We start from the raw sequence: 57,298 nt of genomic DNA, 5'->3' as shown, positions 1-57,298 counted from the left end.
CGTCGCCCTGGTGGTCGGGACGCAGCGCCTGTTCGGCGAGCGTGCCTTCGATGCGGGCGGCGACGCCGACGCACATGGCGCCGGTCAATGTGACCGCGCGGTGCGCCTGCTCCATCGAGATCATGCGCACGGCGATGTCATGCGTGGTCTCGTCAAGCGTCTGGCCATCGAGCGTCCGGAACGGAGATGGCGTCCCGACCATCGAGATCTTCGGGTTAGCGAGCCCAACCGACGTGGCATCCGCGCCAAGCCCCATCAGCACCCCGCCCTCGCGCCGGATCGCGTCGAGCAACGCCATGAGAGGTCGATTGGCCTCGATGGCATCGGGCAGTTCGCCGCCGGTCATCCCGCAATCGGCAGCACGAACGAAGACGACCGGATTGCTCGCATCCACCAGCGACACCGCATAGGAGCGACCGTCCACCATGACATGATCGACCACATTACCGCTCGGTAACAAGCCCGATGTGACCGTGCCCCCCGGATCGAGGAAATCGAGCGCAATGCGCGCGCCTGCACCGGCAACGCCTGCAATCACGAAGTCGCCCTCGACCACGGCCCGCCCGTCGCGCACCGGAAAGCGCGCGTGGATGATCTTCTTGGTGTTGACCTGGTGAATGCGCACCAGCGCTTCACTGTCCTCGACCGAGACCAGCCCCTCATCGACTGCGAAAGGGCCGATGACGGAGGAGAGATTTCCGCAATTGGCGCCCCAGTCGACGACCGGGCGATCGACTGCGATCTGCGCGAAGAGATAGTCGACATCGGCGTCGGGATGGGTCGGTGGTCCGATGATCGCCGCCTTGGAGAGTGAGGACACGCCGCCGCCCATGCCGTTGAGCTGGCGCTTGTAGGGATCGGGGCTGCCGAGCACAGCAAGAAGCATCTCCTCGAGCGTCGTACGATCCTGCGGAACGTCGGCTCGGTGGAAGAACACGCCCTTGCTGCTGCCTCCCCGGTAGAATGCGGCGCGAACGAATGTTTGAGACATGGATCCCCTCCCTAGTCATGGCCGTTAAGAGGCCAGCAAATGCACTCCGCGAACGAAGTAAAAGAAGCCGATCGCGGTTACGATCCAGCGCGTCCAGGCCCGGAAATTGGCGTCGGTCAATCGCTGCAAAATGCCGTTGCCGGCTTTCGTGCCGAGAATGGCGATCGGCGCGGCGATGGCGATTGCGAGCCACTCCGACCCCGAAAGCACGAATGTGGTGCTGGCGTAGAACGCGACCTTCAGGCCATGCGAAATCACCTGGATGGCCGACTTGGTCGCGATGATGACGCGGCGATCCATCATCGTGCGAATGAAGAAGATGTCGATCGTCGGACCCGATGCGCCCACGCCGATCGAAAGGCCGCCGGCGATCAGCCCGCAGGCCAGCGCGTGATGCCGCTTTGAGGCATCGAGCGCGAACCAGGAATTCGGCACCCAGACGAGGATCGGCAACAGCCCGATGACGATCGAGACGATCGCGAGTTCCGGCGTGTAGCTGACCAGCAGGAACAGCAACGCCGCAATCAGGAGCCCGATGGAAACCGTTCCGACGATCCGCCAGTCGATCCAGCTGCGCGAAAACCAGGCACGCGACCCGTTCGCCACGAGTTGGATGACGCCGTGAACCGCGATCGCCGTGCCGACAGGCAGAAGAAAGAACAGAATCCAGAGAAGGATCAGCCCGCCTGCCATGCCGAATATGCCGGAAAGCAGCGCGGTGAGGAACACCGCGACCACCATTCCGACGGCGACGAACGCGCTCACGCCGGCGCGACCCGATCAGGCCGCGAGCGTCTGCGTCGCGAACTGCGCCGCCCCGTAGCCTGCACGCCGTCCGAAAACGGCGCCCGAGGTGAGGCCCGAACCGCCCGGATAGCCTTCGTAGAAGACACCCCCGACCATTTCACCGCAGGCATAGAGCCCCGGAATGTCCCTGCCGTTTTCATGGACGACGCCCCCGTGGTCGCTCACCTTCAAGCCGCCATAGGTGAAGGTGATACCGCCGGTAACCGGATAGGCCTTGAACGGGCCTGTGTCGATCTTCTGCGCCCAGTTCGATTTCGGCAGCGACAGACCCTTGGTGTTCTTGCCGTCCTTGATGGTCGGATCGAAGGCAACGTCTGCGTTGACGGCAGCGTTGTAGTCGGCGAGCGTCTTGCGCACGGCATCCTTGTCGTCGATGCCGTCGAGCTTCTCGATCAGCGCATCCAGCGTGTCTGCCTCGACATAATGGGCGTCGGAGAACCGGTACTCCTCATAGAGCAGGTGATCGACCTTGCTGTCGAAGATCTGCCAGGCGAAATGGCCAGGCTGCTCCAGTACGGCGCGGCCGAACTGGGCGTAGGTGTAGTTGCGGAAATCCTTGCCCTCGTCGACGAAGCGGTCACCTTTCGCGTTCACCATCACGCCGAGGAAATAGCAGATCTTGCGATAGTTCTTGCGCTGCTCGTGCGGGATATCGAGGTTGCCGTATTCCGGCATGTGAAGATCCATCGGCGTCGCGTGGCAACCGTCATAGAGACCATAAGCCTGTGCGCCGAGCTTGAACGCCATTTCCAGGCCGATGCCTTCATTGTGCGGCGTGCCGCGAACCTTGGCCTTGGCCCAGTCCGCGCCGATGTATTTTTCGCGCAGCTTAGCGTTGGATTCAAACCCGCCGCAGCCGAGCACCACGGCGCGTGCCTCGATATCCGCCGTCTCGCCGGAGCCGCTGCGCGTCTTCACGCCCGCAACGCGACCGTCCTTCACGATCAGGTCGACCGCTGCGCAATCGTATCGGATCTCGCCGCCCATCGCCTTGAAGGCACGCATTTCGGCTTCAACGAGCCCGACGCCTTCGTGCTCGGCGGCGAGCGTCAGCCCGCCCCAGAAGATGTACTTGCCGTCCTTCTCGAAGGTCTGGCGCGAATAGATCGGTTCGAATTTGACGTTGTTGTCCGCCAGCCAGCGCATCGTTTCGTAGCTCTTGCCGATCAGGTCGCGCTGCTCGACCGAGAGTGGGCGGCCGCCATTGAAGCCGAGAAGATCCGCGCCGAATTTCTCCGCCGTGTACTGGCCGAACTCGGTGTTCGGAATGCGCGGATCGTCCGGATTCTGGAGAAGCGGGATCAGGTCGTCATTGCCGTTGTAGACGAAGCGCATCGCACCAGCGGTGTATTTGGAATTGCCGCCGGCCAGATCCTCGGTCGCCTTTTCGATGATCAGGACGCGAGAGCCCTTTTCCTTGGCTGCAATGGCGGCGCAGAGCGCGGCACTGCCTGAACCTATAACGACGACATCCCATACTTCGGACATGATGTTCTCCTGGCTTCGCTTGGACCCGGTGGCCACTTCAGTCTTTGTATACATTTGTATTCTGAATTTGCAACCGGACGAACGCCGTCGTCCGGTACGCGTTTCAATGCAGTCCGATCAGATCGCGTCGACCACGAACTGCGTGAAGGCCCGCGTTCCCAACGGCCCGCCAAGATCGCCGGTGCAGCGCGCGGGATCAGACAACACGTCGTCGATCACGGCCTCGATCCGATCGGCGGCTGCGACAAAACGCTCGCCACCCTTCCGCTCGCCGTACCAGCGCAGCAGCATCGCGGCCGATAGGATCATGGATGTGGGGTTGGCCTTGTCCTGCCCGGCGATGCTAGGGGCGGAACCGTGCTGCGCCTGCGCCGCGCACAAATCGTCATTGGCGTTCACCGAGCCGGCGAGGCCGAGGCTCCCGGAAAGCTCGGATGCAAGATCCGACAGGATGTCGCTGTAGAAATTGGTCGAGCAGATGACGTCATAGACCGACGCGTCGCGCACGAGCAGCGCCGCCATCGCGTCGATGAGCACCTCTTCCAGTTCGACTTCCGGAAACTCGGCGGCAACCTTGCGGACTTCCTTGAGGAAGAGCCCGTCGGTCAGAACAAAGGCGTTTGCCTTGTGAACGGCCGTCACCTTCTTGCGTCGCTTCATGGCAAGTTCGAAAGATGCGCGCGCGATGCGCTCGATCGCCTTTGATGTCACCTTGCGCATGGAAATGGCGACGTCTTCGGTCGGCATGAACTCGCCGGTGCCCGCCACCATGTTTCGGTCCGGATACATGCCCTCGGTCGATTCCCGCATGATCACGAGATCCATTTCGGTACCGCGATGCTTCACGCCGGTGCGCGTGCGCGCCGGACGGATGTTGGCGAAGAGATCGAGCTTGACGCGAAACGCCGCCGAGACGTTGACGCCACCCTTGTCACGCGGCGGGTAGTCCAGGTGCGAAATCGGGCCGAGCAACACGCCGTCCATCGTCCGCGCCAGCGGCAGAATGTCGTCGGGCAAGGTCGTGCCCTGCGTTTCGTAGGTGGCAAAGCCCATCTCGCGATGGGTATAGTCGAGGTCGAGACCGAATTTGCGGTCTGCTGCATCGAGAACATCCGTGCTCGCGCGCACGATTTCCGGGCCGATGCCATCGCCCGGCAGAACGAGAATCTTCATGCTATCTCCTGGGGACGTGCCGGCCGAACGAAGGCTTCACGTGGCTTGGCACTGCACTGATCGTCGAATGGGAAACGGCCGTCCGCCCGCGGAGGCGAGAAGACGGCCGCTGATTGTCAGGCTGCGCCCTGGAGTTCGGCTTCTGCCTGCAGCACTGCCGCCTGGACGTAGACTTCGCCGGCCATCAGCTTGCGCGCGGTGCGCAACAGACCGCCCTTGACGATGTCGATGCCGTTTTCCGTGTCGCGCGTTTCAAGCGTCACATCGAGCACGCCCGAGGGATGCTCGATCACGATGAGGCGGTCATGGCCTTCCGGGCGGACGGCAAGTCCGTCGGAAACCGAACCTTCGAGAACTGCGCAGGACGACACGCAGAGACCGCCGGTGACGGCGAAGGCAGCGTGCGTGTTGTGCGGGACGAAGTAGCGGGCCGCGATCGTGCCGCCATCCTTGGGCTTGGCCAGCATGGCAGCTTTTGGGACGACCTTATCGGCGACATCGCCGAGCCCCATGCGCCGGCCGGCCTCGCGCCGCATCGCTTCCATGCGGGCGAAGAAATCCTTGTCCGCGTCCAGTTCCTTCTTCGTCTCGTAGCCCGTCTTGCCGAGATCGGCAGCGCGGAACAGCATCATCGGCACGGCAACGTCGATGAGCGTGACGGTGACGCCGTCGATCTCTTCCGTCAGCTTGCCAGTCGGCAGCAGCGCGCCGGTCTTGGAGCCGACGATGTCCATGAAATTGAGGCGAACAGGCGCGGACGTGCCGGGCGCTCCGCTGATCGCCGCGTTGCCATCATAGACCACTGCGCCATCGCCGGTCTGCACGATCGACTCGATGCGACTTTGCGTGTTCTCGTCGAAGATCACGACGCTGGTCGTTTCGCCGGCCACGGGTACCATGCCGCTCTCGATGGCGAAGGGCCCGACGCCCGACAGCATGTTGCCACAGGACGGGCTGGTGTCGACGATCGCCTTGTCGACGGAAACCTGGGCGAACAGATAGTCCACATCGACCCCTTCCCGCTTGGACGGGCCGACGATCGCGACCTTGCTGGTCAACGTGTCGGCACCGCCGATGCCGTCGATCTGACGAGCATCGGGAGACCCCATCGCCGCCAGAAGAACGCGATCACGCGTGGCGATGTCCGCAGGCAGATCTGATGCCTTGAAATACGGGCCTTTGGATGTGCCACCGCGCATCAGGATGCAGGGAATTGCGACTTGCTTCGTCATTGAGCTGGACCTTTCGGAGGATGCACATGCTTCGCATGCGATTGTATACTGAAATTCGGGATATGGAAAACCGCCCCGGAAACGTTTCCGGAGCGGCTGTTCGTGTGCCTAGCGGAACGGCCAGACCAGGCTGTCGTAGAAGTACTCCTGGAGCAGGCCGTAGGGCATTTGCATGTTCAGCACCCAGGTCAGGACCATGATCATTGCAGCGGCTCCGGCCGTCAGCACGGCGGAGGTCAGCCAGCTCGTTTTCGCCACGACCCGGGTGAAGGTCATGAAGAACACGATCAGCGCCAGGAAGTAGCCAAGCAGACCGATCAGGCCGACGAAGCCGACCAGCCAGAATACGAACCGCCACGGTCCGCCGTCGGTCATGTTGGCGTCCATGTCGAAGTTCGCCGAACCGCCAGCGATGGCGCCACCGCCGCTGATCTTTTTTTGCGCACGCAGCTGCGGCAGGCCGACCACAAGGCAGGCGATCAGGCCGACGACTGCGACCGACATCGGGAACACCTTGTCGAGGAACGAGGCCAGTTCCCAGGAGTCGAAGAAGGCATAGACGAAGAGCCCGCCGACGATCACCGTGAAGACGATCTGCGGCATGAGGTTCTTGGCCTGGGCCTGCTCGGCATCGCCTTCGGAGCTTACACTCGCGGCGGCAACATCGCCGGGACGCTTGCGCGTGCCGAACCAGACGGAAAGCACGGTCAGCACGCCGATGGCCAGCGCCAGCGGCCGCAGCGGGAAACCGTAGCCGTAGAACTGCACCGCCTGGTAGAAATAGGTTTCCACCTGGGTGGCGAGCACGAAGCCGATGAGGAAGGCCGGGCGCGGCCAGCCGAAGCGCTTCAGGAAAATCCCGATGAGGCCGATCGCCAAAAGCGCCAGCATGTCGTTGAAGGACCGCGTGGCCTGGAATGCACCGAAGGAAATGACAACGATCATGAAGGGCGCGAAGATCGTGTACTTGATCGTGGTCAGCTTCGCGACCCACGGCGACAGGATGATGCAGAGCGCCGTACCCACAACGTTCGCGATCGCGAGCGTCCAGATGATTGTGTAGGTCAGGTCCAGATCACGGTTGGGGTCAGCCATAGCCGGTCCAGGCTGCAGGCCGATCAGGATCATGGCTGCGAGGAAGATCGCCATCGATCCGGAACCCGGAATGCCGAAGAGCAGCGTTGGGATCAGCGCACCACCCGCGCAGGCGTTGTTGGCAGATTCCGGCGCGATCACGCCGCGAATATCACCCTGTCCGAACTCGGTCTTGCCCTTCGTCGTCTGCACGGCGTGACCATAGGCGAGCCAGTCGACGACACTGCCGCCGAGACCAGGGATCATGCCGATCAGCGCACCGAGGCCGGAACACCGCAGGGCGAGCCAGCGGCTTTTCCACGTATCCTTGACCCCCTGGAACCAGCCCGATCCAAGCTTGCCGGTTGAAGAAATGCTCTGGTTCGATCGCAGAAGATCGACAATCTCCGGAAGGGCGAAGATGCCGAGACCGACGATGACCAGTTCGAGGCCGCTGATGAGATAGAGCGAATCGAACGACATGCGCTCGCCACCCGCGGCTGGCGCCGTGCCGATGGTGCCGAGAATGAGGCCCAGCGCACAGGCGGCGAGTCCCTTGCCGAGGTTCGATCCGGACAGCACCCCGACCATCGACAGGCCGAAGATCGCGAGCATGAAAAGCTCGGCCGAGCTGAATGATAGGATCAGCGGTCGCGCGATGAGAACGACGCCGGTCAACGCGATCGCGCCGAACATACCGCCCACCATCGATGCCGAAAAGGCCGCCGACAGAGCGCGTGCCGCCTCGCCTTTTTTGGCGAGCGGGAAACCGTCGAGCACGGTGGCCTGCGAAGCGGACGAGCCCGGAATGCCCATCAGGATCGACGAGAACGTGTCCGATGTCGGCAGGATCGCCAAGAGGCCGATCATCATCGCCACGGCCGAAGTCGGGTCCATGCCGTAGATGAAAGGAAGCAGCAGCGACATGCCGGCGATGCCGCCGAGCGCAGGCAGAATACCGACCACGAGCCCGAGCACGACCCCGATCGTCATGAACATGAGGTGCTGGACAGTCAGCAAGGTGGCGAAGGAACTGAGAAATGTCTCAAGCATGGTGGAGCGTCCCGCTGCTGGGGGAGATGCTGCGGATCGACGCGTTGCACGGCAACACGAAGCGACGAAGTCCGCAGAAGCCAGGATCAAGTCGTCCCGAACGATCGGGATCGAGTGTGAGCGGAGCGCGCGGCGACGAGCCTCGCGCGCTCCGTGTCAATTGCCGTTAAAGCTGGACCTGATATTCCGACATCAGGAACTCGCGAACCCATTCGCGTGCTTCCGGATCGATGGTGGTCGCGACTTCGTAGAGCGTCTGGACACCATCGCCGACAGCCTGTTCGTACTCGCCCAGGATCTCGCCCTTGGCAGCCTGCAGATCGGGATCGGCAGCCGCATCGGCGAACGCCTGGCGATAGGCGGCCACGATGTTCTCCGGGGTGCCTTCCGGCAGCATGGCAGGCTTCTGTGCTGCAAAGCCCGAGCCGAAAAACGCCATGTAGGCATCGAACTCGACGCTGTCCGGGATTGCGCCGGTCGCCATCTCGAGCGCTTCGACGAAGTGCGGCAGGTCCGGGAAAGTCGGATCGCGCTGGACGTTGCCTTCGGTATCCAGAACGCCCCACGAGAAGATCGGCACGGCGGTGCCGGCTTCCACCAGCGGCTCGACATTGGTGAGGTAAGCAGACGACGTCTGATAGTCGATCGTGGCTTCGCCGCGCTCGAAGGCAAGACGGCCATCGCCGCGGCCGGTCATGCCGAAGACGTGGCGGACATTGAGACCGAGCAGGCGGAACGCAAGCAACGGAACGAGATCGAGCGAGGTTGCACCCTGGCTGGCATAGACCAGTTCCTGGTCACCGATTTTCGACAGTTCGGATGCATCGGCAACGCCGAGGCTTGCCGGCAGATAGGCGACGCCGCCCGTCGGTGAGACGAGGACGGGGATCAGCTTGGCATAGTCGTAGCGCACGCGCGTGTCGCCGAGCAGGAACGGGAACTGCGTCGAACCGGACGTGCCGAGAAGTGACAGGCCGTCGGGACGGGCGCGCGCCACGAATTCGTTGGTGCCGGTGATCGAACCACCGCCCGGGACGTTGCGTACGATCACGTTCGGCTGACCCGGCAGATGCTTGGCAAGGTAAGGCGCCATGAACCGCGCCCAGACGTCGGAGCCACCGCCCTCGGAGAAAGGAATCCACCACTCGATGGTTTCACCAGCGAAATCCACGGAATCCTGCGCGAAGGCCTTGGGCAGACCGAAACTTGCGGCTGCAACGGTGGCTGCGCTGGCAGCCAGGAACTTACGACGATCGATACGGGTCATGCTTTTCCTCCCAATCCCATGATCAAAGTCTTCATCGTATACAAAGGTACACATGAATTAGGCGTAGGGTGACCACGTCACGCCGCGCCTGTAAAGTCATTAAAGGCGCCTCATCCTCATCAGGTGCCCGTGATTTCGGCAAAGAAGCCTCGAACTCCGGCGTTTAATGCCGGTTTCTCAATGAGTGATGCATGATTTGCATCAAACAGGCGTTTGCCTGCATGTTTTGGATCGTTCACATTGATATGTCATATGCAAAGATTTGGAGCGTTGATCTGAAATGCACATCAATTGCGACACGCTCGACTTACGCTCCTTCATCGCCGTCATGGAGCTCGGCAATTTTCACAGGGCGGCTGAAGCGCTCAACGTCTCGCAACCGGCACTCTCCCGCCGCATCCAGAAACTGGAAGAGACGATCGGGGCGCAGTTGTTCGAACGGACGACCCGCAGCGTCGCGCCGACGGCGGTTGGGCGCGAGATGTTGCCCTTGGTGCGACGGCTTCTGGACGAGTTCGACCAGTCACTGTTCTCGTTTCGTGATGTCGGCCTGCGCCGCGGCGGACTGGTGACGATCGCCTGCCTGCCGACGGCAGCGTTCTACTTCCTGCCTGCCGTCATCCGCCGCTTTGCAGCGGAATTCCCGCAGATACGCTTTCGCATCATGGACCTGAGCGCCAATGACGGGCTGACCGCCGTGTCACGTGGAGAAGTCGAATTCGGGATCAACCTCATGGGCGCATCGAGCGCCGATCTCGAGTTCACGCCACTGGTCGAAGATCCGTTCGTCCTCGCCGCGCGACGCGACCACCCGTTGGCCGCGCAATCGGTGGTGCGCTGGTCGGACCTGCCACCGCACCGCTTGATCACGGTCAGTCGATCGAGTGGAAATCGCACGCTGCTCGATGCAGCCCTGGCCAAAGCCGACGTGCAGCTGTCCTTCACATATGAGACAACGCATCTGTCGACGTCGCTGGGCCTCGTCGAGGCAGGCCTGGGGGTTTCCGTGCTGCCGAGCATGGCGACGCCGCAGGGCGATCATCCCATCATCACCGTCCGGCCACTGCACGAGCCCGAAGTGTCCCGAACGATCGGCATCGTGCGTCGGCGCGGCGCCTCTCTGGCACCCGCAGCCCAGCATTTTCTGGACATGCTGATGCTCCACTGGAAGCAGGGCTTGACCAAGAGCTGATCGATGGAGGCACGGCACGATCGACGGCAGTCGAGCCAGGCAGGGGGATGTCACCGCCCGAAAATCAAGAAGCCCTAAGCATCGCCTGCTCGCCGCGGCGGAGCGTAAGCACATCGACCCCGGTCTTCGTCACAGCAACCGTATGCTCGAACTGGGCGGAAAGCTTGCCGTCCGTCGTCACCACCGTCCACCCGTCATCGGCGGTGGCGACCTTGCGAGTGCCCTGATTGACCATCGGTTCGACGGTGAAGACCATGCCTTCACGCAGTTTCACGCCCGATCCCGGCCGCCCGAAATTCAACACTTGTGGCTCCTCGTGCATGTCGCGGCCGATCCCGTGCCCGCAATATTCACGCACGATGACGTAGCCGTTCTTCTTGGCATGGCGTTCGATCGCGTGGCCGATGTCGCCGATATGCGCGCCGGGCCGCACCTGCCGGATTCCTTGCCACATCGCCTCCTGCGCAACGCGCACGAGCTTGCGCGCAGCCGGCGGCGCGTTTCCGACCAGGTAGGTTTTGCTGGAATCGGCGATGAAGCCGTTCTTTTCCAGCGTGATGTCGAAATTGACGATATCGCCGTCCCGGATAATCTCGCCGGCATCCGGTATGCCATGACACACCACGTCGTTGATCGAGCAGTTCAAGGCATATTTGAAACCATACTGCCCTTTGCTGGCCGGTCGTGCCGCGAGATCGACACTGATGAAGCGGTCGACGAGGTCGTTGATCTGCAACGTCGACTGGCCGATAAGGTCCTGCTCGTCCAGCATCTCGAAGACAGACGCGAGCAATTTGCCGGACACACGCATCAGCGCCAGCTCGTCGGGGGTCTTGACCATCCCTCAGGCAGCCTGCGCAGGGATGCGCACGCCCGCCGTCTCATATTGCTGCTTGACGATATCGTTGAAGGAAAGCTCCGGATTGGCTTCGGCAAGCATGCCGATCTTCATCCAGAATTCAGCCTGCGCATTGATGGAGCGGCACTGCACCGTGCTCGCCCGGCGAACATCCTCGTGCAACTCATCATCGATCTTCACGATACCCATGCGTCGTCTCCAAGTTTGCACAGCATACGAACCATATATGGAACGTATGCTGTGCAATCAACTGGAAACGCCGACACAGCTGCGTGGTCTCTTGCGAGGCGCGTCACGGCTCAGCCGTCTGCCGAGACAGCAGTCAGCTCCAGGCGACGGTGCGCTGGCGCTGCTCGCCCAGTCTCTCGATCCCGAGGCGCATGTCCTGGCCGGGGCGGAGGTAGATCGGCTCCGGCTTGACACCCATTCCGACACCGGGCGGCGTGCCGGTGGAGATGATGTCACCGGGCTGAAGGCTCATGAACTGGGAAATATAGCTGACGACATGCGCCACGCCGTAGACCATGGTGCGCGTCGAGCCATCCTGGAACCGGCGACCATCGACGTCGAGCCACATGGAGAGGTTCTGCGGATCTTCGATCTCATCTGCGGTCACGAGCCACGGGCCGATCGGACCGAACGTGTCGGCCGATTTGCCCTTGGTCCATTGCCCGGATCGCTCGATCTGGAATTCCCGCTCGGACAGATCGTTGATGACGCAGTAACCGGCCACGTGATCGAGCGCGTCGGCCCCGTCGACGTAACGCGCTTCGCGGCCGATGACGACGCCGAGCTCGACTTCCCAGTCGGTCTTGCGGGAATTGCGCGGAATGATGATGTCGTCGTTCGGCCCGCAGATTGCGCTGGTGGCCTTCATGAAGATGACCGGCTCCTTGGGCACGTCGAGGCCGCTTTCGGCCGCATGGTCGGCATAGTTCAGGCCGACGCAGATGAACTTGCCGACATGGCCGACGCATGGCCCGATCCTGAGGTCCGACGGCAGCTCCGGCAGTGACTGCGGGTCGATCTCTCGCAGACGCTGCAATCCGCCCGGCAGGAGCGTCGCGCCGGCGATATCGTCGACGATACCGGTGAGGTCACGGATATTGCCGTTGGCGTCCAGAAGAGCCGGCCGTTCGCGGCCCTTCTCGCCGACACGCAGAAGTTTCATGCTGTCTCATCCTCTCATGAAAGGTAATCGGGCGGTCCAGCCGCCGTCTATGATGGGGAAGATGCCCCGCGTAAAGGTCATGACGCCAAGATCGACGATCTCGTCACTCGGGAGGCCAGCCGACACGCGACAAAACCCTATTCCGACAACCGATATGCGACGACCTGATCCGACACTTCCGGCTTCAGGATGGAATTGCCACCCACCGCGAACACGACGTAGTCGACACCTTGATGGGTGAAGACTGCCGGTATGGACACCGCCGGAGCCTCGACGAGATCCGACCAGAGTTCGCGTCCGGTTTGCGCATCGAGCGCGCGCACATGCGAGTCCACCGATGCACCGATAAAAACCACACCGCCGGCCGTGATCACCGGTCCACCGAGCGTCGGCGACCCCCAGGCCTCCAGGCCATATAAACCCTCAAGCTGCGCACGCCCGAACGGCGTTTCATAAAGCAGATCACCCGTGTTCAGATCATAGGCGGAAAACGTGCCGAACGGAGGCGCCCAGCACGGCATGCCGGCCCAATTGCTCCAGTCGGTAAGGTAGATGCCGTAAGGCGAACCTTCCTGGGGCGAATAGCCTTCCTCATTGCCGCCCTCCGCATTGTCGAGCTGGTCATATTCGGCGCGGGGAATGAGTCGGATCAATTGCACGATCCGCGATGCGTTGACGTAGAGGGTGGCATTGCGTGGATCGATCGCCACGCCACCCCAGTTCGTCGCTCCCGCAGTGCCGGGAAAGAACAGCGTTCCCTGTTCGGAAGGCGGCGTGAACATGCCCTCATAGAGGTAATTTTCGCGGTCTCGTGAGCATTGGCCGAAGCTGACGAGATCGGCGAGCCACCACACATCGGGAAGCTCCAACGGATTGCCGACGGGCCTCGGCGTCATGGCGAAAGGCTGTGTCGGGACAGTCACCTCGCCTTCGGCAGTGCTCTGCGGGGTGGGACGGTCCTCGATGTCGAACAGCGGCTCACCCGTGCGGCGGTCGAGCACGAACAGGAAGCCCTGCTTCGTTCCCTGCACCAAAGCCGGTATGGTCTGCCCATCGCGTTCGATGTCGACGAGGCTCGGCGCAGACGGCGTATCATAGTCCCAGATGTCGTGGCGGACGTGCTGGAAGCTCCAGGCCACTTCGCCCGTCTCGATGTCGACGGCAGTGACCGACGTGGCCAGAGGGATGGGATCGGTGCGGTCACCACCCCAGTAGTTGGGGCTTGGTGAGGAGATCGGCGCATAGACGAAGCCGAGCTCCGGGTCGGCGGTCATCGCCGTCCAGATATTCGCAGTGCCCGTTCGCGGGATCATCTCTTCCGGGATGAAGCTTGCTTCCCACAACAATTCGCCGCTTCGAGCATCGATCGCGAGAAGATTGCCGGGAGGCGCGACGCTGTATTCCCAGTCCTTTCCGGCCCAGCCCAGCAGAAGCGTGTCACCCACCACCAGCGGCGGCTGGAGAAGCGAGAACGGAAAGACGTCGTTGACCGTGTTCCACTGGTTCACATTGAGCACGCCGCCCTCGGCGAATGCCTCGCACCGCGCACCGGTATCGGCATCGACCGCATGCAGTTCGGCATCCATGGTCCCGAGATAAACCCGCTTTTCGCAGGTGCCGGCCTGGCCGCTCTCCCAATAGGCGACGCCGCGGTTCTTGAGTGCCGGCTGCGTCAACGCCTCCAACGTGGATTCGCTGTCATAGGCCCAGCGCTCTTCGCCCGTCGCCGGGTCCAACGCTACGATCCGGTAAAAAGGTGTGCCGAGGTAAAGCGTTTCGTTGGCGTAGACCGGCGTTGCCGACCACACCGTCTCAGGCAACTCGCCCGACCCGTCTGCCACATCGCCGGTATGAAACTCCCAGGCTCGCTCGAGATTTTCGACAGTCTCAGGCGTCAGACTCTGCACATTGGAAAACTTGGTGGAGCCGACGTCACCGTGAAACGACGTCCACTCCGATTGCTGCGCGTGAGCCGTTCCGCTCGCACCGATCCATGAGGAGACGACGAGCGCTGTGATACGGATCGGTAGGATCATGCCATGCTCCGGCGTGGGTTGAAGAAGACACCGAGAACGACTGCAAGGGCTGCCGCCGCCATGACACCGGCCAGTGCGAACTGCAGCAAGAAGTATCCTGCAATGGCAGTCAAAACCGCCGCAGTGACCGACAGAACAAGGAGAAGCGTTCGCCAACGCGGGGAAAGGCTGGCAAAGCTGAGCAGGCCCGCACCCAAAGCAGTCGCTACGGTTCCGATCAGCGCCAGAAGCGCGCCGAGCGACCCATCGACGCCCGTGTTGCCGAGAGGCGCGAAGTAGGCAATGCCCGCAAGAACGATGCCCACGAGGGCGAGAAAGATTGTGGCAAAATATTGGCTGTGCATGACCCGCCAATCCAGCAGCGCCGAAGAAGTTCCAAAGGCTGGTGAAAAAACTCGGCAAGTGGGATTAGGGCGTCGGCGGAGCACTCACCCGACGACGTTGATCCTGATCATCACGAAGACGCCAAGCTCTGGGCCATCCAGATATAGAGCGGAACGCCGAGCGTCATATTGAAGGGGAAGGTTACGCCCAGCGACATGGCGAGCGATGTGCCGGCATTGGCTTCCGGCAACGTCATGCGCAATGCGGCCGGCACGGCGATATAGGAGGCGCTGGCTGCCAGAATTCCCATGGCGGCCGCATTCGCAGTTCCAAGCCCGGCCATCGTGCCGAGTGCCGTGCCGACGAAGCCGTGCAGCAGCGGCATGACGACCGCAAGCAGGCCGAGCTTCAGTGTGAGAGAGCGTGTCTCGATCAACCGGCGCGCTGCGATAAGCCCCATGTCGAGAAGAAACAGACACAGCACCCCGCGAAATCCAGCCTCGAAGACCGGCGCAATCTGCGCATAGCCTTCGCTGCCGATGACGAGGCCGATGACGAAACTGCCGACCAAGAGCATGATCGAGCCATTAAACAGCGCCTCGTGCATGAGCCGGCGGCCTGGGAGCGCGCTCACGCCCGTCGTCGTCCGTTTTGCAAGAACAAGGGCGACAATAATCGCCGGCATCTCCATCAAGGCCAGCACCGCGACCATGTAGCCGCTCGCCGGCAATCCAGCCAGCTTCAGCGCCTCGATGCCCGCGACATAGGTCACGACGCTGACCGAGCCATAATGCGCGGCAATAGAAGCGGCATCCAATCTCGACTGTCGCGCGAATGTGCGTACGAGCCAGAAGGCCGTCAGCGGCAGCACCAGCGAAAGCGCAAGGCCTATGAGCGCCGCCGCGACAAGATCACCCGTCACGCCCTCGGCCGCGACGGCGACACCGCCTTTAAGGCCGATTGCGACCATCAGGTAAATTGCCATCAGCTTGCCGGCCGCCTCCGGCACCGTCAGGTCCGAACGCGCGACCGCCGCAAGGGCGCCGAGGCCGAAGAAGAGCACCATCGGCGAGAGCAGAGTCGCGATCATGTGTAAAATCCGTGGAGGGATGCGTGCGGCGAACGCACTGGCTGCCACACTGATGGCAGGTGATAAGCTGCGGGTTCTTGACCGTCTCGAGCGGCCGGTGGAGGCTTAAGGCTGAAGTGAGCGGCGGCGGACGACCTGGACGCGCGCTAAGTCGCCGTTCCGGTTCAGCCGCTCGATGAATTCGATCTGGTCGCGGAAGCGAACCCTGAGACGCTTCAGGGCGCTGAGCCGCAACCGGTCGGGGTTCGGGCTTGCGAGTTCCTGCTCGATACTGCGCTGGATAGTTGCACGGCGGGTCTGCAGCGCTTTTAGAAACTGGTCCATGATCTCACCTGATCGTTGTTGCCGCCGATAGGTGCCGCGGGGACGTCGATAGTTCCAATTCATTGTTGAAATCGGCACGATAGCTTTTAACTAAGATGTCATGCCCTTTCGCCCTTCCTTCCGTCAGCTCGAATACGTCGTCGCCGTGGACGATCTTCGCCATTTCGGCCGTGCCGCAAAGCGCTGTCATGTCTCGCAGCCAACGCTGTCGGTTCAGGTGTCCCTCGTCGAGGAGGGTCTGGGCGTCACCCTGTTCGAGCGCACCTCATCGCAGGTCGTGCCGACCCCGGCCGGCGAGCGCCTGGCCAAGGGTGCGCGCCTGCTGCTCTCCTCCTTCGACGATCTGCTGCAGGATCTTTCGGCACAGGCGTCGTCGCTCGGCGGCATGATGCGCATCGGCACGCCGGCAAGTTTCGGCCCTCATTTCCTGCGTTGGCTCCTGCCTGACCTGCACGAGCAATATCCCGATCTCCAGGTCTACATCCGCGAGGACAGCCCGGCGGCGTTGGAAGCGGCGGTTGCCGATGGCACGCTCGATTGCGGGATTGGCCCTTCTCCGGAACGCGCGGGGCTATCGTTTCGCCCGATCGGCCGCGAGACCATCTTTCTCGGCGTGCCGGCCGAGCACAGCCTCTCTGCGCGGGGGACGGTCGAGCTTCAGGAGATTGCAGGGGAAACGCTTCTCGCACTTGGCCGCGGCCACCGCCTGCTGGAAAATGTGCGCCACCTCGCAGCTGCTTCGGGCGCACACATCAACGACGATTTCGAAGGCTCCAGCCTTGATGCGATCCGTCAGATGGTGTCGATCGGAATGGGGCTCTCGCTCTTTCCGGAGCTCTACGCCAGATCGGAGTTCCGGGGCGAAGACGATGTGAAGCTGCTGGAATTCAAGGACTGGGACGAACGCCGCGAAGTCAGCGTCTACTGGCGCGAAGGCAGCGGCAGGGAACGCCACTACCAGGCGCTCGCCGACGCCGCCGATGTCATCGCCATCAAGCTTGGCATCGCGGGCGACCGCAAAGGCAAATCCGGTACGCCGAGCAAGAACCGCCCCTGAACGGCGGCTAGAACTCCGTCAGCTTCGGTCGCCGGCCGATCGTCACATGGTCGATGTCCTCGAGATAGAAGCCCTTGATGAGCGATGGGATCATCATGAAGACGAGGCAGAAGATTGGAAGACCCACAACCGTGATGACCTGCTGAAGTGCCTCCAGACCCATCTCGCCGGCAAGAACGATCAGCATCGCTGCGACCAGGCCTTCGGACACGCCCCAGAAGACGCGCTGGCGAACTGGACCGGGCTCTTCCGTGCCGGTGCAGAGCATGTCGATGACAAGCGACGCTGAATCCGATGAGGTCGCGAAGAAGATCGCCACGATCACGATGGCGAAGCCCTGGACCAACTGCACCAGAGGCAGGTTTTCGAAGAATGCGAACATGGCGAGCGGCACGGATTCCGCCACCGCGCGGCTGAGCGCCCCGGCGCTTTCGCCCATCTGCTCGCGCACCACGCCGATGCCGTCGAACTGCATGGCCTGCCAGCCGAAGATCGCGAACCAGATCAGCGTGAAGAGCGACGGCGCCAGGAGAACGCCGAAAACGAATTCGCGGATGGTGCGGCCCTTCGAGATACGCGCCACGAAGATACCGATGAAAGGCGACCATGTGACGGTCCACGCCCAGTAGAACACCGTCCAACCGCCTTGCCAGCCCCAGCCCTCGCCGTTCGGATCGTTGTTGGCCAGCATGTCGTTCCAGAACGCCAGGCGCGGCAGGTTCGAGAAGTAGATCCCGAACGTCTCGACGATCCCGCGCAGGAGAAACAGGGTGGAGCCCGCAAACAGCACGAAGAACATCAGGATCACGGCCATGCCGATGTTCAGGTTGGACAGAAGCTTTACGCCCTTGTCGAGCCCGGCGACGATCGAGGCGACCGCCACTGCCGTCAGCACCGCAAGGATCGCAACCGTCAGCGGCACGCCATCATTCACGCCGAACAGCGCCGATAGGCCCGCCGCGATCTGCGAGGAGCCGAGACCGAGCGACACAGCGACACCGAACAGCGTGCCAAGCACGGCTGCGATGTCGATCGTCTTACCAATCGGACCATGGATGCGCTCGCGCAGCAGCGGATAGAACACCGAACTCACGCGCACCGGCAGATCGTAACGGTGAATGAAATAGGCAAACGCCAGGCCTGGCAGCGTGAAGATCGTCCAGGTGTGCAGACCCAGATGATAGATCGAGATCGCGATCGCGTCGCGCGCGGCCTGCTGGGTATAGGGCTCGACGCCCGGCAGCGGCGGCTCGGAAAAATGGCTGATCGGCTCGGCCACGCCCCAGAACATGAGAACCGTGCCGATCCCCCCAGCAAACAGCATCGTGAACCAGGAAAGGTTGGAATATTCGGGTTGGCTGTCGCGCTTGCCCAGGCGGATGTGTCCATGACGGCTCGCCGCTGCCCAGATGAGGAAGCCCAGCCAGACGTTCACGCCGAGGATGAAGAACCAGCCCAAATTGGTGACGATCCACGCACGGCCATTTTCAAACGCTGTTCCGATCGGTCCCGGCGCGATGACGAGCACGATGACGAAAATGAGGGTAAGTGCCGCGGACACGAGAAAAATCACGGGATCCGTACGCAACCCGAAGCGCTGCATAAGAGCTTCCACTAATATTCTCCCGTCGGTATCTGTCGATTACCTCAAGCAATCGAAGCGTCACTGAATATCGAAATCCGTTGTCAATATCGTTCAGTAGCCAAGTTGATCCGATACGGCCACCCCGCAGAACTGATGTTCCGTCATCTGCTGCCGGCCGAGGTCTGGCTCGACGTGCCGGGCGGAATACTAGCAGCGAGGATTATTCTTCAATCGCCCCCCTCACTGCATCGACCGATTATGGGAGTGAGACGAAAGATGGATGTTGCCCGCACGTCTTATCCGGAATAGCCTAGAATCCGTATCGATTTGTGACATTAACCGTCAGAACCACGCTGGAGGAGGGCGCGGATGCTGATCTTGGTTGTGGACGATCATCCATTGGTGTGCGCAGCGTTGGAGATGACGCTCGTCAATGGTCTGTCGGATTGCGCGGTGAAGTCTGCTCAGTCCGTGGCAGAAGCTCTGTCCGTTATCGAAACACATGATCTCGACCTGGCCTTGCTCGACCTTAAGCTGCCGGATGCATCCGGCCTCGACGGGTTGGAGCGCCTGCGCAAGGCGGCCCCTCGCCTGCCGATCATCGTGATTTCAGCCCTGGATGATACAAGGCTGATGCCGATGGTTCGAAGCATGGGTGCAAGCGGCTTCATCAGCAAGACCGCCAAACCCCGCGACATTTTCGAAGCGATCCACGTCGTGCTCGATGGTGGCGCGGTTTTCCCGCAGAACGCGAATGGCTTGGACATGAACTGCGCGGAGGCGAGGCGCGCGGAGGAGATTCACCTCGCCGCTGCCATGCACAGCCTTACGCCGCAACAGCGCGTGGTTTTGCGCATGCTGGGCGAAGGCTTGCTGAACAAGCAGATCGCCTATGAGCTGTCGATCAGCGAGTCGACCGTCAAAGGTCACGTGTCGGCGATCCTGCGCAAGTTCGAGGTGCCATCGCGCATGCAGGCGGTGCTTCTGGCGCAGCGCACCATGTTCGATCAGGCGCTGGGTGCCTGATCGACCTCGATGTCGATTGCAAGATGGGTGAGATAGGCGCGCAGCTGCGCCGGTTTGACGGGCTTGGCGAAGTGCTCGATGCCGTTTTGACGGGCCCGCTGACGCACCGTCCAGGATGTTTCCGCCGTCACGAGGATCGCCGGCACCATGCTGCCGATCCGCTCGCGCAGCCTGACGATGGCTTCGATGCCGTCGATGTCGCCGTTCAGATGATAATCTGCGATGATGGCCGACGGTCTCGTCAGGGCGCCATCACACCGCGCTTCGATCTCCGCGTAGGATGATCCGGTCACGCTGGCGAACTGCCAGTGGTCGAAAAGCGTCGTCATGGCGTGCGCGACCGTCTCGTCGTTTTCGAGCACGATCAGCGTCTTTTCCGAGGTTGGCGATACCGTCAACTGCGCTTTGTCATCCATGTTTCCCTCAAACGTCGTGCCACCCGAATTGTCCTGGGTGCGCCACGCGTTGATGACGAGGGAAAACACCGATCCCCGCCTGACTTCCGACTTGAGCTCGATGCGCTGTCCGAGAAGATCGGCCGCGCGCTGGGCGATGGCAAGCCCGAGGCCAAGGCCTGTCACATCGGAGTTTGCAGCGGTCGCACGTTTGAACTCCTGGAAAATGAGCTGCCGGTCGACCGGCTGGATGCCGGGGCCGGTATCGTGGATCTCGATGCGCAGCGATGTACCCGCACGCTTTGTGCCAAGAAGGATGCGGCCGGAGGGCGTGTACTTGATCGCGTTGCTCAGGAAATTCTGAACGATCCTGCGCAACAGATTGGGGTCTGTTCGGATGATCGCCGTCGTCGGCACGATCCTGAGATTAAGACCGCGCGCTCCGGCAAGCGCACTGAATTCGATGCGCAGCGTCTCGAACAGTTCACCGAGCTTCACGTCGGCAAGCTTGATCTCGTAGCAGCCGGAATCCATCTTCGACATGTCGAGAAGCGTGCCGAGAATGCGCTCGGTCGATTGCAGCGAATGATCGATGTTGTCGATCAGCTTCACCGCCTCCGGCTGCGTCCCTGCCGCGCTTTCGAGCGCAAAGAGATAAAGCCGGGCAGCGTTGAGCGGCTGCAGAAGATCGTGGCTGGCGGCGGCGAGAAACTGGGTCTTGCTCATGCTCGCCGCTTCGGCGGCGCGGCGCGTGCGAACGAGGTCGGCGGCGGTGGCTTCGTGGCGGCGCACCTCATCCTGCAGCGCCGCGTTGAGCGCCACGAGTTCGCGCGTGCGTTCGCTGACGCGCTCCTCCAGCTCATCCTTGCTGCGCTCGAGCATGCGGGCAGCCTGGTACTGGGTCGTGACGTCGGTCAACGTCACCACGAATCCATCGTTCGGCATGGCGCGGAAATTGGCGGAAACGGTTCTCCCGCCCGGATAGAAGATCTCCAGCCGTAGTGGCGGCCGCTTGTTCACCTGGCCGATCCAGCGGAGAAACTCGCTTTCCCGCTCCTCGGCGATCCGCGCCCCGCGCGCTAAGAGAAGGCCGATGAGTTCCCGGACAGTCGTCCCCTCGTGCAGCTCGACATAGGGCAGGTTGGTGAGCATCGCCGCCTGCGAATTCCAGGCAACGAAACGACGCGCACCGTCGAAGACGACGACACCCTGCGCAATGCTGGCAAGCGTGGTGGCGAGCACCTCGGACTGCTCCGCCATACGGGTCAGCCGGCTCGTCTCCTCCAATCGCTTGAAGGGCGTGATGTCGCTGACGATGGTGACCTTGCCGCCGTCCTCCGTCGCTCGCTCGCTGATCTGGATCCAGCGCCCGTCGCTCAGCAATTGCTGGAACTGGCAACGCGTCTCGCTGTGACTGCTTGAGCGGCTCGCGATCCAGGCATCGGGGTCCGTCACCGCCTCGACGATCACGCCGATGCGCGCCGCGTGCCGGATGATCTCCTGGAAATGGGTGCCGGGTTTCAGGAGATGTTCGAGCTCTGGAAAGATCTCGCGGTACTTGCGGTTGCACAAGACGATGCGGTCGTCCCTGTCGTAGAGAATGAAACCTTCGCCAATGGAGTCGATCGCTTGCCGAAGCTGGCGCCGCGCGATCTTCGCCTCGCTCATCGCGCGGGCGAGACGCTGGATGCGCTTCTCCACATTGCCTTCCACCTCGATCAGCGGTTCGATCGTGCGAAAGACGCGGCCCGACAGATCGTTGTTGCGGTCCACCTGCCCGATCAGCGCATCTCGGATGATCCGGAGCTTCTCGTTTTCGCGCCGCAGCTGCCGCACTTCCTGCTCGAGTTGCTGGTCGAAGGATAGGTTCGGATCGACATGTTTCATTCGGCCGCCCCGATCGCCAGCCCGGTCAGCGTCTGGCTCAGATGCAGAAACTTGAACTGTTCGCCATAGGTGCTGAAGCCGATCATGTTGAAGCGTTTGAAGATGGGCAGCAGCTCATGCTTGATCCCCAGCCGCTCCGCTTCCAGCCGCCGCAGGATACAGTCGAAACACAAGACGAGCTCGATCGACCCCAGCCGATCGGAGATCTGCTCCATGTTGAGCAGCAGATTGTCGCGCATGTCGACGGGCGAGGCAGGCGTGAGCACGATGCCCTCATCGACCGCACAGAAGAAATGCAGCGCACCCTGGTCGTCGGATTTTTGGATGGCGCGCACGTGATAGTCGCCACCGATCCGCGCGAGCAGCGGGTTTGCGGCAAAGACCGCAGGCGTCAGTGCCGAGACGTCCACGCCGATCAGCCTCGCATATTCTTCGGCAGCGGGCTCGGCATTGATCGTCTTGACGATGCGCCTTTCCGGATCGGCACTGGTGATGACCAGCTTCTCTTCCATCGGCCGGAAATGCTCGAACTTGAAGACCTCGATCTGGCGGTTCGACGCGCCAATGACGACGAGAGCCGTGTCCTCGAGAATTGCCCCGTTGTAGAAGATCTGGGTCGTGTCGAAATGCAGGTTGTCGCCGGCCGACGCGCCGAAGACGGGCACCTCGTCGAGTGCGGCATAGGCACTCGCGGCGATCTCTTCCTCGCGTCGCGACAACCCGTCGACCAGCAGCATCGCGAAGAGGTTCGAGCGATCCTGTTCCAACTCGCGCAACAGTCGGAAGTAAGCCGTTTCGATCAGCTCGCCGCCGCGCGGGATCGAGAAATGCTTGAGATTCTCCAGAAGGCAGATCTCGAAGGAAAATGCACTTCGGTCGAAGGCGAGCACGATCGCGCCGTCAGCCTCGTAACGCTGCTCCGTCAGGCTCCCGGCCGTCGTGCAGCCGATCAACGGTACGCCCGGAAATCTAGCGGACAATGAACGCACCACCGCATCGTAAGGCGCGGCGGACGAAACGAAGAGCGCTATCAGCGCTGGCTCGCAGCCGAAGATGCCGGTGGCGAGCTCCTCCACGATGCCTTCCGGCATGCGTGATCCGGACCATGCACGGCGAATGGCCGGGCGCGGTGCGGCACGGGGCCGGTCGCGTATACCCAGGTCACTCTGTTCCCAATCAGCCATTTTGGCGCCTGACGGTCGAGCCCGCCTGCTTCAGTAGAAGCAGCGGACCTCGGCTTCTATCTGCGACTGCCGCAAGGCATCGACCTTCGACTGGCTGGCCGGCGTCTCACGGAAAATCATCATCTTCTCGCCACCGCCCGGCACCTGCCGCATGCGCAGCACCGTTTCGGCGGCGCTATAGTCCTCATAGGTGAGCAGGGACGAAACCACGTCGATGCTGCACGAACATTGCCTGAGCGCCTTGGCCGTCTGCCCGTTTGCCGCCATGCAGCCAAGCACGTAATCGGCGACGACCTCGGTGGGATAGCCGTTTGCAGCATCAGCCCTTGGAACAGTGCCTGCAGCGCCGATGGCGAAGAGCGCCATCGCGAGGTGCCATCGCCGGATCATCGGACGAGCTCCCTGAACCGATAGGTCTCGCGCAGACGCACACCGCTGCCGTCCATCGCCGGCACTTCGCTCGAGAGTTCATAGACGCTGCCGGGCAGATCGGGCGACAGGCTGATCTGATAGAGCTTCTTGGCGAAGTCGGGCATGCGGCTGGCTGCGTCCGCATCATCATACGGCATGAGGCTGACTGTTTCGACGGCGATCTCGTCGTCGGCGACCTCGGCCGTTCCCTCCTCCGCTTGCGCCGGTTGTGCGAGCATGTCGCGCAGGCGGCTGCGGAAGAATTGCGGCGAACCGCCCGTGTTGCGGCTCATGAAATCGGCGTCCCGCTGAAAGAAGACCAGCAGCAGCGGGTTGATGGTCTCCGCCGTCGTCGAAACCGAAAGCGTTCGCGTCTTGGGGAAGACGGCGATGTCGAAATCAAAGCCACCCTCGGCATCCGATTCCTCAAACTTCAGGCGCACCTCGTCCTTGAAGGGTTCTTCGAGAATGTCGCCCTCGAGCGTGTAGTCATAGACGAGTTCGCCGGAGCCTTGCAGGTCAGCGAGGTGGTTGACGCCGTAGACGCGCTCGCCAGCTGACCCTTCGACCAGTTCCGCTCGCGATCCGTCCAGAGCAAGCGACGGCGCAACGAAGACCGTCGCGGCAAGGCTCAACGAGAGACAGCCGACCGGTAACAACGCAAGCCTGCCTGAGACGGCTCTTCTAAGGATCAAGGCACCGTGTGCAAAAAGGCTCATTCTTTCACCATGTACGAATAGATCGCCTGTCCGAGCGCGAAGGCGCGCTGGTCCAGCAAAACGGGTTGCTCGCAAAGATAGATCAGCGCGCGCCGGCGCTCGTCGAAGACCCGGATGTCCCAGTCGAGCGCGGTCGGCGCACTGTCCGCACTGGCCGTGGCGGGCGCGTTTTCGGAAGCGGCGATGCGGCTCGATCGAATATGTTCCGCGCGCTCCCGCTGACTGCGCGCATAACGGCCGATCCCGGCGATGATCGATGCACGGTCGCGATTGATCAGTTCGAGCGTCCGCCCGAAAAGGGCCGTGAGCTGTTCGTTGCGTTCGTTCTCCGGCAGCGCCTGCGCGTAATCGGCAACCAGCGAGCGCGCCTCCTCGATCGGCAACCTGCGCACCGAAAGCTGTTCAGCCACGGCGCGCACATCCTCGTTGCGTGCCCAGGAAGCCGGTTCCGGCTCCGGCCCCGCCCAGACCTGAGCCGTCGATATGCGCGGCACGAGACGCTGGATACACGGCCAATCCGGATTTGAGCCATCGGCAGCCTGGGCCGCGCTCGGAACAGCCACCGCGATTGCCAGTCCAAGAGCAGCCAGAAGCGGCCTTGAGCGGCGGCCAGCGCCGCCGCCTCGTTTCAGGATTTCGATGGTCGACGTCATGGGCACCTCCCGTGCTCAAGACCAAAAAACCGACATAGCCTCACGGCTTGATCGCGATTCCCCAGGGAAAGCTCCCAACGGGGATGGACACCATCGCAGTGTCGGTCGCCGTGTCGATCAATGTGACGTCATTGCTGACGCCGTTTGAAGTATACAGCGTTGTCTCGTCCGGCGTGAGTTCCAATTGCCAGACCCGCTGGCCGACGAGAATATAATCAAGCACCTCATGCGTCTGCGCATCGATCACCGCGACGCGGTTGGATGGGCCAAGCGCCACGTAAGCCTTGCTGCGATCCTCGAGAATCTTCACGCCGACCGGCTGCAGCGCTTCTGGTTCGACGCCGGCGACCTCGAAAGAGATCTCGCGCATCACTTCCATCCCGACCGGATCGATGACGCTGACCGTGCCGCCGATCTCGGCCGTGACCCAGACCTCCGAACCGTCGGACGTGAATTCGGCAATGCGCGGCCTCTGGCCGACAAGCACGTTGCCGACGATTTCGTAACTGTCGGTATCGATGAAGTGGGCCATGTTCGTCGTTTCCGACGTGTTGACCACGATCTTCCCGTCCGGGCTGACACCCATGCCTTCCGGCTCCACGCCGACCGGAATTTCGGCGATCATCTCGCGCGTTTCGAGATCGATCACGGTGACAAGGTTGTCGTCTTCATTGGCGACATAGAGCCGATCGCCCTGTGGTGCGATAACGAGAAGTTCGGGATCGGGGCCGGAAGGCAAGGTATCGACGAGTTCCAGCGTCTCGGTGTCCATCACCTGGATCGTGTTGTCGTCGCTGGCGCAGATATAGAGAAACCGGTTGTCGTGGCCGAGCGCGATCCCGCGTGGACGATTGCCGACCGCGATTTCGTTGATCACTTCCTGCGTTTCACCGTCAATCACGGAGATCGTGTTGCCCTGCTCGTTCGACACGAACACCGTCAATGCGTGGGCCGGCCAGATGCCTGCAACCAGCCCCACACCCGCCGCAAGCGCCGCGACCTTGCCACCATGCTTCATTGCCCACTTCCTCCCGTTGAAATGCTTCGACGTCGTTTTTCTATTGCAGTCGGCATTCGCTTTCTGGTTCGTCGTAGCCGAGGCTATCCAACGGTGTGCGTTCATGCAGGAAGCCCGGTTGGGGTGACGCAGACACAAGCACGCGCTTGTTGGCGATAAGCACGGGCTGGCGCATCTGTTGATCCCAGCTTCGATAGCTGAGCCCGACGCCCTTGAACCCGCCGATCTCGAAATCCGGACTGCGCAGGAACGCGCGTATCTCCGCCGCATCCGCGCTGTTGAGGCGTGTCACCGCTTCGCCGATGGAGCGAACGCCGAGCCAGGCGCCATAGTCGCGCTCTTCCATCCACCGGTCCGCCACCTGTTCGAAGCGGCGTTGGATCTGCGTCGATCCCCACTGCTCCAGAACGCGGTGCCACGACATGGCGACCAGGCCATGCGTGCCAGCGACCGGACGGGCTGCATAGGTGTTGTAGGGCAGGTATTCGCCGAACACCTCGTTCTCGTCGGCGACAACCAATACGTCGTATTCGCCGCCTTCCTGCGTCGCCAAAGGCATCTGATCCTGGATTTGGATATGGCCGCTATCGGTGCGCCGCGAGATTGCCGAATAGGCATAATCGCTCTCGGCCACGACTTGCGCACCGAATTTTTCGGCCGAACGGCGAATTGCCTCGGCGAACGCGACATCGTTCTCCTGCGTCCCCGACACGAGATAGAGCCGCGGCCATCGCTTCCAGACGAGAAACTGGACCAGGGCGTCGGTCCGCATGGAGCGGCTCGGCGCCGTGTGAAACACATTGTCGAAACAGACATTGATGCGCAGATCGTCATCACCGACGCGGCCGTTGAAAATAAGCGCCTCGCTGGCTTCCGGATGTTCGGCGATCGCCTGCAGATCGTCACGCGGCAAATCCGAGATGAAGAGCGTTTGGCCGCTTTGCCGCTCTTCCTCGAATACGACGGCAATGTCTTCGTCAGCGGTCAGAACCCGCTCGACCAGCGAATAGGTGTGTCCGAGAAACCCGCCGGTCGTCTTGTTGTCGTCGAGCGCGAGCCGCGCGCCCCACACGCCTGGATCTTCCACGATGGGATCGACGAAGGACAATGGCAGACGTTCTTCCTGATCCCGCGAAAGGAACACGATCTCCACGTCTACGGCCCTGGCTGCCGTCGTGGCGGCAAGTATAGCCAGCACAACGGTTGTGCAAAGTCGTATCAAAAGTCCTCCCGCCCGGCCCCCGCCGGCTTCTGTCGCTCCATTGGTCGGCGCTGATACGCCTGATCTCCCGATGGCAATGTGACAAAGGGGTCGACCGGTCGATATAGTGCTAAGGTACTACGCCAGTCTCTCATCGGCGTTGATACGACCGACCTCAGTAGATCGGCTTATCCACTGCTTCGAAGTACTTAAGGACTATTTAGCCCCCTGGCGCCCCTGCCTACAATCCACTGGTCGCAAGCTGCCATCTTGCGTCGAGACGAGAAGAGGGGATTAGCATGAAGACGCGTGCGGCAGTCGCTTGGGCAGCGAACCAGCCTCTATCCATAGAGACGGTGGACCTGGCTGGTCCGTCAGCCGGTGAGGTCCTGGTCGAGATCATGGCGACCGGCATCTGCCACACCGACGCCTACACGCTGTCGGGTCTCGATTCGGAGGGCAAGTTTCCGGCAATCCTCGGTCACGAGGGCGCGGGCATCGTTCGCGAAGTCGGCGCCGGGGTGACATCCGTCAAGGTGGGCGACCACGTCATCCCGCTCTACACGCCGGAATGCCGCAACTGCAAAACCTGCCTCTCGCAGCGATCCAACCTCTGCACCGCGATCCGCTCGACCCAGGGCCAGGGCGTGATGCCGGATGGGACGAGCCGCTTCGCATGCGAGAGCGGTCCGGTCTTCCACTACATGGGCTGCTCGACCTTCTCCAACTTCACCGTTCTGCCGGAGATCGCGGTGGCAAAAGTGCGCGCCGACGCGCCCTTCAACAAGATCTGCTACATCGGCTGCGGGGTCACCACAGGTATCGGCGCAGTCATCTACACCGCCAAGGTCTGGCCGGGCGCCAATGTCGTCGTCTTCGGCCTCGGCGGCATCGGTCTCAACGTCATCCAGGGCGCCCGCATGGTGGGCGCCGACAAGATCATCGGCGTCGATCTCAATCCCGCAAAGGTCGAGATGGCCCGCAAGTTCGGTATGACGGACTTCGTCAATCCCAACGATGTCGGCCAGGACAAGGTCGTGCAGGCGATCGTCGATCTGACGGATGGCGGCGCCGACTTCTCGTTCGACGCCACAGGCAACGTCAACGTCATGCGCCAGGCGCTGGAATGCTGCCACCGCGGGTGGGGACAATCGATCATCATCGGTGTGGCGGAAGCAGGCAAGGAGATTGCGACGCGACCGTTCCAACTTGTCACCGGGCGGGTCTGGAAAGGCACCGCATTCGGCGGCGCGCGAGGCCGGACCGACGTACCCAAGATCGTCGACTGGTACATGGAGGGCAAGATCAACATCGATGATCTGATCACCCACACGATGCCGCTCGAGGAGATCAACACGGCATTCGATCTGATGCACGAGGGCAAGTCGATCAGAAGCGTTGTGGTCTTCTGACGGTCGAACCGACAGGGTCCGGACGAGGAAGTCTGCGATGGACGTCGATCAACGCCAAAGCCAGCCAGTCGCCATCGCTGGCGACGTTCGCCGCAGGCCTTTCCAGGAGCTCTCCCGTGCGTCGTCGTTCGGCGGGCAACAACTGACGCTGATCCACGACAGCGCCGCCACGGGCACCCCCATGCGCGTCAGCGTGTACCTGCCACCCGCCATCGAACGGGGAACCGTCCCGGTCGTCTATTTTCTTTCCGGCCTCAGCTGCACCGAAGAGAACTTCACGGTGAAGGCGGGCGCACAGCGCATGGCCTCGGAACTGGGGCTGATGATCGTCACGCCCGATACGAGCCCGCGCGGCGACCGTGTTCCGAACAGCGACGACGATGCACTCGGGCAAGGCGCCGGCTTCTACGTCGATTCCACCGAAGCCCCCTGGTCCGATCATTTCCAGATGTTCAGCTATGTCGCCGACGAGCTTCCGCGGTTGATCGAATGCACATTTCCGGTCATCCGAGGAAAATGCGGGATACTGGGCCATTCCATGGGCGGCCACGGTGCCCTGACGATCGCCATGCGCCATCCCGAGCGCTACGGCTCGGTTTCAGCCTTCTCACCGATCGTCGCGCCGAGCGCCGTGCCATGGGGGCGGAAGGCGTTCGCCGCCTATCTGGGCCCCGACGAAGCTGCATGGCGCGAATACGACGCCACGTTGCTGCTGCGCGATCGCGGTTTTCCCACGCAGATCCTCATCGATCAGGGCACTGATGATCCCTTCCTGCAGACGCAGCTTCAAACCGAACGCTTCATCGACGCTTTGAAGGCCCGGGGACAATCGGCGAAAGTGCGGATGCAGGCGGGCTACGACCATTCCTATTTCTTCGTCGCAACGTTTATCGACGATCATCTGCGCCACCACGCGCATATCCTGCATCAGGGCTCGGGCGGGTAGATTTGCGGTACCTCAACCTCCCCTGCCCGCCGTCGGTCCGCCCCGGGCTGGCGTGTAACCGACCAAAGCCGCGATGCCGAACACCAGGAATGTCGCAACGACGATGCCGAGCGCCATCAGGTTCGGCTCGCGGTAGATCGTGAACCGGATGAGTTCCACCACATAGGTGAACGGATTGAGCAGACAGAGCTCGTAGATCGTGACGCTGCCTTCGCGCATGCGCCAGAGCGGATAAAGCGCCGACGACATGAAGAACATCGGGAAGATGAGGAAATTCATGACGCCCGCGAAGTTCTCCAGCTGCTTGATCCATGACGACAGGAACATGCCGAGCGCGCTCAGCGTCATGCCGGTCAGGATCAGCACCGGAAACATCATGATCAGCCCGGCCACCGGCAACCGCGTGCCGAGCAGCATGGCGATGATGACGAACGCATACACCTGGATGATCGACACGAACGTTCCCGACAGCATGCGCGCCAGAAGCAGGTAGCTGCGCGGCAGCGGCGTCGACAAGAGCACCCGCATCGAACCCATCTCGCGATCATAGACCATGGACAGCGAGTTCTGCATGCCGGCGAAAAGCTGGATCATCCCGATCAGCCCCGGCACAACATAGACGTCATAGGTGATGTAGGTCTTGTAGGGCGGGATGATGGAGAGGCCGAGCGCCGCCCGAAAGCCGGCAGCGAAAACGATCAGCCAGATCAGCGGTCGCACGAGCGCGGAAAAGAAGCGGCCCTTCTGCTGCACGAAGCGCAGCATTTCGCGCGAGAGGATGGCGAAGAATGCACGTGTTGCATGTCCGCTCTTCATGCGGCGCGGACCGCTTCATGTGCCGTCATCCGGGTGAAGGCCTCATCGAGATTGGCCGCACCGGCCGATGCGACGATGGCGTCCACCTGTCCGGCAGCGACGATCCGGCCCTTGTCGAGCACGATGACGTCGTCCTCGTCTCCCACCTCGTCGACCAGATGCGTCGCCAGCAGCACCGTCATCCCCTTGTCGCGCGCGAGCGCATGCACATGCTCGATGAGCCAACGCCGCGTTGCGATATCGAGCCCCGTACTGGGTTCGTCGAGCAGCAGCAGGGCGGGATGATCGAGAAGCGCGCGGGCAACCTCCACGCGTCGCCTTTGCCCGCCGCTCAGCTTGCGCACCTTAGTCTTGTTCAGCCCCTCAAGTCCGATCGCAGCCAGAAGCATGTCGATGCGATCCTTCGCCTCAAGCCGCGTCAAGCCGCGCAGCGCCGCGAAGTAGCGAAGGTTCTGGTCGATCGTGAGATCGAGCTCCAGCGTCTGCGCCTGAAAGACGATGCCGAGCGACGACAGCGCCGCCGACCGGTCATGCCGCAGCGGATGCCCCGCGATCACCACCTCGCCTTCGCGACAGTCGAAGAGCCCGGTGATGAGGGAGAACAGCGTCGTCTTGCCGGCACCGTTCGGACCGAGAAGCGCCGTCACCTTGCCAGGCGCGAGATCGAAGCTGATGTCGTTCAGCGCGGGCTTCTTGCCGTAGCTGTAGGAGATGTTGCGAACCGAAAGTGCCGTCGGCGGCAGCGCCGTTTCAGTCATGCCTGCAGGCCGCCCTTCCTATTGCTGTTCTTCGAAGAGCTGGTTGCGGATGAGATAGCGCACGCCATGGGCCCAACTTTCATCGGTGTTGCCGCGGATGCTGGCATTGTATTTGCGCAGGAGATCGCCTGTCTCCGCATCGTGCACCGACATGCTGAGGCTGAGGATGAGCGTCGAGATTTTCTGCACGAAGCCGGTGACCACCTGGTCGGCGCCCAGCTCCCGCGCCAGCCGGCTTTCGCAGCCATTGCAGGTGCGTAGCTTCGGCATGGTGGCCAGCCGCTCCTGCATCGCATCCGTGTCGACCAGCTCGTACCCGCCCTGGTCGCGATAGGCATCGCGCAGGAGGTCCGTGATCATCTCCAGCCGTGCCGCTTCGGCCGGGTCGGGCCCACGCACTTCGCCTTCCAAGCTCGTGTCGTAGAGCTCGAAGGTGAAGATGGCGAGCTTCTCGCCCTCTGCGGCCAGACCCGGATTGATCGAGCCTAGCAAAAGCAGCCATACCAGCATGAAGCGCACGGGGATCGACGTCACGAGGCGGATCCCATGCGCAACGGCCAGCTCTGCTCGAAGACGTTTCCTTTGGTATCGGTGGCACGAGCCGTCAGCTCACCTTCACCCTGCGGCATCACGAAAAAATTGAAGCTTGGGTTCTCACTGATCGAGATATCGCCCTCGAATGTCAGTATTTCCTGACCATCGATCGACACTGCCAGGTCGTTGACATAGTGGGACGGAATCCAGAGCTGCGTCACCTGATCGGTCTGGAGACCGCTGAAATTGGGATGGCTGATCATCAGCTGAACTTCTGCGGGCTGGTCGACTTCCCAGTCGCCAATCTGGCGCATGCGCATGTCGCCCAGCCGCGCCATCGCCTGGGCGTTGTTCTTCGTCGCCGGCGCAGCGCAGCCGCCGGATGCCTTGACGAAGGTCTCCGCCATGTAGAGCTGTCCGTCATCCATCTCGGCGATCGCCCGGATGTTGGAATAGGCATTGACGCGAACGCGCGTGGCGATGTCTGCGATGCCGTTGGCGCGCGAGAAATGAAATGTGCCTGCAACCGGCGCCGGGTTTTCGTCGATCACTATCGTCAACGACTTGATGTAGCGCTCGTCATCCGGGCCGATCAGCGATTTGATGCTGATCGGCACGAGCGCCGCGTCCTGGGCGCGATCAGGGGCTTCGATCTCGAGCAAGCCGCTGCCGTCATGAACGGTACGGTCACCGCCGTAAAGTTCTGACCGGATCTCGGTCCACGCTTTGCTGTCCTGAGCCAGCGCCGGGTCCCCGGCCGGCATCACCAGGATGACGAGCAGGAGAAACCAGGACGAAATCGCGAAGCGAAGGGATGTTGAAGGTTTCATCATTCCCACTCCAGTTCCGCATAAGCTGCGATGATGTTGCGCCCGTGCCCCTCATCCCGCAATAGCCAATTCGAACCAGCGAGATCAGCGAGTTCCGCCACCGCCTCGGTCATGTCCAGTCCGTCCGCGATCGCTGCGCGCACGCCGTCGCGCAGCGAAACGAGATATCCCTTCTGTCTGGAGATCGCCTCGCGGCCGGCTCCAGGCGCCCCATGACCCGGCATCACTTGGGACACATCGCCCGACATCAACTCATCCAGAAGGTCGATCCAGCCATTGATGCTGCCGTCGACGATCGGTATCCGATCCACGAAAAGCAGGTCGCCTGCCCATAACAGTCCGGTCCGGGTGTCGAAGACGGTCAGATCGTTGTCCGTATGCGCGGCCGGCCACGCCTTGAGCAGGAGCTTGCGTCCACCGAGATCGATTTCCGCAGCGTCGTCGACGAGAAAATTCGGTTGAACGACCCTTGTGTCTCCCCCATTCAGCGACAGCGTCCTGATCTGCTCCAGATAAAAATCGCCGCGCTCCGAAAGCGCTCCGGGTAGCCGATGATGACCGACGAAGACGGGTGCCGCGTCTTCGAAGGCGCCGTGTCCGAAACAATGATCGAGATGAACATGCGTCGCGATCACGTGGCTCACGGGCTTATCCGTCACGTGGCGAACCGCAACCATCAGCGACACGCCCTGGGCGTAAGTCGTGCCTGTGTCGACGACCGCAACGCTCTCATCGCCGATGATGAATCCGATATTCGCGATCGCTCCATGATTGTCCGCGGTCATCGCTTCCTGGAGGCCGTAGCGCACATGGATCCCGTCCTCGATTTCCTGAAACGGAATATCGGATTGCCGGGCAAGCGCAGCGCCGCTCAACGGACAGCATGAAGAAAGGAAGGCAAGCATTGCCGAGCGGCAAACGAACTGCCGGCGCGTGGGCTCACCGCCGCGCACTGCCTGCCCGATCATGCCGTCGAAACTGCTGATCCGTGTCCGGCGATGGGGATGCGCTTTCATCAGTGGATCGTTGCAGCTGAGAGGTCCGGTCGCCATGGACGCACGCTCTCCAGCGCACCGTCGTCTTCAACCCATCCCGTCACCCCATCGGGAAACCAGGTGACGTCGGTGAACCCGTATTCCACCGCGCGCTTGGCGGCATTCCACGACATCCAGCAATCGCGCTCGCAAAAGAACACGAGGCCCTTCTCAGCATCCGGTCCCGCCAGTTCGTCGAGCTTCGCGTGAAACGCCGCGTCTTCGCCGGGTTGCAGCTTCCCGTAACCCATATTCGCAAGCCAATGGGCACCCGGAATGGTCTCCCGCTCGGGCTCGCGCCACACGCTGTCATCCGGCCGATCGTCAGGTAAAGGTGGTGCCGGCATCACGTCGATCAGCACGACATTGTCCGACCCAACCAGTGCACGCATAGCGGCAACATCGATCGTCTGTGCCCCTGCGACACCATCGGGAACGGGGGCCCGGTAATTGTCCATACGGTAAGTCAGGGCTTCCGCGGCAGCCTGACCATTGGCGTCCTCGTCGCCCTCGCTCCTGAGTTCGGAGCGTTGCTGCGTGCCCGCCTGTGACTCACTGCCCCCTGCATCATCGGGCTCTTGTGCCGGTTCTGCAGCGGCGGGCAGCGTCATGGGCAGGATCAGCTTGCCGGCATTGTCGAGGAGAGGCACGCCATAGGACTGCAGGATCGCGTCGATGTCGGCCTTGTGCTCCATCAGGATCGCGTTGAGCTGATCCTTCCAGTCGTTCTCGCCGTGCCGGATTCCCATCGAGATCCGGTAGTCGACGCGCTCCGTGCCGCGCGCTGCCTGAAGTGGCTCCATCACGAGGTTCGGATCGATCTGCTGGATCCAGTATCCGGCAAGCGGCCCCCACACGAGCGCCGCATCGGTATCGCCATCCGCCACATCCTGCACCATGTCTCGGGCTGGCTTGTCGATCCGCGTATCGACGATCAGCGGATAGTGCTTGGACTGGTCGAGATGGCCGTAGCGCGCCGCTGTGGTCGCGCCTGGCGTTCCCGGCTGAATGCCGATTCTGAGATTGTCGAAGCTCGGATCATCCAGATCGCCCGAAGGCAGCACCAGATCCGCCCTGTGCACGATCATGTAGGCGGCGCGGTAATAAGGATTGGTGTTCTGCATGAGTTCATTGGTCGTCGCGACGCCGATGACGACATCGCAGCGCGATGCCCCGAGCGTCATGCGCACGAAGCCAACCGTTTGCGGAAACCAGGTGTAATCGATCGGCACGCCAAGTTCGTCTGCGATCAACTCGGCGATCTTGTTCTCGAACCCCTCACCCTTGTCGTTCGAATAAGGGAGATTGCCTGGGTCAGCGCACACTCTCAGCCGGGTCCGGTCGACGATCTCACCCAGCAGCGAGCGGCCAAAGCTCCCCTGCTGGGCGCCGATCGACCCCATCCCGCCCGGCGTCGTGCCCGCCGGGGTTTGAGCCTCGGCTCCAATCTGCCCGAGACCCATCGCTACGATCACGAAAGAAAGCGCAAGAATGAACCTGGTTGGATGGAGCCGGCCGGTCATTGGTTCGCCTGCCATTCCTGGAAGACCGGATCGTTTTCCGGATCGATGCGATCGGGACGACCGCGGCCGATGGCGTCGTCGGCACGTGCCTTCAGGTAGGCGTAGATGTGGTCGATGTAGAGCATGACGTCGACATTGTCCCCGAAGGCAGGCATGACCGAGTTGCCGCTGGCGCCACTTGAACTGCGGCCATTGGCGACGGTCGCGGCAAAGTCAGCATAGGACATGTCCTTCAGCGAATTCACCAAGGCGGGCGCGAACGTGCTGCCCATGCCATCCGGACCGTGACAGGTGTGGCAGGTGTTGTGATACCGGCGAAAGCCATTGTAGGTGCCGTAATCCACCTTCCCGTCCTCGACGATGTAAGGCTTGTCTTCCCAATCGACTGCCTCATCCTGGGCTTGGGCGGGGGCAAGGGATGCGGCTGTAAAGAGCAGCATCGCGCCGCAAAAGCCGGTGGCGGCCGACATCAGATAGTTCATCAGGATCTCCTCGGGATGGTCTTTGAGCTTCCTTCGGATCGAGCAGGCGATCATGAGGAAGTCTTTCAACTGGATTCGCGGCCCGGCTAAAACGACCGGGCCGCGCGATGTTCAGGAACGATGCAGAACGCGTGCTGCCATCATTCGCTCGGGAGGCTGAACACCGTCAGCTGGCCGCCAAGCTGGGTGTAATCGGACAGCGACTGATACGCGCCCACAGCACCCAGACCGTCGGTACCTTCCGTCAGACCTGCGGCAAGACCAATGCCCGCCCAGCCGCCAATGCCCGAGAGCACGGCCACATACTGCTTGCCGTCATGCTCATAGGTGTTGACGTTGCCGATGATCCCGGATGGCGTCTTGAAGCGGTAGAGCTCCTCGCCCGTCTCCATGTCGACGGCTTTCAGGTACCCTTCGAGCGTGCCGTAAAACACGATGTCGCCAGCCGTCGCCAAGGCGCCCGACCAGACCGAGAACGGTTCTTCAACCGACCAGACGATTTCGCCTGCAGCCGCGTCCCAGGCAATGAAGTTGCCCATGCCACCGTGGCTGTCAGGGGCCGGATACATCGACAGGGTTGCGCCCACGTAAGGCTGGCCTGCTGTGTAGGAAACCTGGAAAGGCTCGTAATCCATGCAGACGTGGTTCGTCGGAATGTAGAAGAGGCCGGTTTCCGGCGAGTAGGCCGAAGGCTGCTGGTCCTTCGTGCCGAGTGCGGCTGGGCAGATGCCTTCCGAGTTCACGTCGACACCGTTCTGGGCAGTGGAGTATTCGGCAACGACCTGCGGCCGACCGTACTGCTCGTCGTCCTCATTCATGACGACTTCCGTCGCCCAGTTGACCGCGGGATCGTATTTCGCAGCCACAAGCAGCTCGCCCGTCTCGCGGTCGAGCGTGTAGGCAAAGCCGTTGCGGTCGGGGTGGAACAGAACCTTCCGTTGCTCACCGTCGATTTCCATGTCGACGAGGATGTTTTCGTTGACGCCGTCATAGTCCCACTCGTCGTGGGGTGTCATCTGGTAGACCCACTTCGCAACGCCGGTATCGAGGTCACGCGCGAAGATCGTCATCGACCAGCGATTGTCGCCGGGACGCTGCGCCGGGTTCCACGTTCCCGGGTTGCCCGAACCATAATAGACGAGGTTCAGTTCCGGGTCGTAGGACACCCAGCCCCAGACGGTGCCACCGCCGAGCTGCCACTGGTCGCCTTCCCAGGTGTCGACGCTCGAGTTTTCGCCGACCGGTTCACCGAGATGGGTGGTGTTCTCCGGATCGAGAAGGATCTGGTCGTCCGGCCCGACGGAATAGGCACGCCATTCCTGTTCGCCCGTCTCCAGATTATAGGCCGTCATGTGGCCCTGGACACCGAACTCGCCGCCGGAATTGCCGACAAGCACCTTGTCGCCCGCAATCAGCGGCGACATCGTGCCGGTCTCGCCCTTGGAAGGATCGCCATTCTGCGTCTTCCAAAGCTCCTCGCCCGTCTTGGCATCGAGCGCGACCACGTTCGTGTCGGCCTGGTGAAGAATGATCTTGCCGTCGCCATAGGCCACGCCACGGTTGACCGTATCGCAGCACATGACGGGGATGACATTCGGGTCCTGCTCGGGCTCGTAGCGCCAGATGATCCGGCCATTGTCGTTGAGATCGAGCGCAAAGACCTTGTTGGGGAATGGCGTGTGGACATACATAACGCCGTCGATGACGAGCGGGCCACCTTCATGGCCGCGCAGGACGCCGGTGGAGAAAGACCACGCGACTTGAAGATCGCCGACGTTATCCTTGTTGATCTCCTCCAATTCGCTGTAGCGCGTGGCGGAGTAATTGCCGAGCTGCATCACCCAGTTCTTGGCATTCTGCTGCATCTCGACAAGTTCGTCGTTCGCAGAGGCAAGCGATGTCGTAGCGGCCAGAGCCAGCACCGAACATGCCGCCATCAATCCGATTTTTTTCATATCCTCCATCCCCATCTGATCGTCCTCCCGTCACGCCTCGCGACCGGCCTTGTTGCTGCCGACACGGACACTGACGCCCAGGCTAGGCTCGGCGCAGTCTGGAAATTTTGGATGGCGCCCCCGGCTGTGTCGATAGAACGTTAGTACTGCGAAGTACTGACGCATCAGATCGGACGTTTTTGTGCAATGCATTATTAGGGATTTGCACTGCAACCACGAGGCGGGCCGCAGCAGACGAGCTGGTTCAACGAACGTTGCTTGGCAGGCCGTAAGTACTATTGTTGCGCCTGAGGCGGGATGGAAAAATTCGGCCCAATCTAATCGCATTCACGGTTCGTTTCTTGCTGCCGCGCCTTGGCGCGACCGCAGCAATGATTTTGCTGAATTTTTGACAGTAGCCAGCATCGAGATACCGCCTGCGGCTTCGCTTCATCGGGGCCGTGCGGCCGGATTCACCTTAGATTTGGAGGAGACAGACAGATGGCCATACTTGCGCGAGGCGGGTGCCGTTGCGACAGCAACCCGGTGCGGTTCGAATACAACAAGGAGCCGGCAGAGGTGCATTTCTGCCTCTGTACCGATTGCACCGATACGTGCGGCGGTGCCCTCGCCCTGATCGCCGTGGTCGAGCGCAGCGCCTTCACGATCACAGCCGGCGAGGAAAAAATCCGCAATATCGATACGAAGCCCACGTGCCACCGCCGCTACTGTGCCGATTGCGGCTGCCACATGTTTCTCTATGTCGACGCTTTCCCGGACCATCTGTTGATCCATGTGCCGACGATAGATCGGGACACGGACATCGGTGGCGAGCCCGATCGCTGGGTTTTCGTCAACTCCAAGCATCCGATGGTGACGATTCCCGACGACGGCCTTCCGCGCCATCCCGGCTGGGCCGCGAGCGGTGACCCCGTTCAAGCGGCATGAGGCAGAACGCGCATCAAAGCGGCTGAATGGTGCATCCTGGGTTTTCGGACCCGCTCCTGTTTCTGGCCCAAGAGCGAGGCTATAACCCAGCCCCCTCAAGGGAAGATTGTTGCTCGGCGCTCTCTGGGCAGCTTGCGACATGGTCTACGCCACCGCACGATTCCTCCGCGTCCAGTTGCAGAGGATTGTCGCGTGTAGACGCTTCTTCAACGAAAAAGAGCGCAGGCCATGCAGCCTGCGCTCTATCATTTTGCCGGAGAACTTGTTTCTGCAAGCGCCCCGGGGCGGATCAGTTTCCTAGAACAGGACGGGTTCGTCACCGTCCGCCGGTGCATAGCGGTTGATTTCCATTCCGCAGCTGACTTCGATGAATTTCGGTGCACGCCAGGTCATGTTTCCTCCAATTCAGTGAACGTGGACTGCCACGTTGGCAGAAGCCATTCCAACACTACGGCAAGTACATTGCAATGGTGCCTGCCTCGCCGGCCATAGTACCTTCGTACTTGATCAGATCATTGCAGCAACGCTAATGCTGCAACGCAATATAATCTCGCTTTGCGACGCTGGATACTAAAGGACCTGTTTGCCTTTTCCCTCCTGGTTGCTACGCAAGGCATGATGCTGGCTTGTGCTGCATCGCGGAGGAGGATTTGGAAGACAACAACGCCATTCGTGCACTCGTTTTGGGAGCGGCAGCTGGCGGCGGCCTGCCGCAGTGGAACTGTGGCTGCGCGAACTGCCGGCTGGCACGCAACCCGAATGGCGGGCTCCGCCCGCAGACGCAGTCCTCGCTCGCCGTCACTGCCAACGGGCATGATTGGGCGCTTCTCAACGCCTCTCCGGATATCAGGTCGCAGATCGAAGCCAATCCGGTCTTGCATCCGCGCGCCTTGAGGGACACGCCGATAGCCAGCGTGCTCGTGACGAATGGCGATATCGATCATATCGCCGGTCTGTTGATCCTGCGGGAGAAACAGCCCTTCCGCTTGTTCACCACGCCGGCCATCGGAGACATCCTGGCGGCGAACCCCGTGTTCGAGGTGCTCGACTCGAACTGCGTCGAGCGTATCACGGTCGCCTTGGATCAGCCTTTCACGCTGGTCAACGGCATCGAAGCCACCCTCTTCGCTGTGCCGGGCAAGCTGCCGCTTTTCATGGAAGGCGAGAACCCGGAAACGGCTCTGGAAGGTGAGCAGACGGTCGGGGTCGAGCTGACGGGCTCAGGCAAGCGGATCTACTACATTCCCGGCTGCGGCCGCCTGACCGACCGGCTGACCGATCGCATCGGAGGCGCCGATCTCCTCTTCTTCGACGGCACGGTCTTTAACGACGACGAGATGGCCCGCGCCGGCACCGGTCTCAAAACGGGCCGCCGTATGGGGCATATGCCGATGTCCGGCGAAGGAGGCAGCATCGATGCCTTGAAGGGTCTGGCCATCGGGCGCACCATCTATGTGCATATCAACAATACCAATCCGGTGTGGCAGCAGGGACCCGAGCGACGCGCAGCCGAACAGGCGGGCTATGAAATCGGATATGACGGGATGGAGGTTCATCTGACATGACGGCGCAGCCGCGAGAAACTTTCGAAGCGCGTCTCCGGGCAATTGGCGAGACTCGTTACCACGACAAGCATCCATTCCATGGCCTGCTCCATGGCGGCCAGTGCACGATGACCCAGGTGCGCGCCTGGGTCATCAACCGCTACTATTACCAAAGCCGCATCCCCATGAAGGACGCTGCCTTTCTCTCGCGCTGCACGGATCCCGACCTGCGCCGCGCTTGGCGCTCCCGCATCGAAGATCACGATGGCGGCGTCGCCGAAGGCGGCGGCATTCGACGCTGGCTGAGACTTGCCGAAGCCGTCGGTCTCGATCCGGGCTATGTGGCTTCAACCGAAGGCGTTTTGCCTGCCACGCGTTTTGCCGTGGACGCATATGTGGCGTTCGTACGGGAGAAGCCGATGCTGGAGGCCGTCGCCGCATCGCTGACAGAACTGTTTGCACCGAAGATCCACAGCCAGCGGATCGCCGGTCTGCTCGAACACTATGCCTTCGCCGACGATGCGGCGCTCTCGTACTTCCGAACACGTTTGAACGAAGCACCCAAGGATGTTGCTTTCGGCCTCGCTTACGTTCTCGACCATGCCGATACGCTGGAAAAACAGGATGCAGCTGCTGCGGCCCTGACCTTCAAGACCGACGTGCTCTGGTCGCAGCTTGACGCCTTGCATTCCGCCTATGTCACGCCGGCACGCATTCCACCCGGTGGATGGGATGGAGAAACGGGCGTACGGGAAAGCGCTCAGTACCAAGGAGCCGCCCAATGAACGGCGAGACATCTGCCGCACGGATCGACGGGGCGACGATCGCAAAGCTTGCGCGCGGCGTGCGGCTGCGCGACGATGCGGTGCGCGGCCAGCAGGTGCTGCTCGCGCCCGAACGCGCCATGGCTCTGGACGAGATCGCAGTGAGAATCGTCCACGCCCTTGATGGTGTCCGATCGATCGATGCGATCACCGATGCATTCGCGGCAGAGTTCGGCGCACCGCGCGACCAGATCGCTGGAGACGTGATTGCCTTCGTGCAGGAGCTCTCCGATCGACGCATGCTGGAGATTCTCTCATGACAGCCATTCAGTCCCTGGAACGGACAGCCGCAGCGCCGTTGGAAACGCTCCGCATTCCGCCGCCCATGGCGCTTCTGGCCGAACTGACGCATCGCTGTCCGCTGGCCTGCCCCTATTGTTCCAACCCGCTCCAATTGACGGGCCTGCGCGAGGAACTGACGACAGAGGAATGGATTCGGGTGTTCGCGGAAGCGGCCGCACTCGGCATCCTGCACCTGCATCTCTCAGGCGGCGAGCCCGCTTCGCGGCGCGATCTCGTGGACCTGACCAAAGCGGCGGCCGATCTCGGCCTCTATACCAATCTCATCACCTCCGGCGTCGGCCTCACGGAAGGGCGGGTGCAGCAACTGTCCGATGCGGGGCTCGACCATGTCCAGCTCTCGCTGCAGGGGGCCAACGCGGCAATGGCCGATCATGTCGGCGGCTACCGGGGAGGGTATGAGCGCAAGATGGCCGTCGCCGCGTGGGTCCGGCTGGCTGGTATTCCGCTCACCGTCAACGCAGTCTGCCACAAGCAGAACATGGACCAGCTCGACGAGATGCTCGATCTCGCCGTTCGTCTGGGCGCACGACGCATCGAAATTGCGACGGTGCAGTTTCACGGCTGGGCCGAACGCAACCGGGAAGCCCTGATGCCGACGCAGGAGCAGGTGGTGCGCACCAATGCGACCGTTGCCGCCGCGCGCGAGCGTTTGAAGGGCGTTCTCGTCATCGACTACGTCCCGGCCGATCACCACTCGACATACCCGAAGGCCTGTATGGGTGGCTGGGGCCGCATCGGCCTCAATGTCGAACCCTCCGGCAAGGTGCTCCCCTGCCATGCCGCATCGACAATCCCGTCGCTGCGCTTCGATAACGTCCGCGAGCGACCCTTGGCCGATATCTGGTATCGCGGAGACGCCTTCAACGCATTTCGCGGCGACGCTTGGATGCAGGAGCCTTGCCGGTCCTGCGAACGAAAACACATCGATTTCGGCGGCTGCCGCTGCCAGGCGATGGCGCTCACCGGCGATCCGGCGGCAACGGATCCGGTCTGCATCCGCTCGCCCCTGCGCCCGATGCTGGAAGCAGCCGCCGCCAGCGACGGCGCTGCTACGCCCGGTGCATTCGTCTACCGCACGATGAAACCGCAGTGATCGGGAACGACGTCTGCGACAGCTGCCCGAAACACCACCTCGTTCATCGATGATCTCAGCCTCAGATCACTGTGACGGCGTCACACGCCGAACGTCGATCGTGGTGCCCTGCTGGCAGATGGACATCTCCGCAATGACACCATCGACCGTGACGCGATCGCCCGGGTAGAAGCCGCGGATGTCACCGGCAAGCGAATAGGTTCGACCATCGTCCCCGCGCATCGTGGGGCATTCCACACCCTGCCGCGTGAGCGTGCCGGAAACGGAAAAGAGCGGCCGCTCGGGTCGGCTTGGGCGGCCGATCACCTGATAGGCATCAGCCACCGCGCGCGCCCGGCCGTTTCGGCTCTGGAGACCGAAAAAAATCTGTTGTCCGGGGCGGGCCCAATTCGGCAAGCCGACGGCAATGTTGACGCCGCCGCGTCGATCGGCACGAGCATTTCCGATCACCTGAAGACGATAGGGGCTATCGCCGGCCATGATCTGGACCCGGCTCCCGGGCTCGAAGCCCGACCCACGCAACGCGACATCGTCATCGATCCGGCCTCTGGACTGATCCAACGTCAGCGAAAGCTGCGCCACAGGCGCATCCGCCGGCAAATAGATCGTCTGCCCGACCCGAAGGAAACGAGGATCAACGCCCCGGTTCAGGAACTGGAGCTCGGATAGCGGAATGCCGGCGCTGCGAGCGATCGAGGACATCGTGTCTCCCGGCCGCACGCTGTAACGCACGACCTCCCGCTCGATGAAGCGCCCCTGTGCAAGAGCCGGAGGAGCCAAAACCGCTTGGCTGACGGGAGAAAAGCAGAAGAGAGAAGCTGCGATCAGAATTGAAAGACGACGCATCGTGACACCCATGAATTGACCGTCACAACGCGTACACAGGTCAGCCTGAACGCGAAGTGAATTTTTTGTAACGTGGCGCTTCATGACCCTGCGGCGTCAGCTTCGGCCATGATCCGAGAGCCACTGACCCGCCTTTGCCGGGTGCTGGCCCAGGTTCGTGCCGAGCGCCGCTGCAGCGGGGGCGACGATTCCCGGCAGCGGTGATGCTATTAGTATTTGGTTTTTGTGATTTGGTGGCGGGGGCTCGCAGCCGCCTTTCTCGAACAAATGTGAGTATCTTTAGAAATTGAAGCTGGATGACCTCGATGGGTTGATGGACTGCTTCTACCGTTCACCAACCAAGCTGTTCAGGATGCCATCGGCATTGATGATCGACTGAGCGATCTCGATGGTCGAGGTTCGCTTTGACATCGCTTGGTTTCGAATGATCTTGTAGGCTTCCTTCTCGTTGACGCCGTGGTGCCGCATCAGGATGAACTTGGCGTCCGCGATCTTCTGGACGTTCTCGATCTTCGCCTTGAGCTTGAGGATCTCGCCGTCATAGCTCTTGTTCACATGCCAGACACGGCGCGCCATCAGGATGTTGCTCATAACACCGAAGGGCCGCAGCGGCTTTGCAATCACCGTATGCACGCTGAGATCAATAAGACCTTGCAGCACAGATGGGTTCTCATAGCCGATGATACCGATCAGCGTGGGGCGATTGATCGTTTCGCGGCCGAGAAGCGCGACGGTTTTCTCGGCAACGGCCTCAGTTATCTCCAGAAAGATGACGTCAGTGCCCTCGGGCACCTCGTTCGGCATCTGCCAGAGGTTGGCGACATTGCATCCGATGCGGCTGATTTGTTTGAGAAGCTCCTCTATCTCCCCGTCTCGCGGATGAATGACCAGGACATTCAAGCCACGCACTTCGTTGATGAGGTCAGTCATTGCCCAATCGCCCCCACCTCAGACAAACCTAACGCTGTAAAGAGCGCTTTGGGCGATGCAAACGCAAGCTCCAGTCGTCCAATCCGGGGTTAACCAGGTAAGGATCCGGCTTGATCGAGCGTTTCACCTCCTGTTCGACGACATATTCGCCGCGTTCGTCGACTTTTCCGATCCGCGACTGAAGATATGTGTGCGAATTGTCGGGATCGATCTTCACCTGCCCTTGAGGCGCGTCGAACACGGAACCCAAGAGCGCTTCGCGAAGCGCATCGGTGTCGACCGATCGGGTCTTGGCGAGCGCGCGTGCAAAAAGGTGAACTTGGAAATAGGTCGCCTCGCAGCAGCTGGTCACATGCGTGATCGATCCGAACATCTCTTTGTATCGCGTCAAAAAGGCCGTGTTGGCCTCGCTTTCGATATTGCGAAAATAGGGAGCAGCCGTGATGTGCCCGACGGCCGCGTCGACACCCATTTCCGCAATCTCCGCTTCGTTCGTCGTAAGGCTTCCGATCGGGATCCGGCTGGAATCGCAGCCCGCCTGGTGGAAGGCGCGATAGAAGTTCACCGTCCCCTGCCCGACGACGGTCGAGAAGATTACGTCAGGTTCGGCAGCTTTGATCTCGGCAATGATCTCGGCAAAGTCGTCCTCTGAAGCATCGAGCGATACGTACCGTTCGCCGATGACATCTCCACCGCCCTGGCGAACGACGTTGCGCATGACGCGATTGGACTCGCGCGGATAGATGTAGTCCGACCCGACGAAGAAGAACCGATCTCCGTAATTTTCCATCAGGTATCTCGCGAGAGGCACACTGTTCTGATTAGGCGTTGCTCCGCCATAAATCACGTTCGGTGAGTACTCGAACCCCTCGTACAGCGTCGGATAAAAGAAGAGGGCATTGCGCCGCTCGATAACTGGGAGAACTTCCTTGCGAGCAGACGACATGTAGCAGCCAAAAATCACGTTGGCCTTGTCTTCGACGATCAGGCGCTCGGCAAGCCGGCCATATTCCGACACGACCGATTTGGGATCGTAGACGACGGGCTCGATCATCCGGCCATCGACGCCTCCGGCTGCGTTGATCTCACTGATCGCCAGCAAAGCACCATTTCTCTGCGACTGTTCGATGACCGACGTTACGCCCGTGTAGGAAAAGAGAACTCCAACTTTCCAAGGCTTCCCGGTGCCGGCTTCGGCCATCTGCTATCATCCTGCCTGATTGTCGATCTCGAAATCGATACGCTGGTTTTCGATCAGTCTTGCGCGGAACTGGGTCAAGGTCTGATCAGGTGCCGAAGACACATAGCGATCGAGCAGAAATTTTGCCAACGCAACTTCAACGTGCTTTCGAAGTGCCCTGCGCAGTCCACGAGCGCCGAAGCGCTGATCGTAGCCGGCCTTAGCAAGAAAGGCGCGCGCATCGTCGTGAAGAACGACCCGACACTGATGTTTGGCGATGCGTCGATTAAGCTTGGACAGCTCGACCTCGACCAGCTGGTCCATGTGTTGCGGCGTGATGGGATTGAATACCTCGATGTGGTCGATCCGATTGACGAACTCGGGAGGAAACCGCTTTAGCAAGGCCTTGTGAGCGAGCTTCAACCGAGGCTCACTGCGCGCACCTGAAACCGCCGACAGACGAGCGCGAAAACTGGCCAGCGAGTTGCCATCGAGTGCTTGAATTTCGCGCGTTGCAAGGTTGCTGGTCATAAAGACCAAAGCGTTTCGGAAAGAGTAGGTACGCTCACCGGAAGCGACCGTGAGCATGCCGTTGTCGAATACATTGAGCAAAGCCAGCACGACTTCGTCCGATGCCTTCTCCAACTCGTCGAAGAGAACGATCCCAGGTCTGCCATGACTGCCTTCGATCTTCTCCTGATCGAGGATCGTCGTGCCTTCCTTCGATCCCACATAACCCGGGGGTGCACCCGTCAGCGCGGCCGCATAATGTTCCTGTGAAAGCGTGTTCATGTCGATCCGACAAACGGCGTCGGCATCGCCGTGAATTGCGCGCGCGACAGAGCGGACCAGCTCCGTCTTGCCGACGCCGGTCGGTCCCAGAAACAATGTTGTCGTGAGTGGGCGGCGCGGGTCACCGATATCGGCACATACGATCCTCAGGCTGTCGAGAACGTGTGCGATTGCCTCGTCCTGGCCGACGATCGTTTCCCGCAGGTGACGCTCCACCAATTCCAGATCAAACTGGAACCGTGTCATCAATCCCTTATGGGCTCGTTTAGCTGGCCGCGTACCTTCAGCCAATGCATTCTCCGCAGCCAGCGCCTCGTCATTCTTGCGGCGCCGGTCGGTGTCATCCAGCATATCATTCAGAAAGGGCAATCGCTCCTCCGCTCAAGAGCAGGGAAGGCCGGCGCGCAATGCACCGCCCTTCCCTCGCCAGGGACTATTCCGCAGCTTCTTTCTCGGATGCACCCGTCGGCAGATTGCCGACTGGACATTGAGCAACGCCCACCGTCGAGCGAGTCAGCTTCTGCACCTGTTCCCGGGTCTTCTCCGCGTCGTTCACCCAGTTGCGATAGAACTCGAAGGGGCAGTCGGCCACACCCAGGTCTCCATCGCCGGATGCATGGACGCCCGTATAGCCGCGATGCAGGAGCTTGAAGAGATGGTTCTGCGACTGGTCGTTGGCGCGCGCATCGCGGATTTCCGGGATAGAGAGCTGCGCATACTGAATGCCCATTTCCTCCTCCCCGCATTCGCCGAGCGAGCGGCCATCGAAGCCGATGATTGCAGAGTGGCCAAAATAGCTGTAGACGCCGTCGAAGCCCGTCGCGTTCGCTACGGCTACGTAAGAGTTGTTGGCCCAGGCCATCGCCTTGGCCATGAGGACCTGCTGGTCCTTCGCCGGATACATATAGCCCTGGCAACGCACGATGAGTTCGGCGCCCTTCATGGCACAGTCACGCCAGATTTCCGGATAGTTGCCGTCATCGCAGATGATCAGGCTGATTTTCATGCCCTTCGGACCTTCGCTGACGTAGGTCTCGCCGCCAGGGCACCATCCTTCAATCGGGCACCAGGGGATGATCTTCCGATACTTCTGGACGATCTCACCCTTGTTGTTCATCAGGATCAGCGTGTTGTAGGGGTTCTTCTTGGGGTGTTGCTCGTGACGCTCACCCGTGATCGAGAAGACGCCCCACGTGTTGGCCTTGCGGCAGGCGCGCGCGAAAATCTCTGTCTCGTCGCCCGGTATCTGGGCGGCGGTTTCGAACATCTCGTCGCCATCGTACATGATGCCCATGGTGGAATATTCCGGGAAAATCACGAGATCCATGCCCGGCAGCCCCTGCTTCATACCGACGATCATGTCGGCAATCTTCTGAGCGTTCTCCAGAACCTCGGCCTTGCTGTGAAGGCGCGGCATCTTGTAGTTCACCACGGCAACGCCAACGGTGTCCTTGCTGCTCGAAATATCTCCGTGTCGCATGTCTGCTCCTCTCGCTTTCTCTCAGTTTGGCCCGTTTCGTCGCATGAGCCGGGCAGTTGAAATCCGCCTGATCCGTTCAATCAGAACGTCAGGTATTGGTCGGCCACCTCGTCGGTAAGGTCACTCGCTTGCCCGGCAAGCGCGATGCGCCCCTTGTCCATGAGGATGAACTGGTCGGATGCGCGTCTCGCGAACGGGATGTTCTGCTCCACGATCACGATCGTCAGGCCCAATTCCCGGTTCAGCCGGAGGATCACATCCTCGATCTGCTGGACGATGTTGGGCTGAATGCCTTCCGTCGGCTCATCCAGGATCAGCATCTTGGGTTCCATGGCGAGCGCTCGTGCGATGGCCAGTTGCTGCTGCTGGCCTCCCGAAAGATCGCCGCCGCGCCGGTCGATGAATTCCCGCAGTATCGGGAAAAGCTCGAAGATGTAGTCCGGGATTGTGCGCTTGCCGTCTCGCCGGGCGAACGTGCCCATGACGATGTTTTCGCGCACGGTGAAGCGCGGGATGACTTCACGCCCCTGCGGAATGTAACCAATACCGAGAAGAGCACGGTCATTCGTTCGCGTGCTGCCGATGTCGGCGCCATTGAAGGTCAGACTGCCTTCGGTGCGATCGGTCAGTCCCATCAGCGTTCGAAGAAGCGTGGTCTTTCCGACGCCATTCCGTCCAAGGATCGTGAACAGCTTGCCGGAGGCGAGTTCGAAATTCAGGTCCTGAAGGATCGGGCTTTTTCCATAGTAGGAAAACAGGTTCTGCGCTGCGAGCATGGCGGCTTTCCTCAATGTCCGAGATATGCGGTCTTGACCGCGGCGTTGGTTTCGATCTCCGCGATGGATCCTTCGGCGAGCACGCTGCCCTGGTTCAACACCGTCACGCGCTCGGCCACCTTGCGGACGAACTGCATGTCATGCTCGACGACGATGATGGTGTGCTCACCCTTGAGCGCGTTGAAGATCTCGGCAGTCTTCTGCGTCTCTTGGATCGTCATGCCGGCCGTCGGCTCGTCCATCAGCAACAGCTTACTGTTTTGAGCGAGCAGCATCGCGATTTCGAGCCACTGGGTCTGGCCGTGCGAAAGGTTGGCCGCCTTCTCCTTGCGCAATTCGAATAGGCCGACACGCTGAAGAATGGCCTTGATGGGGCCGTTCATGTCAGAGCCGAAAATGCGGAGCGTCGCCATCAGGCCGGAGCGCTGCGAACGGGCAACTTCCATGTTCTCGCCGACCGTCAGCTCCTTGAAGACGGACGGCACCTGGAACTTCCGCCCGACGCCGCAGCGGGCGCGCTTGTATTCCGGCAGGAACGTTATGTCTTCGCCTTCGAAGGCGATACGACCACCGGTCGGCATCGTCTTGCCGCAGATCAGATCGAGCGTCGTGGATTTGCCAGCGCCGTTTGGTCCGAGCAGGCAAAGGAGCTCGCCACGTGCGACTGAAAAGCTCAGATTGTTGACGGCTTTGAACCCACCGAAATCGACTTGCAGTCCCGTGATTTCCAGCTGACTTGCCATGTCAGTGCCCCCCGCTCTGAGACACAGGATTGGTGACGATGGACTTGTTGGCCGCGGACACTGGCTGAGCGGAACGCCGCTTCAGCAGCTTAGCGCCGCTCGTCACAAGCCCGTGCAGCCCACGCGGCATCACCAGTACAACCACGATGAAGAGGATACCGAGCATCAGGAACCATCCCTCGACGAAGACGTCGGACAGACGACCTTCGAGCATGTTCACGAGGATGCCGCCTATCGCCGCGGCGAGCACGGATTCCCGACCGCCCACCGCGCACCAGATGACGATGGCGAGACTGAACGACACGCTCATATAGGTGGGCGAGGCAAACTCCAAAACGAGCACATAGAGCATGCCCGCCCAGCCCGCGATCGCGGCGGAGAGGCAGAACACAAGGGTCTCGTAACGGGCGACGTCGTAGCCAAAGAAGCGAACGCGCTGCGCATCTTCGCGAATGGCGCGCAGGATCAAACCGGCCTTGCTCTTGACCAGCATTAACCCCAGCAGCATTGCGGTGATGAGGCAGCCGGCGATCATATAATAGAAGGAGAGACTATAGGGGTCGGCGACCCATCCCAGCACTTCAAGCTGGGCAAGTCCGGTGAGCCCATTCTGCCCGCCCGTGTAGCCCTGCTCCTCGATGAACACGAGTTGGATGGCAACCAGAAATGCAAGCGTGATGATCGCGACGAACACGCCGGTGATGCGACCTCGGAACATGAAGGCCGCCATCAGCCCGGCGAGTGCCGCCGGTATCAGCAGGCCGGCGACCAAGGTAAAGGGCAGCGAATGGAACGGAGCCCAGAACCACGGCAGGCTCTCGACATTCGTCCAGCTCATGAAGTCCGGCATGCCACCCGGAAGGCTTTCGCTGGCCTTCAGCTTGAGGTGCATCGCCATGATGTACGCCCCAAGCCCGAATGTCGCCGCCTGGCCGAGATTGAGGATGCCGGCCGTGCCCCAGGAAAGAGCGAGAGCCATGGCCACCATGCCCAATGTTAGGTAGCGGGCGAACGTGTTCAGCTCGTATCCATCGAAATTCAGCATCGCCGGGATGCCGATCAGAATGACCGCACCGAATGCCGCGTAAACGAGGATGTCGTATCGAAAACTCGGGATCATGTCGTCTTCGCCTCAACGCCTGATTGTTTCGGGGAAAAGGCCCTGCGGCCGGAAGCGGATCAGGAGGATGATGCCGACCAGCACCGCTATGCGGCCCATTGTGTCGTTCATCAGCATCGAAAAGAGCGCGGTCGATTCACCGACGATTCCCGACGCTACGGCCGTGCCGATGAGGCTACCGACGCCGCCGATGATCACGACCAGAAACGCATCCACCACCAGATACGTGCCCATCGTCGGGGTGACGCTGACGAGCGGCGTGATGAGCGCCCCTGCAATGCCGGCAAGCCCGGCACCATAGGCAAAGGTCAGCGAATAGACCCGCTCGGCTCTGATGCCGTAGCACTCCGAGATTTCGCGGTTTTGGATGACGGCACGCAGCTTCATCCCAAACTCGGTGCGCGTCAGCAAAAGCCATGTTGCAATGAGGATCGCTGTCGCAAAGACGATGACGAAGATGCGATAATTCGACATCACCACATTGCCGATGACGAGGTTGCCATCCAGCAGGGCTGGCCGTTGCACGAACAGCGAGTCCGGGCCGACACCCAGCCTGATGAGCTGCTGCAGGACGATCCCGACACCCCATGTCGCGAGAATCGTATCGAGTGGTCGGCGGTAGAGCCGTTTGACTATGCCCCTCTCGATCAGCCAGCCAACCAAGCCGACGCCTAGGAACACGAAGGGGATCGACACCAGGATATTCAGGCCGAAGAAGACCTGGATTGCCCATGCTGCATAGGCCCCCAGCATGACGAACTCGCCATGCGCCAGGTTGATCACGCCCATCGATCCGTAGATGATGGCGAGACCAACGGCCACCATCAGAAGAATAGAAGCCATGCTCAGGCCGGCGAAAGCCTGATTGAAGAATACGTCCATGTTGGCTGCCTTAGCGTTGCACGCATGATCGGCGATGAGGGTCGATCAATACGCCACGTGGTCGACATGCTCCGGAGGGACGTATGCTGAAGGTTCGCCCCGCCGGAACAGGCGCGCGTTAGCTCCTCACCAGGCCATCGCCGGTGCAGGTTTCGCCGTCATAGGCCCAGTATGGTTCTGGAGCGATCCGCTCTTCCGACTGGACAAGCACCTCTGCCTGTCCGTCCGACTTCCATTGAGCGATCTTGGGCCACAGGTGCGTATGGAGGTTTGCATCGATCACCACTTCGCCTTGCGGCGCCATGGTCGTCAGTCCGACGGCCGCATCACGGATGGCAGCTGGAGTGATGTTTTCGGGATCGAGTTTTTCGACCGCCGCCTTGAACTGGTAAACCTGGAAATAGGCGGCTTCGCTGACGAAATGGGTGACTTGGTCGGCGCCGTATTTCGACAGATAGGCTTCCACGAACTTTTCATTTTCAGGCGACGAATGGCCCATGAAATAAGGCGCTGACGAGAAGTGGCCGGCGGCGGCCTCCCCGCCCATGGCCTTCACCTCGACTTCAGAGCGCGTCAGGCTTGCAACCGGCAGCTCTGCAGGATCGAAGCCGGCCGCATGAAATTGCCGCTGGAACGCGACGTCGGAGTCGCCGACAAGCGTGCAGAAGATGACGTCCGGTTGTTCGGAACGAATGCGGTTGATGACGGACGAGAAGTCCGAGTGGCCCATCGGCACATACTCTTCGTGCACTGCCTCGCCACCGATTTCCTGCAGGATGATCTTGCAGACGTTGTTCTCTTCGCGCGGATAGACGTAGTTGTTGCCGATCAGATAGAAGCGGCCACCAAACTTTTCAGCCAGCCAGGGCACGAAATTCTGCTGCTGCTGGTTCGGGACTGCGCCGCCATACATGACGTTGCGCGAGCACTCGCGGCCTTCGTAGAGCGTCGGATACCAATAGAGATTGTTGCGCTGCTCAACGACTGGCAGAACCGCCTGGCGACTGGCCGATGTGTAGGAACCGAAGACGCTGACGCATTCGTCGCGGATGACAAGACGACGTGCGCGATCCGCATAGGTAGCGGGATCTGAAGCTGGGTCTTCAATAGTCGGGCGAAGCTGTTTACCGTGAACGCCGCCGGCAGCGTTGATTTCTTCAATCGCAAGAAGTGCAGCATCGTGCAGCGTTTTTTCGACTACAGCGACCGCGCCGGTCAGTGAAAAGAGAAGACCAACCGGTATATCTTCGGCCGCATGTGCCCTTCTCGGACCTTTGAGGATAGAGGGCGCTGATAGAGCAACTAGTCCCAGCCCACCGGTAATAGTAAGGTTCTTAACAAACGCACGCCGTTTCATTCCGTAACCCTCCGCGGTTTACAGTTGTCATTTCGCGATCTTGCTGTTCCGGCGTCGGGTCAATTCAGAACAAAAAAAGCCCCTCAGAAGACGTCTCTGTTGACGTCGCTCTGAGGGGCTTTGTTGCCCGTTATTGCCCGAACGCTCATTTTTGAGTGTCAAGCACTTACATCATCGAACCATAACGTTCGACGGATGACAAGAACTTTCTTCGAGAACTGCATCCCAGCGACGTCGTTCTCGCGCCTAATCCTAACTGAAGATCGTTCTGGCTGTGGCGGGCGCAAGCGGGGGATAGGGACCAAAGCGCCCATTAATGGGCACAGGGCCGCCCTTCTTCAGTAATCCTCTAGTGTGTTGTCTGTGGCGGCGGCTTCATCCTCGTCAACACACACCAGTATGGCTGCGCCAATGTTCGCAACCGTGGCACCTGCGACACCCGCCAGACCATGCGCCGCGACCGCCTCCAGCACGCAGTCCTCGATGGCCTGCGCGACAGCCTTCTTAATCCCGATCTGGTCGCGGAATTCGTTGGCGAGCATCAGCGCGAGTGGAAGCGCGGAGAATGCCATCCGCCAGCGACAGGACGCCGAGCTTCAGAATTCCGACCGCCAGATCGCCAATAGCGTTCGCCGGGAAGAACGGCCTGTTCTGAGAATCTATGGGAGAAGAGCTGCGGTCACTGGAAGAACGCGAGCGCCGGTTGAAGCAGGCACAGCCGCAAGTGCCTGAGCCGCCGCGCCTTCATCCTGGCTCGGCAGAGCCCTACCGGCGCAAGATCGCCGATCTGAGAGCTTCCTTAAATGACGACGCCCTGAAGGTCGAAGCCGCGGAACGCCTGCGCGCGCTCTTGTCTGCAATCCGCAAGATCCTGGATAATGGCCGGCTGCGATCGAGTTGGTCGGCGAGCTTGGTGCGATACTGGCGTTGGGGCTGTTGGAATGCAAAAAAGCCCCAGCGGTGGGGCTGGGGCTTTATCGATCTGGTTTGTTTGATTTGGTTGCGGGGGTAGGATTTGAACCTACGACCTTCAGGTTATGAGCCTGACGAGCTACCGGGCTGCTCCACCCCGCGTTATTTTTGAGCTTTCCGGTCATGGCCGGTTTTTTGGCTGGCCCCTTGGCAATGTTGGTTGCCTTTGGGATGGCGTGGGCTGCTCTTGCCCGTTTGATTGGTTTGCTTTTTGCCGCGGTGTTTTGGGTGCGGTAGAAGCAAAAAAGGCCGCGTGTTGCGGCCTTTGTTCTCGGCTTTTGCCGATATTGGTGATTGAGAAGAAGCTTTTGCGATTTGCAGACCTGGCGGCGACCTACTCTCCCGCGTCTTAAGACGAAGTACCATCGGCGCTGGGGCGTTTCACGGCCGGGTTCGGAATGGGACCGGGTGCAGCCACCCCGCCAAAACCACCAGGTCGGCAAAGCGCAAAAGCGTTGTTCAGAGAAGCTGGTGAGCCAAGGCTCTTCTTAAATTTCAAACACGTCTTTGAGCAACCGTGTGGCACCAGACGGAAGCGTCGAGCTTCCGCAAGGCCAAACGGCCGTCGCGCCTTGTGGCGCGCCCTGTCCGGAGCGTAGCGTTCGAAGAACGCGACAGCGTGAGGACAGAACAATTTCATGTGCAGTTTTGCTGCACATGATGATCATTGATCAATGAGAACGATCAAGCCAATCGAGCTATTAGTAAGGCTAAGCTTCACGCATTGCTGCGCGTCCACACGCCTCCTATCAACGTGGTCGTCTTCCACGGCTCTGATAGGGAACACTCGTTTCGAGGTGGGTTTCCCGCTTAGATGCCTTCAGCGGTTATCCCTTCCGTATATAGCTACCCTGCTATGCCGCTGGCGCGACAACAGGTCCACCAGAGATACGTCCATCCCGGTCCTCTCGTACTAGGGACAGATCCTCTCAATATTCCTACACCCACGGCAGATAGGGACCGAACTGTCTCACGACGTTCTGAACCCAGCTCACGTACCGCTTTAATTGGCGAACAGCCAAACCCTTGGGACCTGCTCCAGCCCCAGGATGCGATGAGCCGACATCGAGGTGCCAAACAACCCCGTCGATATGGACTCTTGGGGGTCATCAGCCTGTTATCCCCGGCGTACCTTTTATCCGTTGAGCGATGGCCCTTCCACGCGGGACCACCGGATCACTATGACCGACTTTCGTCTCTGCTCGACTTGTCAGTCTCGCAGTCAGGCGGGCTTATGCCATTGCACTCGACGAACGATTTCCGACCGTTCTGAGCCCACCATCGCGCGCCTCCGTTACTCTTTAGGAGGCGACCGCCCCAGTCAAACTACCCACCATACACTGTCCCGGACCCGGATGACGGGCCGCGGTTAGACATCCATGACGATAAGGGTGGTATTTCAAGGATGGCTCCACGCGAGCTGGCGCCCACGCTTCAAAGCCTACCACCTATCCTACACATGCCGACACGAATGCCAGTGTAAAGCTATAGTAAAGGTGCACGGGGTCTTTCCGTCTGACCGCAGGAACCCCGCATCTTCACGGGGAATTCAATTTCACTGAGTCTGCGTTGGAGACAGCGGGGAAGTCGTTACGCCATTCGTGCAGGTCGGAACTTACCCGACAAGGAATTTCGCTACCTTAGGACCGTTATAGTTACGGCCGCCGTTTACTGGGGCTTCGATTCAGAGCTTGCACCCCTCCTCTTAACCTTCCAGCACCGGGCAGGCGTCAGACCCTATACGTCGTCTTGCGACTTCGCAGAGCCCTGTGTTTTTGATAAACAGTCGCTACCCCCTGGTCTGTGCCACCCCATCATACTTGCGTACAAAAGGGTCACGCTTCTTCCGAAGTTACGCGTGCAATTTGCCGAGTTCCTTCAACGCAGTTCTCTCAAGCGCCTTGGTATACTCTACCTGACCACCTGTGTCGGTTTCGGGTACGGTCTATAATGATGGAGCTATTTCCTGGAACCGCTAAGCAGCCCATCCAATCCAATAAGGATGAACAACAGTCGCAATCCGTCACTACCATCAGGCCCACGAATATTAACGTGGTTCCCATCGACTACGCATTTCTGCCTCGCCTTAGGGGCCGGCTAACCCTGCTCAGATTAACTTTAAGCAGGAACCCTTGGTCTTTCGGCGAGAGGGTCTCTCACCCTCTTTATCGTTACTCATGTCAGCATTCTCACTTCCGATACCTCCAGAAGCCCTCACGGGTCTTCCTTCATCAGCTTACGGAACGCTCCGCTACCACGTGTGCAAGCACACATCCTCAGCTTCGGTGTACGGCTTGAGCCCCGGTACATTTTCGGCGCAAGACCCCTTATTTAGACCAGTGAGCTGTTACGCTTTCTTTAAATGATGGCTGCTTCTAAGCCAACATCCTGGTTGTTTTGGGAGTCTCACATCCTTTCCCACTTAGCCGTAACTTGGGGACCTTAGCTGGAGGTCAGGGTTGTTGCCCTCTTCACGACGGACGTTAGCACCCGCCGTGTGTCTGCCGACCAGTACGCCTCGGTATTCGGAGTTTGGTTAGGATCAGTAAGACGGTGAGTCCCCATAGCCCATCCAGTGCTCTACCCCCGAGGGTATTCAATCGACGCTCTACCTAAATAGATTTCGCGGAGAACCAGCTATCTCCGAGTTTGATTGGCCTTTCACCCCTATCCACAAGTCATCCCAATCTATTGCAACAGATGCGGGTTCGGTCCTCCAGTTGGTGTTACCCAACCTTCAACCTGCTCATGGATAGATCACTCGGTTTCGGGTCTAATGCATCGAACTAAATCGCCCTATTCAGACTCGCTTTCGCTGCGCCTACACCTATCGGCTTAAGCTTGCTCGGTACACTAAGTCGCTGACCCATTATACAAAAGGTACGCGGTCACCCTTTCAGGCTCCCACTGTTTGTAGGCATCCGGTTTCAGGTTCTATTTCACTCCCCTTGTCGGGGTGCTTTTCACCTTTCCCTCACGGTACTGGTTCGCTATCGGTCATGCACGAGTACTTAGGCTTGGAGAGTGGTCTCCCCATGTTCAGACAGGATTTCACGTGTCCCGCCCTACTCAAGGACTTTGAAAGCATTTACGCGTACGGGGCCGTCACCCTCTATGGCCGACCTTTCCAGATCGTTCCGCTTTATCTTCCAAAGCCACTGGCCTGGTCCGCGTTCGCTCGCCGCTACTGACGGAGTCTCGGTTGATGTCCTTTCCTACGGGTACTTAGATGTTTCAGTTCCCCGCGTTCGCTTCTTATCCCTATGTATTCAGAATAAGATACCTTTTAACGATCTCTAGAAAGATAAGAGGTTCAAAGAGAACCTCTTAAATTTTCTAGAGATCTAAGGTGGGTTTCCCCATTCGGAAATCCACGGATCAAAGCTTATTCGCAGCTCCCCATGGCTTATCGCAGCGTATCACGTCCTTCATCGCCTGTGCATGCCAAGGCATCCACCAAATGCCCTTACGACACTTGATCGTTCTCATTGCCAATGATCATCATTAGCCGGCCAAAGGCCGGCAAACCAGATTACCTTTTACAACCCGGTCCATCATGACGAAGACGCCTAGCGACCCGCAGCTAACGATAACTGCAGGCTGGTTCTAGAAGGCGCCGTCTCATCGACGTGTTTTCGGCCTGTCTGCATTGTGGAGCCTACGCCGGTAGTCTCCGCAGCCAGGCCATTAAGACCAGCTTCTCTGAGATCGTGTCCGATGACGCGCGGTCAGGCAACGTCAACGTCGGACGGTCAAAGCATCGGACCTCAAGCCCGAACCCTCAACCGACCGCTAGTAACTGCATGGCCCCAACCCTTAAACGATCACCCGAAGCCTCACGGCTCGAACGATCAGGATGGAGACATCCAGACACGATCTTCTCTTCACGATTTTTGCATAACAGGCACATGCGCCAGCCAGACGGCCAGGCAGTGCAAACTTGTAACTTTCACGGAATGACATGATTTCACTCACGCGCCGAAGGCCCTGCACGGGCGCGGCAAACGATTGCCGACGGCCGG

Annotated in this window: 53 protein-coding genes, 1 tRNA gene and 2 rRNA genes (1 of these 56 only partly in view); 11 read left to right on the top strand and 45 right to left on the bottom strand. The window is 60.8% G+C overall.

From position 1 onward, the window contains the following. From PU133_RS04055 to PU133_RS04025, 7 genes are all read right to left on the bottom strand, one after another. On the bottom strand, positions 1-991 hold the 5' portion of the coding sequence (locus PU133_RS04055) for a 2-methylaconitate cis-trans isomerase PrpF family protein (RefSeq protein ID WP_404863596.1). Its footprint begins 155 nt before the window's first position; 991 of the gene's 1,146 nt are visible here — the first part of the coding sequence; its start codon is at positions 989-991; the stop codon falls past the left edge of the window. A 24-nt stretch (positions 992-1,015) separates the two neighbouring features. Next, positions 1,016-1,756 carry a TSUP family transporter gene (locus PU133_RS04050; RefSeq protein ID WP_151984056.1) on the bottom strand — a complete coding sequence of 247 codons (741 nt, stop codon included), beginning with the start codon at positions 1,754-1,756 and terminating at the stop codon, positions 1,016-1,018. A gap of 15 nt (positions 1,757-1,771) precedes the next feature. Then, a complete protein-coding gene (tcuA, locus tag PU133_RS04045) occupies positions 1,772-3,286 on the bottom strand; it encodes an FAD-dependent tricarballylate dehydrogenase TcuA (protein WP_404863595.1) in 1,515 nt (504 codons plus the stop codon). 117 nt (positions 3,287-3,403) lie between these two features. Further along, complete coding sequence (locus PU133_RS04040) at positions 3,404-4,459, bottom strand: isocitrate/isopropylmalate dehydrogenase family protein (protein WP_404863594.1); 1,056 nt, start codon at positions 4,457-4,459, stop codon at positions 3,404-3,406. Positions 4,460-4,575: 116 nt separating this feature from the next. After that, the gene (locus PU133_RS04035) at positions 4,576-5,691 is read right to left on the bottom strand and encodes a 4-oxalomesaconate tautomerase (RefSeq protein ID WP_404863593.1); all 1,116 of its coding nucleotides are present in this window, start codon (positions 5,689-5,691) and stop codon (positions 4,576-4,578) included. Positions 5,692-5,799: 108 nt separating this feature from the next. After that, positions 5,800-7,818: a tripartite tricarboxylate transporter permease gene (locus tag PU133_RS04030; protein ID WP_404863592.1), complete on the bottom strand. Its 2,019-nt coding sequence runs from the start codon at positions 7,816-7,818 to the stop codon at positions 5,800-5,802. 166 nt (positions 7,819-7,984) lie between these two features. Further along, positions 7,985-9,085: a tripartite tricarboxylate transporter substrate binding protein gene (locus tag PU133_RS04025; protein WP_404863591.1), complete on the bottom strand. Its 1,101-nt coding sequence runs from the start codon at positions 9,083-9,085 to the stop codon at positions 7,985-7,987. Positions 9,086-9,365: 280 nt separating this feature from the next. On the opposite strand from PU133_RS04025, the gene PU133_RS04020 reads away from it, so the two are divergent. Beyond that, positions 9,366-10,277, top strand: coding sequence for a LysR family transcriptional regulator (locus PU133_RS04020; protein WP_126007939.1), 912 nt, complete (start codon positions 9,366-9,368; stop codon positions 10,275-10,277). A gap of 64 nt (positions 10,278-10,341) precedes the next feature. Here PU133_RS04020 and map read toward each other — a convergent pair whose 3' ends face one another. From map to PU133_RS03985, 7 genes are all read right to left on the bottom strand, one after another. Then, entirely contained in the window at positions 10,342-11,118 is a 777-nt protein-coding gene (gene map, locus PU133_RS04015) for a type I methionyl aminopeptidase (RefSeq protein ID WP_404863590.1), read from the bottom strand. A gap of 3 nt (positions 11,119-11,121) precedes the next feature. Beyond that, positions 11,122-11,325: a ParD-like family protein gene (locus tag PU133_RS04010; RefSeq protein WP_404863589.1), complete on the bottom strand. Its 204-nt coding sequence runs from the start codon at positions 11,323-11,325 to the stop codon at positions 11,122-11,124. 133 nt (positions 11,326-11,458) lie between these two features. Further along, positions 11,459-12,307 (bottom strand): fumarylacetoacetate hydrolase family protein, encoded by an 849-nt coding sequence (locus PU133_RS04005; protein ID WP_404863588.1) that lies wholly within the window; start codon positions 12,305-12,307, stop codon positions 11,459-11,461. Positions 12,308-12,444: 137 nt separating this feature from the next. Continuing rightward, the gene (locus PU133_RS04000; RefSeq protein ID WP_404863587.1) at positions 12,445-14,343 is read right to left on the bottom strand and encodes a PQQ-binding-like beta-propeller repeat protein; all 1,899 of its coding nucleotides are present in this window, start codon (positions 14,341-14,343) and stop codon (positions 12,445-12,447) included. Next, positions 14,340-14,687, bottom strand: coding sequence for a hypothetical protein (locus tag PU133_RS03995; protein WP_404863586.1), 348 nt, complete (start codon positions 14,685-14,687; stop codon positions 14,340-14,342). Before PU133_RS03995 ends, PU133_RS04000 begins: the two co-directional genes overlap by 4 nt. Before the next feature lie 110 nt (positions 14,688-14,797). Then, entirely contained in the window at positions 14,798-15,757 is a 960-nt protein-coding gene (locus tag PU133_RS03990; protein ID WP_404863585.1) for a sodium-dependent bicarbonate transport family permease, read from the bottom strand. Between the two features lie 105 nt (positions 15,758-15,862). Continuing rightward, the gene (locus PU133_RS03985) at positions 15,863-16,081 is read right to left on the bottom strand and encodes a DUF465 domain-containing protein (protein WP_164527787.1); all 219 of its coding nucleotides are present in this window, start codon (positions 16,079-16,081) and stop codon (positions 15,863-15,865) included. A 100-nt stretch (positions 16,082-16,181) separates the two neighbouring features. On the opposite strand from PU133_RS03985, the gene PU133_RS03980 reads away from it, so the two are divergent. Continuing rightward, entirely contained in the window at positions 16,182-17,138 is a 957-nt protein-coding gene (locus tag PU133_RS03980) for a LysR substrate-binding domain-containing protein (protein WP_404863584.1), read from the top strand. A 7-nt stretch (positions 17,139-17,145) separates the two neighbouring features. On the opposite strand, the gene PU133_RS03975 is transcribed toward PU133_RS03980, so the two are convergent. Next, positions 17,146-18,711 (bottom strand): BCCT family transporter, encoded by a 1,566-nt coding sequence (locus PU133_RS03975; protein ID WP_404863583.1) that lies wholly within the window; start codon positions 18,709-18,711, stop codon positions 17,146-17,148. 381 nt (positions 18,712-19,092) lie between these two features. Between PU133_RS03975 and PU133_RS03970 the strand changes: the two genes are divergently transcribed. Beyond that, entirely contained in the window at positions 19,093-19,749 is a 657-nt protein-coding gene (locus PU133_RS03970) for a response regulator transcription factor (protein WP_404863582.1), read from the top strand. Here the strand turns inward: PU133_RS03970 and PU133_RS03965 are convergent. Genes PU133_RS03965 through PU133_RS03935 form a run of 7 tightly spaced genes read right to left on the bottom strand, consistent with a single transcriptional unit; the run spans position 19,731 to position 27,169 of the window. Then, complete coding sequence (locus PU133_RS03965) at positions 19,731-22,031, bottom strand: PAS-domain containing protein (RefSeq protein WP_404863581.1); 2,301 nt, start codon at positions 22,029-22,031, stop codon at positions 19,731-19,733. The two genes, PU133_RS03970 and PU133_RS03965, sit on opposite strands and share 19 nt — an antisense overlap. Continuing rightward, the gene (locus PU133_RS03960; protein ID WP_404863580.1) at positions 22,028-23,215 is read right to left on the bottom strand and encodes an FIST signal transduction protein; all 1,188 of its coding nucleotides are present in this window, start codon (positions 23,213-23,215) and stop codon (positions 22,028-22,030) included. Before PU133_RS03960 ends, PU133_RS03965 begins: the two co-directional genes overlap by 4 nt. Positions 23,216-23,245: 30 nt before the next feature. Further along, the gene (locus PU133_RS03955) at positions 23,246-23,605 is read right to left on the bottom strand and encodes a hypothetical protein (RefSeq protein WP_404863579.1); all 360 of its coding nucleotides are present in this window, start codon (positions 23,603-23,605) and stop codon (positions 23,246-23,248) included. Next, positions 23,602-24,345, bottom strand: coding sequence for a hypothetical protein (locus tag PU133_RS03950; RefSeq protein WP_404863578.1), 744 nt, complete (start codon positions 24,343-24,345; stop codon positions 23,602-23,604). The genes PU133_RS03955 and PU133_RS03950 overlap by 4 nt, the downstream gene beginning before the upstream one ends. Further along, complete coding sequence (locus tag PU133_RS03945; protein ID WP_404863577.1) at positions 24,342-24,998, bottom strand: hypothetical protein; 657 nt, start codon at positions 24,996-24,998, stop codon at positions 24,342-24,344. The genes PU133_RS03950 and PU133_RS03945 overlap by 4 nt, the downstream gene beginning before the upstream one ends. A 40-nt stretch (positions 24,999-25,038) precedes the next feature. Further along, positions 25,039-26,016: a PQQ-dependent catabolism-associated beta-propeller protein gene (locus PU133_RS03940; RefSeq protein ID WP_404863576.1), complete on the bottom strand. Its 978-nt coding sequence runs from the start codon at positions 26,014-26,016 to the stop codon at positions 25,039-25,041. Between the two features lie 40 nt (positions 26,017-26,056). Next, positions 26,057-27,169 carry an ABC transporter substrate-binding protein gene (locus PU133_RS03935; RefSeq protein WP_404863575.1) on the bottom strand — a complete coding sequence of 371 codons (1,113 nt, stop codon included), beginning with the start codon at positions 27,167-27,169 and terminating at the stop codon, positions 26,057-26,059. 347 nt (positions 27,170-27,516) lie between these two features. Here PU133_RS03935 and PU133_RS03930 point away from each other — a divergent pair, with 347 nt between their 5' ends. Continuing rightward, positions 27,517-28,629: an S-(hydroxymethyl)glutathione dehydrogenase/class III alcohol dehydrogenase gene (locus PU133_RS03930; protein WP_404863574.1), complete on the top strand. Its 1,113-nt coding sequence runs from the start codon at positions 27,517-27,519 to the stop codon at positions 28,627-28,629. Between the two features lie 37 nt (positions 28,630-28,666). Next, a complete protein-coding gene (gene fghA / locus PU133_RS03925; RefSeq protein WP_404863573.1) occupies positions 28,667-29,575 on the top strand; it encodes an S-formylglutathione hydrolase in 909 nt (302 codons plus the stop codon). Positions 29,576-29,587: 12 nt separating this feature from the next. Here the strand turns inward: fghA and PU133_RS03920 are convergent, their stop codons facing one another. The 8 genes from PU133_RS03920 to PU133_RS03885 form a co-directional block, all read right to left on the bottom strand. Beyond that, the gene (locus tag PU133_RS03920) at positions 29,588-30,391 is read right to left on the bottom strand and encodes an ABC transporter permease (protein WP_404863572.1); all 804 of its coding nucleotides are present in this window, start codon (positions 30,389-30,391) and stop codon (positions 29,588-29,590) included. Further along, positions 30,388-31,149, bottom strand: coding sequence for an ATP-binding cassette domain-containing protein (locus PU133_RS03915; RefSeq protein WP_404863571.1), 762 nt, complete (start codon positions 31,147-31,149; stop codon positions 30,388-30,390). The genes PU133_RS03920 and PU133_RS03915 overlap by 4 nt, the downstream gene beginning before the upstream one ends. 18 nt (positions 31,150-31,167) lie before the next feature. After that, positions 31,168-31,683 carry a DUF3280 domain-containing protein gene (locus PU133_RS03910; protein WP_404863570.1) on the bottom strand — a complete coding sequence of 172 codons (516 nt, stop codon included), beginning with the start codon at positions 31,681-31,683 and terminating at the stop codon, positions 31,168-31,170. After that, on the bottom strand, positions 31,680-32,516 hold the full coding sequence (locus PU133_RS03905) for a quinoprotein dehydrogenase-associated SoxYZ-like carrier (protein WP_404863569.1): 837 nt from the start codon (positions 32,514-32,516) through the stop codon (positions 31,680-31,682). The genes PU133_RS03910 and PU133_RS03905 overlap by 4 nt, the downstream gene beginning before the upstream one ends. Next, positions 32,513-33,529 (bottom strand): quinoprotein relay system zinc metallohydrolase 2, encoded by a 1,017-nt coding sequence (locus tag PU133_RS03900; protein WP_404863568.1) that lies wholly within the window; start codon positions 33,527-33,529, stop codon positions 32,513-32,515. The genes PU133_RS03905 and PU133_RS03900 overlap by 4 nt, the downstream gene beginning before the upstream one ends. Continuing rightward, complete coding sequence (locus tag PU133_RS03895; protein ID WP_404863567.1) at positions 33,529-35,070, bottom strand: quinoprotein dehydrogenase-associated putative ABC transporter substrate-binding protein; 1,542 nt, start codon at positions 35,068-35,070, stop codon at positions 33,529-33,531. The genes PU133_RS03900 and PU133_RS03895 overlap by 1 nt, the downstream gene beginning before the upstream one ends. Continuing rightward, complete coding sequence (locus PU133_RS03890; RefSeq protein ID WP_404863566.1) at positions 35,067-35,552, bottom strand: c-type cytochrome, methanol metabolism-related; 486 nt, start codon at positions 35,550-35,552, stop codon at positions 35,067-35,069. The genes PU133_RS03895 and PU133_RS03890 overlap by 4 nt, the downstream gene beginning before the upstream one ends. Positions 35,553-35,692: 140 nt before the next feature. Then, on the bottom strand, positions 35,693-37,489 hold the full coding sequence (locus PU133_RS03885) for a methanol/ethanol family PQQ-dependent dehydrogenase (RefSeq protein ID WP_205665560.1): 1,797 nt from the start codon (positions 37,487-37,489) through the stop codon (positions 35,693-35,695). A gap of 498 nt (positions 37,490-37,987) precedes the next feature. Between PU133_RS03885 and PU133_RS03880 the strand changes: the two genes are divergently transcribed. Beyond that, positions 37,988-38,434, top strand: coding sequence for a GFA family protein (locus PU133_RS03880; protein ID WP_126007879.1), 447 nt, complete (start codon positions 37,988-37,990; stop codon positions 38,432-38,434). 297 nt (positions 38,435-38,731) lie between these two features. Here PU133_RS03880 and pqqA read toward each other — a convergent pair whose 3' ends face one another. Beyond that, positions 38,732-38,827, bottom strand: coding sequence for a pyrroloquinoline quinone precursor peptide PqqA (gene pqqA / locus PU133_RS03875; protein WP_126007877.1), 96 nt, complete (start codon positions 38,825-38,827; stop codon positions 38,732-38,734). 257 nt (positions 38,828-39,084) lie between these two features. On the opposite strand from pqqA, the gene pqqB reads away from it, so the two are divergent. Genes pqqB through pqqE form a run of 4 tightly spaced genes read left to right on the top strand, consistent with a single transcriptional unit; the run spans position 39,085 to position 42,198 of the window. Further along, positions 39,085-39,999 (top strand): pyrroloquinoline quinone biosynthesis protein PqqB, encoded by a 915-nt coding sequence (gene pqqB, locus PU133_RS03870; RefSeq protein ID WP_404863565.1) that lies wholly within the window; start codon positions 39,085-39,087, stop codon positions 39,997-39,999. Beyond that, positions 39,996-40,763, top strand: a complete 768-nt coding sequence (pqqC, locus tag PU133_RS03865) for a pyrroloquinoline-quinone synthase PqqC (protein ID WP_404863564.1) — start codon at positions 39,996-39,998, stop codon at positions 40,761-40,763. The genes pqqB and pqqC overlap by 4 nt, the downstream gene beginning before the upstream one ends. Beyond that, a complete protein-coding gene (pqqD, locus tag PU133_RS03860) occupies positions 40,760-41,062 on the top strand; it encodes a pyrroloquinoline quinone biosynthesis peptide chaperone PqqD (RefSeq protein WP_404863563.1) in 303 nt (100 codons plus the stop codon). The genes pqqC and pqqD overlap by 4 nt, the downstream gene beginning before the upstream one ends. After that, positions 41,059-42,198 (top strand): pyrroloquinoline quinone biosynthesis protein PqqE, encoded by a 1,140-nt coding sequence (pqqE, locus tag PU133_RS03855; protein WP_404863562.1) that lies wholly within the window; start codon positions 41,059-41,061, stop codon positions 42,196-42,198. The genes pqqD and pqqE overlap by 4 nt, the downstream gene beginning before the upstream one ends. A gap of 66 nt (positions 42,199-42,264) precedes the next feature. Here the strand turns inward: pqqE and PU133_RS03850 are convergent, their stop codons facing one another. The 11 genes from PU133_RS03850 to PU133_RS03800 form a co-directional block, all read right to left on the bottom strand. Beyond that, a complete protein-coding gene (locus tag PU133_RS03850; protein ID WP_404863561.1) occupies positions 42,265-43,044 on the bottom strand; it encodes a DUF5818 domain-containing protein in 780 nt (259 codons plus the stop codon). A 324-nt stretch (positions 43,045-43,368) separates the two neighbouring features. After that, on the bottom strand, positions 43,369-43,974 hold the full coding sequence (locus PU133_RS03845; protein WP_404863560.1) for an ANTAR domain-containing response regulator: 606 nt from the start codon (positions 43,972-43,974) through the stop codon (positions 43,369-43,371). Positions 43,975-44,002: 28 nt separating this feature from the next. Continuing rightward, complete coding sequence (locus tag PU133_RS03840) at positions 44,003-45,175, bottom strand: transporter substrate-binding domain-containing protein (protein ID WP_126007861.1); 1,173 nt, start codon at positions 45,173-45,175, stop codon at positions 44,003-44,005. Between the two features lie 6 nt (positions 45,176-45,181). Next, complete coding sequence (locus PU133_RS03835; RefSeq protein ID WP_404863559.1) at positions 45,182-46,297, bottom strand: AAA family ATPase; 1,116 nt, start codon at positions 46,295-46,297, stop codon at positions 45,182-45,184. Between the two features lie 82 nt (positions 46,298-46,379). Further along, entirely contained in the window at positions 46,380-47,426 is a 1,047-nt protein-coding gene (locus PU133_RS03830) for an aliphatic amidase (RefSeq protein ID WP_126007857.1), read from the bottom strand. Between the two features lie 80 nt (positions 47,427-47,506). Beyond that, positions 47,507-48,202: an urea ABC transporter ATP-binding subunit UrtE gene (gene urtE / locus PU133_RS03825; protein ID WP_404863558.1), complete on the bottom strand. Its 696-nt coding sequence runs from the start codon at positions 48,200-48,202 to the stop codon at positions 47,507-47,509. An 11-nt stretch (positions 48,203-48,213) separates the two neighbouring features. Further along, the gene (gene urtD, locus PU133_RS03820) at positions 48,214-48,945 is read right to left on the bottom strand and encodes an urea ABC transporter ATP-binding protein UrtD (RefSeq protein ID WP_404863557.1); all 732 of its coding nucleotides are present in this window, start codon (positions 48,943-48,945) and stop codon (positions 48,214-48,216) included. Between the two features lies 1 nt (position 48,946). Further along, positions 48,947-50,065 carry an urea ABC transporter permease subunit UrtC gene (urtC, locus tag PU133_RS03815; RefSeq protein WP_404863556.1) on the bottom strand — a complete coding sequence of 373 codons (1,119 nt, stop codon included), beginning with the start codon at positions 50,063-50,065 and terminating at the stop codon, positions 48,947-48,949. A 12-nt stretch (positions 50,066-50,077) separates the two neighbouring features. Further along, entirely contained in the window at positions 50,078-50,947 is an 870-nt protein-coding gene (urtB, locus tag PU133_RS03810) for an urea ABC transporter permease subunit UrtB (RefSeq protein WP_404863555.1), read from the bottom strand. A 118-nt stretch (positions 50,948-51,065) separates the two neighbouring features. After that, positions 51,066-52,304 carry a transporter substrate-binding domain-containing protein gene (locus PU133_RS03805; RefSeq protein WP_404863554.1) on the bottom strand — a complete coding sequence of 413 codons (1,239 nt, stop codon included), beginning with the start codon at positions 52,302-52,304 and terminating at the stop codon, positions 51,066-51,068. Positions 52,305-52,642: 338 nt separating this feature from the next. Next, positions 52,643-52,876, bottom strand: coding sequence for a hypothetical protein (locus PU133_RS03800; RefSeq protein ID WP_404863553.1), 234 nt, complete (start codon positions 52,874-52,876; stop codon positions 52,643-52,645). A gap of 89 nt (positions 52,877-52,965) precedes the next feature. Here PU133_RS03800 and PU133_RS03795 point away from each other — a divergent pair, with 89 nt between their 5' ends. Further along, positions 52,966-53,316: a hypothetical protein gene (locus tag PU133_RS03795; protein ID WP_404863552.1), complete on the top strand. Its 351-nt coding sequence runs from the start codon at positions 52,966-52,968 to the stop codon at positions 53,314-53,316. On the opposite strand, the gene PU133_RS03790 is transcribed toward PU133_RS03795, so the two are convergent. The 3 genes from PU133_RS03790 to PU133_RS03780 form a co-directional block, all read right to left on the bottom strand. Beyond that, positions 53,302-53,378: transfer RNA gene (locus PU133_RS03790), tRNA-Met, on the bottom strand. The two genes, PU133_RS03795 and PU133_RS03790, sit on opposite strands and share 15 nt — an antisense overlap. A gap of 219 nt (positions 53,379-53,597) precedes the next feature. Further along, positions 53,598-53,712, bottom strand: a 5S ribosomal RNA gene (rrf, locus tag PU133_RS03785). A 244-nt stretch (positions 53,713-53,956) separates the two neighbouring features. Then, positions 53,957-56,757: ribosomal RNA gene (locus PU133_RS03780) — 23S ribosomal RNA — on the bottom strand. Positions 56,758-57,298: the final 541 nt, after the last annotated feature.

The organism is Georhizobium sp. MAB10, assembly GCF_045012825.1.
Classification (GTDB): domain Bacteria; phylum Pseudomonadota; class Alphaproteobacteria; order Rhizobiales; family Rhizobiaceae; genus Georhizobium; species Georhizobium profundi.
The sequence above is the reverse complement of the archived record's forward strand: the minus strand, read 5'-3'. Positions and strand labels throughout refer to the sequence as shown.

Coding starts and splice junctions, on each gene's coding strand:
- pqqA (WP_126007877.1), bottom strand. CDS start 38,827: ATGACCTGGCGTGCACCGAAATTCATCGAAGTCAGCTGCGGAATGGAA.
- PU133_RS04000 (WP_404863587.1), bottom strand. CDS start 14,343: ATGATCCTACCGATCCGTATCACAGCGCTCGTCGTCTCCTCATGGATC.
- PU133_RS03980 (WP_404863584.1), top strand. CDS start 16,182: ATGCCCTTTCGCCCTTCCTTCCGTCAGCTCGAATACGTCGTCGCCGTG.
- PU133_RS04030 (WP_404863592.1), bottom strand. CDS start 7,818: ATGCTTGAGACATTTCTCAGTTCCTTCGCCACCTTGCTGACTGTCCAG.
- PU133_RS03900 (WP_404863568.1), bottom strand. CDS start 33,529: ATGAAAGCGCATCCCCATCGCCGGACACGGATCAGCAGTTTCGACGGC.
- PU133_RS03830 (WP_126007857.1), bottom strand. CDS start 47,426: ATGCGACACGGAGATATTTCGAGCAGCAAGGACACCGTTGGCGTTGCC.
- PU133_RS04040 (WP_404863594.1), bottom strand. CDS start 4,459: ATGAAGATTCTCGTTCTGCCGGGCGATGGCATCGGCCCGGAAATCGTG.
- PU133_RS03835 (WP_404863559.1), bottom strand. CDS start 46,297: ATGCTGGATGACACCGACCGGCGCCGCAAGAATGACGAGGCGCTGGCT.
- PU133_RS04010 (WP_404863589.1), bottom strand. CDS start 11,325: ATGGGTATCGTGAAGATCGATGATGAGTTGCACGAGGATGTTCGCCGG.
- fghA (WP_404863573.1), top strand. CDS start 28,667: ATGGACGTCGATCAACGCCAAAGCCAGCCAGTCGCCATCGCTGGCGAC.
- PU133_RS03930 (WP_404863574.1), top strand. CDS start 27,517: ATGAAGACGCGTGCGGCAGTCGCTTGGGCAGCGAACCAGCCTCTATCC.
- PU133_RS03950 (WP_404863578.1), bottom strand. CDS start 24,345: ATGAGCCTTTTTGCACACGGTGCCTTGATCCTTAGAAGAGCCGTCTCA.
- urtE (WP_404863558.1), bottom strand. CDS start 48,202: ATGCTCGCAGCGCAGAACCTGTTTTCCTACTATGGAAAAAGCCCGATC.
- tcuA (WP_404863595.1), bottom strand. CDS start 3,286: ATGTCCGAAGTATGGGATGTCGTCGTTATAGGTTCAGGCAGTGCCGCG.
- PU133_RS03915 (WP_404863571.1), bottom strand. CDS start 31,149: ATGACTGAAACGGCGCTGCCGCCGACGGCACTTTCGGTTCGCAACATC.
- PU133_RS03805 (WP_404863554.1), bottom strand. CDS start 52,304: ATGAAACGGCGTGCGTTTGTTAAGAACCTTACTATTACCGGTGGGCTG.
- PU133_RS03945 (WP_404863577.1), bottom strand. CDS start 24,998: ATGACGTCGACCATCGAAATCCTGAAACGAGGCGGCGGCGCTGGCCGC.
- PU133_RS04025 (WP_404863591.1), bottom strand. CDS start 9,085: ATGACCCGTATCGATCGTCGTAAGTTCCTGGCTGCCAGCGCAGCCACC.
- PU133_RS03965 (WP_404863581.1), bottom strand. CDS start 22,031: ATGAAACATGTCGATCCGAACCTATCCTTCGACCAGCAACTCGAGCAG.
- PU133_RS04020 (WP_126007939.1), top strand. CDS start 9,366: ATGCACATCAATTGCGACACGCTCGACTTACGCTCCTTCATCGCCGTC.
- PU133_RS03840 (WP_126007861.1), bottom strand. CDS start 45,175: ATGGCCGAAGCCGGCACCGGGAAGCCTTGGAAAGTTGGAGTTCTCTTT.
- PU133_RS04005 (WP_404863588.1), bottom strand. CDS start 12,307: ATGAAACTTCTGCGTGTCGGCGAGAAGGGCCGCGAACGGCCGGCTCTT.
- PU133_RS03800 (WP_404863553.1), bottom strand. CDS start 52,876: ATGGCATTCTCCGCGCTTCCACTCGCGCTGATGCTCGCCAACGAATTC.
- PU133_RS03990 (WP_404863585.1), bottom strand. CDS start 15,757: ATGATCGCGACTCTGCTCTCGCCGATGGTGCTCTTCTTCGGCCTCGGC.
- PU133_RS03905 (WP_404863569.1), bottom strand. CDS start 32,516: ATGATGAAACCTTCAACATCCCTTCGCTTCGCGATTTCGTCCTGGTTT.
- pqqC (WP_404863564.1), top strand. CDS start 39,996: ATGACGGCGCAGCCGCGAGAAACTTTCGAAGCGCGTCTCCGGGCAATT.
- pqqD (WP_404863563.1), top strand. CDS start 40,760: ATGAACGGCGAGACATCTGCCGCACGGATCGACGGGGCGACGATCGCA.
- PU133_RS03890 (WP_404863566.1), bottom strand. CDS start 35,552: ATGAACTATCTGATGTCGGCCGCCACCGGCTTTTGCGGCGCGATGCTG.
- PU133_RS03845 (WP_404863560.1), bottom strand. CDS start 43,974: ATGACTGACCTCATCAACGAAGTGCGTGGCTTGAATGTCCTGGTCATT.
- PU133_RS03850 (WP_404863561.1), bottom strand. CDS start 43,044: ATGCGTCGTCTTTCAATTCTGATCGCAGCTTCTCTCTTCTGCTTTTCT.
- PU133_RS03960 (WP_404863580.1), bottom strand. CDS start 23,215: ATGGCTGATTGGGAACAGAGTGACCTGGGTATACGCGACCGGCCCCGT.
- PU133_RS03885 (WP_205665560.1), bottom strand. CDS start 37,489: ATGGCGGCATGTTCGGTGCTGGCTCTGGCCGCTACGACATCGCTTGCC.
- PU133_RS03920 (WP_404863572.1), bottom strand. CDS start 30,391: ATGAAGAGCGGACATGCAACACGTGCATTCTTCGCCATCCTCTCGCGC.
- PU133_RS03895 (WP_404863567.1), bottom strand. CDS start 35,070: ATGACCGGCCGGCTCCATCCAACCAGGTTCATTCTTGCGCTTTCTTTC.
- urtB (WP_404863555.1), bottom strand. CDS start 50,947: ATGGACGTATTCTTCAATCAGGCTTTCGCCGGCCTGAGCATGGCTTCT.
- PU133_RS03985 (WP_164527787.1), bottom strand. CDS start 16,081: ATGGACCAGTTTCTAAAAGCGCTGCAGACCCGCCGTGCAACTATCCAG.
- PU133_RS03795 (WP_404863552.1), top strand. CDS start 52,966: ATGGGAGAAGAGCTGCGGTCACTGGAAGAACGCGAGCGCCGGTTGAAG.
- urtC (WP_404863556.1), bottom strand. CDS start 50,065: ATGATCCCGAGTTTTCGATACGACATCCTCGTTTACGCGGCATTCGGT.
- PU133_RS03970 (WP_404863582.1), top strand. CDS start 19,093: ATGCTGATCTTGGTTGTGGACGATCATCCATTGGTGTGCGCAGCGTTG.
- PU133_RS03880 (WP_126007879.1), top strand. CDS start 37,988: ATGGCCATACTTGCGCGAGGCGGGTGCCGTTGCGACAGCAACCCGGTG.
- PU133_RS04035 (WP_404863593.1), bottom strand. CDS start 5,691: ATGACGAAGCAAGTCGCAATTCCCTGCATCCTGATGCGCGGTGGCACA.
- pqqE (WP_404863562.1), top strand. CDS start 41,059: ATGACAGCCATTCAGTCCCTGGAACGGACAGCCGCAGCGCCGTTGGAA.
- urtD (WP_404863557.1), bottom strand. CDS start 48,945: ATGGCAAGTCAGCTGGAAATCACGGGACTGCAAGTCGATTTCGGTGGG.
- map (WP_404863590.1), bottom strand. CDS start 11,118: ATGGTCAAGACCCCCGACGAGCTGGCGCTGATGCGTGTGTCCGGCAAA.
- PU133_RS03955 (WP_404863579.1), bottom strand. CDS start 23,605: ATGATCCGGCGATGGCACCTCGCGATGGCGCTCTTCGCCATCGGCGCT.
- PU133_RS03940 (WP_404863576.1), bottom strand. CDS start 26,016: ATGAAGCATGGTGGCAAGGTCGCGGCGCTTGCGGCGGGTGTGGGGCTG.
- PU133_RS03995 (WP_404863586.1), bottom strand. CDS start 14,687: ATGCACAGCCAATATTTTGCCACAATCTTTCTCGCCCTCGTGGGCATC.